The organism is Sphingobium sp. Leaf26, from assembly GCF_001421665.1.
Taxonomy (GTDB): Bacteria; Pseudomonadota; Alphaproteobacteria; order Sphingomonadales; family Sphingomonadaceae; genus Sphingobium.
The window spans coordinates 1-55,598 of the sequence record NZ_LMKV01000028.1 but is presented as its reverse complement, the minus strand read 5'-3'; the positions used below and the strand labels follow the sequence as shown (position 1 = coordinate 55,598).

Genomic DNA, 55,598 nt, shown 5'->3' with positions numbered 1-55,598 from the left:
GCCAGATGTCGGCGTCGAAGGTCGCGCCCGACAGGATGCGGTGGGCTGTGGCGAGGAAGTCGTGGTCCTCCTCCGCCGGTGCGGGCGCGGTGATCGGGCCGGTGACGATGCGCCACCAGTCGGCTGCGCCCGCCACCGTTTCCAGATTGGGGCGGATCGCGGCCCATGCCGGCGCGTCCATGCCGTCGGGCAGGCGATCGGCGACCGCTTCATAGGGGAGGAGATGGACGATCTTCTGGTTGAGGGTCGCCAGTTCGGCCTCATCGAAGCGGGCGGGGGCGCGGCCGAAATGGGCGAAATCGAAATGGGCGATCAGCGGCGCCATGTCGGCGAAGGGTTCGATCGGCTGCGACGTGCCGAGGCGCGCGAGCAAGGCGGCGACGCTCATGGCTTCGAGGCCGATGTCGCGGAAATGGGCGACGCCGAGCGAGCCGAGGCGCTTGGACAGCTTGCCTTCGCTGCCGGTCAGCAACGCTTCATGGGCGAAGGCCGGGAGCGATGCGCCGAGCGCCGTGAACATCTGAATCTGGGTCGCGGTGTTGGAGACATGATCCTCCCCGCGCAGGACATGGGTGACGCCCATGTCGATATCGTCGATGACCGAGGGGAGCATGTAGAGCCATGAACCGTCGGCGCGGCGGATGACAGGATCGGACAGGAGTTTGGGATCGAAGCGCTGATCGCCGCGAATGAGGTCGGTCCAGACGATCGGCTGGTCATGGTCCAGCTTGAAGCGCCAATGGGGGGTGCGGCCTTCGGCTTCATGGGCGGCGATCTGGTCCGGGGTCAGCGACAGGGCGGCGCGGTCGTAGACGGGCGGCAGGCCGCGACCGAGCAGTACCTTGCGGCGCAGGTCGAGTTCCTGGCTCGTTTCATAGGCGGGGTAGACATGGCCGGACGCCTTGAGCGCCGCGAACCGGGCTTCGTAAAGGGCGAAGCGGTCGGACTGTTTTTCCTCACCGTCCCAGTGGAGGCCGAGCCATGCGAGGTCCGCCTGAATCGAGTCCGCATATTCGGGGCGCGAGCGTTCGAGATCGGTATCGTCCAGGCGCAGCAGGAACTGGCCGCCGGACTTGCGCGCCCACAGCCAGTTGTGGAGCGCGGCGCGGATATTGCCGACATGAAGGTGGCCGGTGGGCGACGGGGCGAAGCGGGTGATGACGGTCATAAATACAACCCGTTCGTCCTGAGTAGCCATTGAGCGAAGTCGAAATGGCGTATCGAAGGATGGATGCTTCGATACAGGGCTTCGACTTCGCTCAGCCCCTATTCAGTACGAACGGCCTTTTCCATGGGTTAGATGCTGCGGAAGCCGTTGGTGATCGGATAGCGGCGGTCGCGGCCGAAATTGCGGATGCCCAGCTTCACGCCGGGGGGCGATTGGCGGCGCTTATATTCGGCGATGTAGAGCAGGCGCTCGATACGGGCGACCATCTCTTTCTCGAAGCCGCGTTCGACCAGCTTGTCGACCGACAATTCCTCCTCGACCAGGCCATAGAGGATGGGATCGAGAATTTCATAGGGTGGCAGGCTGTCGTCGTCGCGCTGATTGTCGCGCAGTTCGGCGCTGGGCGGCTTGGTGATGACGCGCTCCGGCATCACGGGACCGGTGGGGCCGAAGCCTTCGCCCAGCGACGGCATGTTGGCGTTGCGCCAGCGGCACAGGTCGAACACGGTGGTCTTGTAGGCGTCCTTCAACACGGAATAGCCGCCCGCCATGTCGCCATAGATGGTGGCGTAGCCGACCGACATTTCGCTCTTGTTGCCGGTGGTCAGCAGCATGTGGCCGAATTTGTTGGAGAGGCCCATCAGGGTGACGCCCCGGATGCGCGACTGGATATTTTCTTCGGCGAGGTCGCGGCTGCGGCCTTCGAAGACGGGGCCAAGCATCGTGTCGAAGGCGGCGACGGCCGGCTCGATGGGGATGGTGTCGTAGCGGACGCCCAGCAGGCGGGCGCATTCCACCGCATCGTCCAGGCTGTCCTGGCTGGTGAAACGCGAGGGCATCATCACGCACCAGACACGGTCTGCGCCCAGCGCATCGACCGCGACGGCGGCGGAGAGGGCGGAATCGATGCCACCGGAAAGCCCCAGCACGACGCCGGGGAAGCGGTTGCGGTTCACATAGTCGCGCAGGCCCAGCACCATGGCGTTGTAGATGTCGGCCGGGCGCGGATCGAGATCATGCTGATCGCCGGGCAGGCAGACCCACTGGCCGTCCCATTTTTCCCATGTGGTCAGCACCAGCGCTTCTTCCCAGTCGGGAAGCTGCTGCGCGACGCCAAGGTCGCCGTTCATGACGAAGGACGCGCCGTCGAACACCAGTTCGTCCTGCCCGCCGACGCGGTTCAGATAGACGAGCGGCAGGCCGGTTTCGCGGACGCGGGTGCCGGCGACGGCGTTGAGGCGGCGATCGTCCTTGTCGACCTCGAACGGGCTGCCATTGGGACTGATCAGGATTTCCGCGCCCTCGGCCCGCAGATGGGCGGTGACGAAGGGGAACCAGATATCCTCGCAGATGGGGACGCCGATCTTCACGCCCTTGAACAGGATCGGGGCGGGCAGCGGGCCGGGGGCGAAGAGCCGCTTTTCATCGAACGTGCCGTAATTGGGCAGTTCGCGCTTCTGCCGGATCGCGGTGACAGCGCCATTTTCCAGCAGGGCGACGACGTTGAACAGCACCCCCTGCGAGGCGACCACGGTGCCGACCAGCATCGCCGGGCCGCCATCCGCCGTTTCCTGCGCCATCCGGTCGAGATGATAATTGGCCTGATCGAGCAGGGCGGGCTTGAGCACCAGATCCTCGGGCGGATAGCCGATCAGTTGCAGTTCGGGATAGACGATGAGGTCCGCCCCCTGCGCCCGCGCGCGCCATTCCAGCATGGCGTCGGCATTGGCACGGGGGTCGCCCATGGACTGGGTCATCTGTGCGAGCGCGATCACGAGTTTGTCGGTCATGGCTTGGCCCCTAGTCGATTTCGTCGGCGGGCGCAAAAGCGCCTTTCCACATGCGTCCTGCGCCGCTACAGGGGCCGCGTTTCGCGCATCGTCATCAATTCGTCACGCCAATCAGCCTGGGGATTTTCGCCATGAAACTCATGACCGGCAACTCGAACAAGCCGCTTGCGGCCGCCATCGCCGACTATATCGAAATCCCCCTGACCGACGCCAGCGTCCGCCGTTTCGCGGATGAGGAAGTTTTCGTGGAAATTCATGAGAATGTCCGTGGCGAGGACGTGTTCGTGATCCAGTCGACGGCCTATCCGACCAACGACAATCTGATGGAATTGCTGATCATGATCGATGCGCTCAAGCGCGCGTCGGCCAAGCGAATCACGGCGGTCGTCCCCTATTTCGGCTATGCCCGGCAGGACCGGAAGCCCGGCCCGCGCACGCCGATCAGCGCCAAGCTGGTCGCCAATCTGATCACCACGGCGGGCGCCGACCGCGTATTGTCGGTCGATCTGCATGCGGGTCAGATCCAGGGCTTCTTCGACATTCCGACCGACAATCTGTTCGGTGCGCCGGTGATGTCGGCGGATATCCAGGCGCGCTTCGGCGACAAGAATATCATGGTGGTGTCGCCCGACGTCGGGGGCGTGGTGCGTGCCCGCGCGCTGGCCAAGCGGCTGGACAACGCGCCGCTGGCCATCGTCGACAAGCGCCGCGAGCGCGCCGGCGAATCCGAGGTGATGAACATCATCGGCGACGTGAAGGGCCGGTTCTGCATCCTGATCGACGATATCGTCGATTCGGCCGGCACGTTGTGCAACGCCGCCGCCGCGCTGAAGGCGCAGGGCGCCGAAGACGTCATCGCCTATGTCAGCCATGGCGTGCTGTCGGGCGGCGCGGTGGCGCGGGTCGATGCGTCGGAACTGCTGGAACTGGTCATCACCGATTCGATCCAGGGCACCGAGGCTGTGAACAGCAGCAGCCGCGTCCGCCACCTGCCGATCGCCCCGCTGCTGGGCGAAGCGATCAAGCGCATCGCCGACGAAAGCTCGGTGTCCAGTTTGTTCGACTGAAAGTTCAGGCCGCTGGCAGCATCACCAGCGAACCATGTATTTTTGGAGTTGCTCAATTATTGCAAGTCGATAGCTTCCCTCTGACTTGAGGTGGGGAGATATCTGAGATGAGCACCAATGTTAGAATTCCAAAGCGTGCTCATGACCGTATCATCGCGGGCCTCAAGCACTACCAGAAAATTGTTGGTAAGTTGCGTGAGCGCGACATATCAGAAGCTGACACAGTCACTGTCGTCAAAGACATGCTCACCGATATATTTGGCTACGACAAATATACCGAATTAACCAGCGAACAGCAGATAAGAGGCACTTTTTGTGACCTGGCGGTGAAGGTCGAAGGCAAGATTTACTATCTCGCCGAAGTAAAGGCCGCCGGCATCAACCTCAACAACACGCATCTTCGCCAGGCGATCAATTACGGCGCACATCAGGGCATAGAGTGGATCATTCTCACAAACGCCATCGAGTGGAAGATTTACCGGATCAAGTTTGGGCAGCCTATTGATTATGAAGAAGTTTTCTCACTCGACATATGCAAGCTATCGACGCGAGTGGCTGATGACATCGCCAAGCTATTTTTGCTGTGCCGGGAGAATGTGTCCACCGATGCACTGACCGCGTTTCATCAACAGGCGCAGATCGTTAATCGCTTCGTGATTGCGGACCTTCTAAAGGGGGCGGCCGTCAGCGCCACCGTGCGCAAGGAAATGCGGCGTCTCTTCGAAGTCAAAGTCACGGATGAAGAAATTGCGCTTCTGGTCGCGACGGAAGTGTTGAAACGAGAGGTTGTCGATGGCGACCCCCCGGCCAGCGCTGCGGCGATGGTGAAAAAAGCTGAGCGGGCGCTGGAGCGAAAGCGAGCAAAAGCAGCCACCGTGTCGGAATAAGGCGGTGTTTTAAGCCGCTGGCAGCATCACTAGCGGCACGGTCAGGATCATGACCAGCGCGACGACGATGCGTTGGCCGCGCGAGATGCCGAGCGGCTTTTCGCGCCAGAGCATCGGGCAGGCGAGCAGCGCAAAGCCGATCGCCAGGTTGGACAATGTCGCCGATCCGCCGAACGGCATGTCCTGCCGCAGGGCGAGGCCCGCGAACAGGCCGATAAAACTCAGGAACCAGCCGATCAGCGCCATGCGCCCCCCCTTTGACGATGCAGGATAGAACGGCCGGGTTGCCGAAGACTTAATCGGTCCAAGGATCGTAGCTGCCGAAGCTCCAGACATTGCCTTCGGGATCGAGCGCCGTGTAGCCGCGGCCGGGATAGCCGTCATTGGCCTGCGGTTCCTGCACCACCACGGCGCCTTCGTTACGGGCGTGGAGGCAGTGAGCATCGGGATCGGGCACGACAATATAGACGCAGGCGGTGATGCCGCCCAGATCGCGGGCGGTGGACCAGGTGTAGAGCGATTCGCCCTCCATATCCTTGACGCTGCCGAGCATGACCATGCCGTCACCCAGGATCAGCTGGGCATGGTGGATGATCGTGGGATCGGCTTCGTCGGGATGGACGGCGTGGCGGGAGAAGCCGAAGGCGGCGCACAGAAAGTCGATGGCGGCGGGGGCGTCGGCATAGCGCAGGCACGGGATGATGGGCGAACCGGGCATGGGCCTCTCCTTCTTCTGTTGCACCGTTCAGTCTAGCGCAACGGCGGCGCAACCGCTAGGCGGGAGGCATGACCACCCGCGACGACCTGGCCCTTGCCAACCGCCTTGCCGACGCCGCCGGCGCGGCCATCCGCCCCTTTTTCCGCGCCCGCTACGATATGGAGATCAAGGCGGACAAGTCGCCGGTGACGGAGGCCGATCGCGCCGCCGAGGCCGCGATTCGGGCGATATTGGAAAAGGAACGGCCGGGCGACGGCATCATCGGCGAGGAATATGGATCGGTGCGCGAGGATGCCGAGCGGGTTTGGATATTGGACCCGATCGACGGGACGCGCAGCTTCATCGCCGGGCGGCCGATATTCGGCACGCTGATCGCGCTGACGCAGGGAGGATGGCCGACCATCGGCATCATCGACCAGCCGATCGCGCAGGAACGGTGGGCCGGGATGAGCGGGCAGCCGACCACGTTCAACGGCAAGCCGGTGCGGACGCGGGCGTGCAAGGCACTGGAGGGCGCGGGCATCGCCACCACCAGCCCGCATCTGTTCGCCGAGGGCGACGTGCCCCATTATATGGCGCTGGTCGCCGCCGTGTCGGGCGGATCGCCGCGTCAGGGGCCGGTCTATGGCGGGGACTGCTATAATTACGGGCTGCTGGCGTCAGGCTTTCTGGACATCGTCATCGAGTCAGGGCTGCAAAGCTATGATTTCGCCGCGCTGGTGCCGGTGGTCGAGGGCGCGGGCGGACTGATGTGCGATTGGCATGGCGAGCCGCTGACGGCGGACAGCGAAGGCCATGTGCTGGCGCTGGGCGATCCGGCGCGGCTGGAGGATGTGCTGGAGGCGCTGCATGCGGCCGGGCACGATCATGGGCATCATCACGATCACTAAATTGGCGGCGAATCGCTTGCCTTTTGCGCCGTAGGCAACTAAGGGCCGCCCTTCGCGATATTCAGTGAGACCGCCCGGCTAACTAGGGCTGCCGTGGCTGTCTGTAATCGTCGCGCCAAACAAGGAGACGAAAATGCCCAAGATGAAGACCAAGAGCGGTGTGAAGAAGCGCTTCAAGTTCACCGCCACCGGCAAGGTGAAGCATGGCGTCGCTGGCAAGCGTCACCGTCTTATCAGCCATAACGCGAAATATATCCGTCAGAACCGTGGCACGTCCGTGCTGTCGGATTCGGACGTGGCACACGTGCGCCTCTGGGCGCCCTACGGCCTGAAGTAAGGAGTAGAGGCACATGGCACGCGTAAAACGTGGTGTAACCACCAAGGCGAAGCATAAGCGGATTTTGGATCAGGCGAAGGGCTATTATGGCCGTCGCAAGAATACGATCCGTGTCGCTCGCCAGGCCGTCGAAAAGGCCGGCCAGTACGCTTATCGCGACCGTAAGGTCAAGAAGCGCACCTTCCGTGGTCTGTGGATCCAGCGCATCAACGCCGGCGTCCGCGCCGAAGGCCTGACCTATTCGCAGTTCATGCACGGCCTGAAGCTGGCCGGCGTCGAACTGGACCGGAAGGTTCTGGCCGACATCGCGATGCACGAAGGCGAGGCGTTCAGCGCCATCATCGCCCAGGCGAAGGCTGCGCTGCCCGCAGCCTGAGCGGACTGATCGCAAGATCGTCTTGAAAAGGGCGCCGGGGCAGATGGCTTCGGCGCCCTTTTTGTTTTTACTCTATCTCTGTTCGTGCTGCGTCTTTCGAGGCAAGCACCACCCTTCGACAGGCTCAGGGTGAACGGAGGTTGGTTGAACCTCAGCATCGAGGAACCATCCCATGTCGCTGCATCTCTGGTGGTTGTACGTTACGGCGGTCTTCCTGATTTCGGCTACGCCCGGCCCCAACATGCTGCATGTGATGACGCAGAGCATCGCCCATGGCCCGCGCAAGGCGCTCGCCACGATGGCGGGGCTGATGAGCGCGGTGCTGCTGTGCCTGATCGCCTCGGCGCTCGGCCTTGGCGCGTTGCTCAAAGCGTCGCCACGGCTGTTCGACGTGCTGCGCTATGCCGGCGTCGCCTATCTGGTCTGGCTGGGGATCAAGGCATGGCGCGCGCCGGTGGGCGGCAGCGAAGCGCGGGCGACCAACGCCCGTTCGGCCCGCGCCCTCTATGGCACTGGCCTTCTGACCGGCCTCGCCAATCCCAAGCTGATCATCTTCGCCGCTGCGCTGTTCCCCCAGTTCATCGACCTGGAGCGGCCCTTCTGGTTGCAGCTCGCGGTCCTGATCGCCAGCTTCGTGGTGATCGAGAGCTTCTGGTATGGCGTCTATGCGCTGGGCGGCCTGCGCCTCGCTCGCTGGCTGGAACCTGTCAACCGGCAGAAGCTGTTCAATCGTGGGACCGGATTGATGTTCATAGGCTTTGGCGGGGCGTTGCTGGGCGCGCGGGCGTAAAAACTCCGTCATTCCCGCGAAGGCGGGAATCCATCTCCGGGCATAGTCGATGCAGCGCGACTTCGATCCGACAATTTACATATTGGCGAGCCACAAGAACGGCACTCTCTATATCGGCGTCACATCAAACCTGCTTCAACGCCTCTATCAGCATCGTTCGGGCTTGATCGAAGGCTTCTCTAAAGACTACGGCATCCAGCGACTGGTCTGGTTTGAAGGCGGCGGATCGAGGGAAGAGGCAATCCGGCGTGAAAAGCAGATCAAGAAGTGGAACAGGCAATGGAAGATCAACCTGATCGAACAGGCTAATCCCGACTGGAGGGATTTGGCGGTCGATCTGGGATTTGAGCCATTGGAGAGTCGGCGCGTCGATTGAGCGCCATGATATTTGGACAGGCCGGGAGATGGATTCCCGCCTTCGCGGGAATGACAGTGGATGAGTGAAATTGCCAATCTGAAAGCCGGCCTGATCGCCGACATCGCCGCCACCGACACGCTCGATGCGTTGGAGGCGTTGCGCGTGGGCGCACTGGGCAAGAGCGGGGTCGTGACTGGCCTCTTGAAGACGCTGGGTGGCATGTCGCCCGACGAGCGGATGGCGAAAGGCCCGTTGATCCAGGATCTGCGCGAGAGCGTGACGGCTGCGCTGGCCGACAGGAAGGCCGCGTTGGAGCAGGTCGCGCTGGACGCGAAGCTGGCGTCGGAGAAGGTCGACATGACCCTGCCCGCCGATCTGGGTCCGCAAGGGTCGGTCCATGCAGTCAGCCAAGTGATGGACGAACTGGCGGAAATCTTCGCCGACCTGGGCTTCTCGGTCGCCACGGGGCCGGAGATCGAGGACGACTGGCACAATTTCACCGCGCTCAATATTCCAGAGACGCACCCGGCGCGCGCGATGCACGACACATTCTACTTCCCCGATGAAGAGGGGCAGAAGCGGATGCTGCTGCGCACTCACACATCGCCGGTGCAGATCCGTACCATGATGACGCAGGAGCCGCCGATCCGCATCATCGCGCCGGGCCGCGTCTATCGCAGCGACTCTGACGCAACCCACACGCCGATGTTCCACCAGATCGAGGGGCTGGTGATCGACAAGGGCATTACGCTGGGTCACCTGAAATGGACGCTGGAGACGTTCCTGAAGGCGTTTTTCGAGCGCGAGGATATCGTCCTGCGCCTGCGCCCCAGCTACTTCCCCTTCACCGAACCATCGGTCGAGGTCGATGTCGGCTATACGCTGACGAACGGCCAGCGGGTCATCGGCGGCGACGGCGATGCGGCTGGCGGCGGCTGGCTGGAAGTGCTGGGCAGCGGCATGGTCAACCGGCGGGTGATCGAGGCGTGCGGGCTTGATCCGGACGAATGGCAGGGCTTTGCCTTCGGCACCGGGGTCGATCGGCTCGCCATGCTGAAATATGGGATGAACGACTTGCGCGCCTTCTTCGACGGCGACCTGCGCTGGCTGAAACATTATGGATTCTCGGCGCTCGATGTGCCTACGCTGTCGGGAGGAGTCGGCGCATGAAGTTCACCCTGAGCTGGCTCAAGACGCATCTGAAAACCGACGCGGACCTGACGACGATCCTCAAGACGCTGAACGCTATCGGGCTTGAGGTCGAAGGCGTCGAGAATCCTGCCGAGAAACTGGCCGGGTTCAAGATCGCCAGGGTGCTGACCGCCGAGCGTCATCCGCAGGCCGACAAGTTGCAGATACTGAGCGTCGACCATGGCGATGGATCGCCGTTGCAGGTCGTGTGCGGCGCGCCCAATGCCCGCGCGGGCCTGATCGGCGTGTTCGGGGTCGAAGGCGCCATGGTGCCATCGAACGGCATGGTGCTGAAGAAGACCGCGATCCGCGGCGTCGAATCCAACGGCATGATGTGTTCCACCCGCGAACTGGAACTGGGCGAGGATCATGACGGCATCATCGAACTGGCGGACACTGCGCCGGTGGGTCAGGTCTATGCCGACTGGGCGGGCCTGAACGATCCGGTGATCGACGTATCCGTCACCCCGAACCGGCAGGATTGCATGGGTGTGCGCGGCATCGCGCGCGATCTGGCGGCGGCGGGTCTTGGTACGCTCAATGCCATCATCGTGCCGACCATCAAGGGCGTAGGTCCGGGACCGGATGTGCGCACCGACGATGTGGATGGGTGCCCGGCTTTCTTCGCCCGCACCGTGCGCGGCGTGACCAATGGGGCTTCGCCCCACTGGATAGCCAAGCGGTTGAAGGCGATCGGGCAGAAGCCGATCAGCACTTTGGTCGACATCACCAATTATATCATGATCGACCTGGGCCGGCCGCTGCATGTCTATGACATGGCGACGCTGAAGGGCGGCCTTGTCGCCCGCAAGGGCAAGGCCGGCGAGCAGGTTCTGGCGCTGAACGGCAAGACCTACACGGTCGATGAGACGATGACGGTCATCGCCGACGATGAAGCCGTGCACGATATCGGCGGCATCATGGGCGGCGAACATTCGGGCGCTCAGGACGGCACGACCGACGTGCTGATCGAATGCGCCTATTTCACGCCGGAACGCATCGCGATGACGGGGCAGAAGCTGACCCTGACCAGTGATGCGCGCGGCCGGTTCGAGCGGGGCGTCGATCCGGCATTTCTGGACGATGGCCTGTCGATCGCGACCGATCTGGTGGTGAAACTGTGCGGTGGTACGGCGAGCGAGTCGACCCGCGCCGGGACGCCGCCCGCGACGCCGAAGACCGTCGCTTACAGTCCCGACCAGTGCCTGGCGCTAGCCGGCGTGGATGTGCCGGCGGATGAGCAGCAGCGCATCCTCGAAAGCCTCGGCTTTGTGGTGAACGCCACCGGGGGCGGCTTCGAATATCAGGATGGCATGCCCGTCAGCGTGCCGGCTAGCTGGACCATCACGGTCCCGACATGGCGGCGCGACGTCGATGGCTGGCCCGATATCGTCGAGGAAGTGGTGCGCATCGTCGGTCTGGACCATGTGCCCTCCACGCCGCTTCCGCGGGTGCCGGGCGTCGCCCGCCCGACCGCCACGCCAGAGCAACTGGTCGAGCGTCGGGTGCGTCGCACCGCGGCGGCGCGCGGTTTGGCCGAGGCGATCAACTGGTCGTTCCTGTCCGAAAAGGAAGCCGCTGCCGTGGGCGGGGGTGACTGGACGCTGGCCAATCCGATCTCCGAAGATCTGAAGGTCATGCGGCCTTCGCTGCTGCCTGGCCTGCTGTCGGCGACGAAGCGCAATGTCGATCGCAGCGCGACGAGCGTGCGCCTGTTCGAGCTGGGCCGTCGCTATTTCAAGCAGGGCGAGCGTGCGACCGTCGGTTTCGTTCTGGCCGGTGAAAAGACACCGCGTGGCTGGCAAAGCGGCAAGGCGCAGGCGTTCGATGCGTTCGATGCCAAGGCGGAGGTGATCGCGTTGCTGGCCGCCGCCGGTGCGCCGGTGGGCAATCTCCAGAATTTCGGGGAAGCGTCCGCCGCCTATCACCCCGGCCAGTCGGGTACGCTGCGGCTGGGGCCGAAGGTGGTGTTGGCCGAATATGGCGTGCTGCATCCGTCGCTGGCGAAGCAGTTCGGCCTCATCGGCACCGTGGTCGCGGGCGAAATCTTCCTCGACGCCATTCCGGGCAAGCGCAAGAGCGGCTTCATGCGCGCGCCCTATGCGCCGCCGGCGTTGCAGGCGGTGAAGCGGGACTTCGCCTTCCTTGTGCCGGACACGGTCGAGGCCGATGCGCTGGTGCGCGGCGTGAAAGGCGCGGACAAGAAGAGCATCGTCGATGTCCGTCTGTTCGACGTCTTCGTCGGGCCGGGCGTGGAGGATGGCTATAAGTCGCTCGCCATCGAGGTGACGTTGCAGCCGGGCGAGAAGAGCTTCAGTCAGGACGAGCTGGAGGCGATCAGCGCCGCCGTGGTCAAGGCCGCGCAGAAGCTGGGCGGTAGTTTGCGGGGCTAGAGCGCGCTGCGTTAAATCCGATGCAGGGCGGGCACTCTAGTTTTTTGTTTTTGCATCGTTTTAAGCGAAAAACCGGTTCCCACTTTTCCGCACGATGCTCTAAAATTCGGAAAGGGGTGCGGCGTTCAGACACCGCGCCCTCTATTTTCTCCCGTTCTTGCTGGGTAGCCACTGAGCGAAGTCGAAGGGGAGTATCAAAGATCGGATGCTTCGATACGGGGCTTCGATTTCGCTCAGCCCCTAATCAGCACGAACGGATAGTAGAGACTTTTACAGATCCACGCCGGCGGCGATCGCTTCCAGCTTGCGGATGCGTTCCTTGAGATCGGCGACCTCGATCCGGGCGGCGGCGGTGGGGGGACCGCTGTCCTCGCCGTGGCCATAGCGGATCAGTTCGGCGCGCTTGAGTTCCAGCCAGCCGTTCCAGCCGCGCAGGCCGGCGGCCGTGATGATGGAGAGGCCGGCCAGGCTGGCCGCCGCCAGTGTGATGTAGAGATAGGGGTCTTGCATTTAAGCCTCCCTTTCCGGTTGCCAGCGATCAGTCGCGGTCCCGGAGTTTTTCGAATTCCCGCTCCAGCGCGGTGGAGCCATCCGTCGCCAGCCGTTCCAGCACGGCCACACGGTCCTTGAGCGCCTTGACCTCCGCGCGCAGCCGTTCCGTTTCCGGATCGGGGCCGCGCTGGATCAGCGCTTCGCCCTTGCCGTGGCGCGCGACGCCATATTTTGCCTGCAAAACCCGCGAGATTGCGACGATCGCCACGATAAGGACGACCATGGAAAAAGGATTGTCGATCATCTGTCTTGTCCCTTGATGGAGTCGCGCGATCAGTTGGCGGGGCGGCGCAACTGTTCGATCTCGCGGTTCAACTGATGGCTTTCATCGGTGACGATGCGTTCGACCACGATGAGGCGATCCTTCATCGACCCGATCTCGGCCCGTAGCTGCGCGTTTTCCTGGCTCAGCAGCTTGATGCGCTCGATCATTTCCGCATTCTTCTGCGGATAGACGGGCTTGCCCCAGCTGTTTTCCAGCGGATAGCCATTCTTCACGCGCAGCCAGGTGGTGAAGATCCAGCCGCCCACCGCCAGCGATCCGACGATGATCGCCACCGGGGCAAAGGCTTCAAATGGAAACATCATGGTTTAACTCCCCTTGGCCGGCCGGTGTCAGCGCAGCGCGTCGATGTCGCGCGCGGTGCGGGTGGCAGGATCGGTGGCGATCCTCTCCAGCACGGCGATGCGCTCTTCGAGACGGCTGATGCGGCCAACCAGCTTTTCGTTTTCGTTTGAAAGAAGGTCGATTTTTCGACCAGCGTCGGCATCCGTTCGATCAACGGTGCCAGTCCACTCATTTTCCACCGGATAGCCGTGCCGGGCACGGACCCAGGTGGTGAACATCCAGCCCAGCGTCGACATGGCGATGATGGCGAGGACGAAATAGGGTCCACTAAAGCTCATGAACATTCTCCCCTGTTATGAGGCCCCGACGCGGCACTCAGCGCAGGCTGTCGATCTCGTCGGCGAGGCGGGTGTTGCGGCTGGTGTAGTAGATTTCGATGTCGGCCAGCCGGCGATCAATGTCGCGGAACTTGGAGCGGACGTCGCGGGTCGAGCGGGTCGGGTTGGTGCGCACACCCTGCCAGAATTTCTGGTCGTCGCGATCCGCATAGAGGCCCGACGGCTTGTTATCGGCGAAATAGACGGCGGCGAAATAGGCCACCAGCGTCCAGGGGAAGGCGCCCATCAGGGTGACGAGCACCGCCCCGACGCGAACCCAGGTCACGTCGATCCCGGTATAGTCGGCGATGCCCGAGCATACGCCCATCCATTTGCCATTGACCTTGTCGAGGTAGAATTTGGTGCGGCGGGCGGTCATGTCAATTCCTCCGGTCGAGTTCGTAGCCATCGTCGACCGATGGGCGAGAGGGGCGGAAATCGGGATTGTCGGCGGCGACGATCCGTTCGATCGTCTGGAGCCGTTCTTCGAGGCGGCGGGCGAGAAGGTGGAGTTCGTCCAGCAGCTTCTCATCCTCGTCGGTGATCTTGGGCGCCTGCTTCCACTTGGTGACATAGTGGAAGATCAGCCAGGGCATGCCGATGAACAGCATGCCGCAGACCATGATCGGCAGGAATATGTCTTCCATCGGATCAGGCTCCCCCGGTCTTGTCGGCGTTCATGCTGGCCTTGAGCGCGGCCAGATCGGCATCGACCTTGTCGGCCGACTTCAATTCCGCAATCTCTTCCTCCAGCGTCTTGGGCTGACCGCCCAGCGTCACGGCGTCGGCGCGGCCTTCGGCCATATCGACGCGGCGTTCCAGCATGTCGAAGCGGGCGAAGGCGTCGTTGACCTTCTCGCCGGCATAGGCTTCGCGGACGCGCAGGCGGTTTTCGGCGCTCTGCATGCGGGTGACCAGGCTGTTCTGGCGGGCGCGGGCCTCGCGCAGCTTGCCTTGCAGCTTGGCGATATCCTCTTCCGAGGCGCGCAGGGCTTCGTCCAGCGTCTCGATCTCATGATTGAGATGATCGGCCATGTCGGCTGCCTTCTGGCGCTCGACCAGCGCGGCCTTGGCGAGGTCTTCGCGATCCTTCGACAAAGCCAACTGCGCCTTTTCGGTCCAGCTATCCTGCAAGGCATTCAGCTTGGCGATGTGGCGGCGCATTTCCTTCTGGTCGGCGATGGTGCGGGCGGCGGACGCGCGCACCTCGACCAAAGTTTCCTCCATTTCGAGGATGATCATGCGGATCATCTTCGCGGGATCTTCGGCCTTGTCGAGCAGGTCGGTCACATTGGCGGCGATGATGTCGCGGGTGCGGGAGAAAATACCCATTTTAACGTCACTCCTGGTCGTAACTTGGTTCAGGTACCGGGGCGGGCGAGAGGGGGCAAGTCCCGCCCCGGCCGGGGGTGCGGCCTTACGCCAGATAGCGCAGGGCTGCGGGGGTGTGTTGCGTCGCGAGGACCGGGATTTCGCTGGCGCTGGCCGGGCCGACCGCCGAAAGGATCATGGTCGATCCGAACAGAACGGCGACGATAGCGACCGACATCAGCTGGCCGATTTCGCGAACGCTGTTGGTCTGGTTGGTCATGGTCATACTCCCTGAATCTTGGCCTTCATAGGTTCCGCGATTGATTGCGGATTGTCCCCAGCTTTGCAGAGGCCGTGCCAGTTTCAGGAAATGGCGGATTTGCTGGAATTTTCAGTCCTGCCGCGACACCGTGCCAATATGCCGCTTGCCAAGGAGTGGGAAATTTCACCATAAGTTGGCGCATGGAGAAAAATACGCAGTTTGTCGGCCAGAGCTTCGCCTTTCTCGACGCGGTCGAGCAGGCTGGGCGCGCGGCCGAACTGAACCGGCCGGTGCTGGTGATCGGCGAGCGCGGCACCGGCAAGGAGCTGATCGCCGAGCGACTGCACCATCTGTCGCCGCGCTGGGGCGAGCCGCTCATCACGATGAACTGCGCCGCCCTGCCGGAGACGCTGATCGAGGCGGAACTGTTCGGCCATGAGCAGGGCGCGTTCACCGGCGCGACCAAGGCGCGGCCCGGCCGGTTCGAGGATGCCGATGGCGGGACGCTGTTCCTGGATGAGCTGGGCACATTGTCGATGGCGGCGCAGGAACGGCTGTTGCGCGTGGTCGAATATGGCGAGGTGACGCGGATCGGCGCGTCGAAGCCGCTGACCGTGGACGTGCGGATCGTGGCGGCGACCAATGAGGATCTGCCCGCCGCGGCGGAGGACGGGCGGTTCCGGCCCGATTTGCTCGACCGGCTGAGTTTCGAGGTCATCACCCTGCCCCCGCTGCGCGCGCGGGAGGGGGACATCACGGTACTGGCGGATCATTTCGGGCGGCGCATGGCTGCCGAGCGCAACTGGCCGCAATGGCCGGGCTTTACCGCGGCCTGCGCGGCGGAACTGGAGGGCCATGGCTGGCCGGGCAATGTCCGCGAACTGCGCAATGTGGTGGAACGCGCCGTCTATCGCTGGGAAGAGCCGGGGCGGCCGATCAGCCGCATCACCTTCGACCCGTTCGCATCACCGTGGAAGCCCAGGCCGATGATGCCGAAGGCGAGCGCTGCGCCGGCGGGCGATGCCGCTGCCCCGGTTGCCGTCGCCGCGCCGGCGATCATGTTCGAGGATATCAGCGACTTGCGCGCGGCGGTGGACGGGCATGAGGCGGCGATCATCCGCGCGGCGCTGGACCGGTTCCGCTACAATCAGCGCGCGACCGCCAAGGGGCTGGGCCTCACCTACGACCAGTTGCGTCACTGCATGAAGAAACATGGCCTGAGCGCGGGCTGATCCTCCCCGGCACGGTTCGGCAGAGTGCCGTTCCTCTGCCGAAGAGGGCCGCTGGCAAAGCCAGTGGTGGAGGGGGCGTTCGGCCAGTGCGGCCTCAAGCGGCGCCCCCCCTCCGTCACCCCTGCGGGGCGCCACCTCCCCGCGGACGGGGAGGATTGGCCTCAGCGCGTGGGGACCGGTTCAGCGCCGCTATAGTCGTAGAAGCCCTTGCCGGTCTTGCGACCGTACCAGCCGGCCTCGACATATTTGACCAGCAGCGGCGCCGGGCGATATTTGGGGTCGCCGGTGGTGGTGAGGAAGACGTTGAGAATTTCGAGCGCTGTGTCGAGGCCAACGAAATCGAGCAGGGTCAGCGGTCCCATCGGGTGATTGAGGCCAAGCTTGCAGCCCTGATCGATGTCGGTGACGCTGCCCACGCCTTCGCCCAGCACGAACACGGCTTCATTGAGCATCGGCAGCAGGATGCGGTTCACCACGAAGCCCGGCGCGTCGAAGGCGTGGACCGTGGTCTTGCCGATGCGCGAGGCGAAGCCCTCCACCGCGGCGATGGTTTCGGGCGTGGTGGCAAGGCCGCGAATGACCTCCACCAGCACCATCACCGGGACGGGGTTGAAGAAATGAACGCCGACGAAGCGGCCGGCATCGGGCGCGGCCTGGGCCAGTCGGGTGATGGGGATGGAGGATGTGTTGGTGGCGAGGATCGCGTCGGGGGCGAGGATCTTGCCGACATTGGCGAAGATGGCGCGCTTCACCTCCTCACGCTCGGTCGCGGCCTCGATCACCAGTTGCGCGCCAGCCAGCGGCGCGATGTCGCCGGCCGGGGTGATGCGGGCGAGCGCGGCATCCGCATCGGCCTGGCTGATCTTTTCCTTTTCCACGGCGCGGGCCAGCAGCTTGGCGATGCCAGCCAGCCCCTTTTCCGCGCGGGGCAGGTCGACGTCCGAGAGGATGACCTCATAGCCCGCCTGCGCGGCGACCTGGGCGATGCCCGCCCCCATCTGGCCCGCGCCGATCACGCCTACCGTCCGAATATCCGTCATGCCTGTCTCTCCCTCATGAATGCTCAATCCCTTAGCTGCGCGGCGCCATGGGGGCTACTGTCTAATGCAGCAGGCGGCGTAGCGTGCCGTCACGACGGACGGATTGAGCGGGGCCGCCATTTCCGGCTTTGCGCTGCGCGGCGGCCATGGTTAAAAGCCCGGCATGTCTGTTTCCGAAATGATGCCCGCGCCGGCCACCGGACGCTTCATTGCCGCCGTGCATCATTTCCCCGTGCGCGTCTATTTCGAGGATACCGACCTGTCCGGCCTCGTCTACCACGCCAATTATCTGCGCTATATGGAGCGCGCCCGGTCCGACATGCTGCGCGTTGCGGGCATCGACCAGCGCGGCAACCATGAAGACGGTGCGGGCGTCTATGCCGTCACCGACCTTCAGATCAAATATCGCCGCCCCGCCCGGCTGGACGATGACCTGATGGTGGTCAGCCATGTGACGGCGGTGCGCGCCGCCAGTTGCGCCATTCATCAGTCAGTCAGGTGCGGCGCGGAAGAGTTGACGAACGCCAGCATTTCCGTCGCCTGGCTGACGCCGCAGGGCCGCCCGCAGCGCCAGCCCAAGGCCTGGACCGACATTTTCACTCGCCTGCTCCAAGGGGAAGACCTTCACCCATGACGCTCAACCTGCCTGCCGGCGCCATTACCGACGCCGCGACCATTTCCCCGCTTGCCCTGTTCCTTCAGGCCGACATCGTCGTGAAAGGCGTGATGCTGGGCCTGTTGCTGGCCAGCATCTGGACCTGGGCGATCATCCTGTCCTTCAGCGTCAGCCTGCGCAAGGCGAGCAAGGAAAGCCGCAAGTTCGAGGCCGATTTCTGGAAGGCGGAGGATATCGACCGCTTTTATGAATCCCGCGGCAAGGCGGAATTCCCGGCGGCCAAGGTGATGGCGGCGGGCGTCACCGAATGGCGGCGATCGACCGCGCAGAAGGTGGTCGATCGCGACGGGACGCGCGACCGGCTGGCGACGTCGATGTCGAGCACGATCGCGTCCGAGGTGGATCGGCTGTCGGACCGGCTGAACATTTTGGCGACGGTGGCGTCGGCCGCGCCGTTCATCGGCCTGTTCGGCACGGTGTGGGGCATCATGCGCGCCTTCACCAGCATCGCGGCCGAGCAGAATAGTTCGCTTGCCGTGGTGGCGCCGGGCATTGCCGAGGCGCTGTTCGCGACCGCCATCGGTCTGTTCGCGGCGATCCCGGCGCTGATCGCCTACAACCGGTTCAGCCATGGCATCAACCGGCTGGAAGCGGGACTGACCCGCTTTGCCGACAGCTTCTATGCGACGCTGAGCCGTGAGTTGGAGGCGCAGCGATGACCTTGGGCATCGCTGCAAACAAGGGAGCGCGCTGATGGCGATGTCCGGTCCTCCCTCTGCCCGGCGCGGGCGCGGGCGCGCGCCGATGGCCGACATCAATGTGACGCCGCTGGTCGACGTCATGCTGGTGCTGCTGATCATCTTCATGGTGACCGCGCCGTTGCTGGTGACGGGCGTACCGGTGAACCTGCCCGAAACGCGGGCCAAGGGGCTGGACGCGGATGCCAAGCCGACGATCGTGTCGATCGACCGGGACGGCGGCCTGTTCATCAACGACGACCAGATCGGCGACGCCGACCTGCCCGACCGCCTGGCCGAAATCGCGTCGGCCCATGCCGGCCAGCCCGAACCGCCGCAAATCTTCCTGCGGGCCGATACGGCGCTGGACTATGGTCGGGTGATGCGGGTCATGGGTGAACTCAATCGCGCCGGCCTGAACAAGGTATCGCTTGTCAGCACCGATGCCGGGTCGGACAGCGGCAGTTCAGAATAGGGGCCCTAGGTCAGCGATATGGAGCGTACGGAAAAGATCGGCCTTGGGGTCGCGACGGCAGGACACGTCCTGCTGTTCGGGCTGCTGTCCGCCGGTTTCCTGTCCACCCCCAACCCGTTGAAGCTGAAGTCCCCGCCGATGGACATCAGCCTGGTCGATGAGGTCGCGCTGCAATCGACCGCGCCGCAGATATCGAGCCAGCCGCCGCCGCCCAGTGTCGCGCCGGAGGAAGGCCCGACCGAGGACGCCAAGCCCGCGCCGGAACCGGCCCCGGCGCCTGAACCCACGCCTGCACCGCCCGAGCCGAAACCGGTACCCAAGCCCCTGCCCAAACCGACCCCGCCCAAGCCGGTCGTGAAGGAGGTGCCCAAGCCTCAGCCAAAGCCGACGCCGGCCAAGAAAGAGGTGGCAAAGACGCCGGCCAAGCCCAAGCCCGCGCCGGAGAAGCCAGCGCCCAAGGCCAAGCCCGCGCCTGAAAAGCCGGCCGCCAAGGCGAAGCCTGCGCCTGAAAAGCCCAAGGCTGCTGCCGCCGCGCCGTCCAGAGCGAAGAGCAACGCCAAGGGCAAGAGCGACGCACCGGCCAAGGCGTCGGGCACTGGCAAGGCGGACAAGCCCAAGGGATCGTTGCTGGGCAAGGATTTCCTGAAGGGCATCGACACCAAGGACGATGCGCCGCGCAAGCCCGCGCCGCCGCCCGCCGCCGCCATGGGGCCGGCACAGAAGTCGGCGCTGGATGCGGAACTGCGTCGTCAGTTGAAGCCGCACTGGCGGCCACCTTCGGGCGCGGATGCCGACCAGTTGGTGACGTTGCTGGAGGTCCGCCTCGACAAAAATGGTGCCGTCATCGGCACGCCGGAGATTATCGATCAGCAGGGCGTGACCGCCAGCAACCGGCCGCAGGCCAAGCTGCATGCGGAACGCGCGATTCAGGCGGTGAAGCTGGCGTCGCCCTTCCGCAACATGCCGCCCGAATATTATGACCAATGGAAATGGCTCCGGCCACTCCGCTTTGACGCGAGGCTGAACCGATGAACATCCCTCTCCGCCGCCTGGCCCTCGCGACTGTCGCGCTGGCCGCTGCCCTGTCTGCGCCGGCGATGGCGCAATTGTCGGTCGACGTGACCGGCGACATCGATGCCAGTCTGAAGATCGCCGTTCCAGCTCTGCCCGCGCAGCAGGATGTCGCGACGCCGGCCGGCACGGCCAGCGAACTGGGCCGCAAGATCGCCGAGGTGATCGCGTCGGACCTGAAGGGGTCTGGCCTGTTCGATCCGTCGGGTCCGGGCGGATTGCCCGCGCTGGCCTTTCCGGAAGTCACCAACCCCGTCTATGACAAATGGGGCGCCTATCAGGCGCTGGCGCAGGGGTTCGTGCGGACGACCGGCGGCGAGGCGGACATTACCGTGGGCTGCTACCTCTATGACGTCGCGCTCAAGCAGGAGCTGACGCGGCAGGGCTATGTGGTTGCGCCACGCGACTGGCGACGGGCCGCGCATAAATGCGCCGACGCCATCTACGCCCGGCTGTCGGGCGAAAGCCCCTTCTTCGACAGCCGCATCGCCTATATCGCGGAGAGCGGACCCAAGGGCGCGCGGGTCAAGCGGCTGGCCATCATGGATAGCGACGGGGCGAACCACCGCTTCATCACCAATGGGCAGTCGATGGCGCTGACGCCGCGCTTTTCGCCCGATTACAAGTCGATCCTCTATGTCAGCTATCTGGGCAGCCGGGTGCGCCTCTATATCTACGATATCGGCGCCGGGCAGCAGAAGCTGGTGACGGAAAGCAGCAATGCGACCTTCGCGCCACGCTGGTCGCCCGATGGCCGCAACATCCTCTTCTCCATGGCGGTGGCGGGCAACACCGACATTTATCGCGTGTCGGCCAGCGGCGGCACGCCTGTACGGCTGACCAATTCTCCGGGCATCGACGTGGGTGGCAGCTATTCGCCCGACGGCAGCCAGATCGTGTTCGAAAGCGACCGGTCGGGCGGGCAGCAAATCTATGTGATGAACGCCGACGGCTCCAACCAGCGGCGGATCAGCCATGGCGGCGGTCGCTATGCGACGCCCGAATGGTCGCCGCGCGGCGACCTGATCGCCTTCACCAAGCTGTCGGGCGACTTCAAGGTGGCGGTGATGACGCCCAGCGGCGACAATGAGCGCATCCTGACCAATGGCTGGCAGGACGAGCAGCCGACCTGGTCGCCCAATGGCCGCGTGCTGCAATTTTTCCGTACTACGCCGGGCAAGCAGGGCAGCAGCCAGGTGTGGCAGGTCGACCTGACCGGCGTGAACGAGCGGCGGATTCCGACGCCGCTCAGCGGGTCCGATCCGGCCTGGGGCCCATTGCTGCCATAATGTTGCGTTCCGGCGGCTTCTTTGGGGGAACCTAGTCGTCTTGACAGCGTAACGAACTTCACGGACCTTGATGCCGTCTTAGCGGGCGGCATGGAAAATATCGAAGGAGACCTTCATGAAATTGTCCCGGACCCTGGTCATGGCGACCGCCATCATCGCATTGGCCGCCTGCTCGAAAAAGCCGCCGGCCGAATTGCCCCCTGCCCCCGGCGGCAATGGCGGCACGACCGCACCCAGCACTGGCGTCGGCACCGGCGGTCCGGTCAAGGGCAGCCAGGAAGATTTCATGGCGTCGGTCGCATCCGACCGCATCTTATTTGGCCTGGACCAATATGATGTCGATGCCGAGGATCAGGCGACCTTGCAGAGTCAGGCCGCCTGGCTGCGCCAGAATCCGTCGGTGCGCGTCACGATCGAGGGGCATGCGGACGAGCGCGGCACCCGCGACTATAATATCGCGCTGGGGGAGCGTCGGGCCAATGCGGCGAAGAATTATCTCGCTTCGCTGGGGATCGATCCGGGCCGACTGACCACGGTCAGTTATGGCAAGGAACGGCCGGCGGCGTTGGGGTCGGACGAAGCAAGCTGGGCGCAGAATCGCCGCGCGGTGACTGTCACCATCCAATATTGATCGCCTTATCGAGGCACATCACAGGCCCGCCGGTCCCAGCGACCGGCGGGCCTTTTACATGGTCGCAACAAACAGGCTGACAAAAGGCCCAATCTGGCCGATACGCTTTCCTCTATATGGAACGCCCCGATATATGGGACGGCGGTATAGCGAGAGCATCATGCAGGACGGCAACGACAAGAAGGACGGAACCGAAGCGGTCAAGGGGACGCAGACGCTGATGCGCGCGCTCGACATCATGGACGAGGTGATCGACGGGCCGATCCGCGCCGCAGACCTTGCGCGCAAGCTGGGCATGAGCAAGACCACCGCGCACCGGCTGGTGCAGGCGCTGAAATCGCGCAACTATCTGTCGGTGACGCGCGACGGCTTTGCGCTGGGGCCGAAGCTGTTGCAACTGGGCGTGCTGGCGACCGAGCAGATCGACTATGTGCGGGTCGCCCGACCTTTCATGGAATTGCTGTCGGACCGCACCGGATTCTGCGTGTTCGTGGGCAAGCGCGAGGGCGACTGGTCGCGCCATCTGGACCGGGTGACGGGGACGCAGCGGCTGCGCGTCGCGACCGCGCCGGGCGATCGACGGCCGGTGGCGGAAACGGGCCTGGGCAAGGCGCTGCTGCTGGACGAGGATGAAGCGAGCTGGGAACGGCTGTATGGCGAGGCCAAGGATGGCAAGGTGACGCCGGCGCAGATACAGGCCTATGTCGTGGAAATGCGCGGGCACAAGGCGCGCGGCGAGGTGCTGCACGACAGCGAACTGGGCGACGGGGTACGGTCGATCGCGGTACCGATCCGCGATGCCAAGGGACAGATTTGCATCGCCATCTCGATCGCCAGCGCCGCCCATTATCTGACCGACGACCTGCGCGACGGGCTGGCCGAGCAGGTGATGCGATCGGCCGAGCAGATCAGCGCTGCGGTGGGCTATGCCGGGCCGCGCTGAACAGGAGAGTCCGCGCTTAACTTCGCACATTTCCCGCTGATTGCGACATTTTCGATCCGGAATAGGACATTATGTTGCGAGCAGCGTCGGCGATAGCGGCAGTTTACCATCGCGACGTACAATAGGACAGCCGGACACAATAAGGGCGCGGTCACCGGGGTGGCCGCGCCCTTGAGTTTGGGGGAGGATGATGGAGGAATTTACATCCGGTAGGTCACGCCGAAGGTGAAGGTGCGGCCGATCCGGGTTTCGAACAGCGTGTCCTGACGCTGGCTGTCGATATAGAGACGGTTCTGTTCGTCGGTCAGGTTGGTCGCTTCCACGATGACCTTCAGCCGGTCGGTGACATTATAGCTGGCCGAGGCATCCATGTAGAAGGTCTTGGCATTGCCCTGAAGGTCGCTGCCGGGCGAGGCCGGGATGCCGCGGATGAACTGGTCGCGGAAGTTGCCGGTGGTGCGGATGCTGAACTTGTCATCCTCATAATAAAGCGTGGCCGACGCGGTGTTGGGCGACAGGCCGACGAGGTCCGCCGTGGTCGTCACCGTCGGCGTGCCGTTCACGCTGGCGAGGATGTAGTTAATCTTCGACGTAACATGGGTGTAGTTGGCCAGCAGGCCGAAATTGCCCAGGAAGCCGTCGAAGAAGGTGAAGGGAATCTGCGCGTTCAGTTCGATGCCCTTGAGCTTACCGCCCGGCGTGTTGAACGGCTGCGACACGGTGAACAGTTCATCCGGCGAGGTATTGCTGTTTTCCAGCAGCGCGTTGGGCAGACCAAGCTGGTTGAACGGGATCTGGCTGTTCACATTCTGGATGAAGCTCTTGATATCCTTATAGAAGAAGGCGGCCGAGAGCAGCGAGCCGGGACGGAAATACCATTCCAGGGCGACGTCGAAGGTGGTCGCGCGGATCGGGTCCAGGAACGGATTGTTGATGTTGCCGACGCGCGTGACCGGATTGACGCCACTGGTGGGCGTCAGCAGGCCGAGTTCCGGACGGGCCAGAACCTTCGCTCCGGAGAAGCGGACGAGGAGATTGTCGATCGGTTCGATCACGACATTGGCCGAGGGCAGCCAGTCGTCATAGCTGTTCTTCGCAGCGGCATATTGGCCGGTCAGACCGGTGGGTGACGTGGCGGCGGCCAGCGCGATATAGCCGGATGACGCCATGTCGGTCTTGACATAGCGCACGCCGACATCGCCGCGCACGCCGAAACCGATCGCGTTTTCGAGGTCGAAATTGGCCATGATGTAGCCGCTCATCACCTCTTCGCGGACCCGGCTGCGGCCACCGCCACATTCGATCCCGCAATAGCGGACATCGTCAAAGCCGAAGGTGCTGGCCCATTTCGCCGGGTCGATCGCGACCCAGCTCGACGGGGCGCCATTGCCCCACAGCTTGTCCACGCCGCCGATGGTGGTGGTGATGTCGGCCAGCGTGGTGCCGGCCGGCAGGTCGCGGACGACGGTGTCGGCATTATAGGGGCGCAGGAAGGTGGAGAGGAAATCGCTGCGCCGATATTGCGCGCCGCCACGGATCGACAGGGCGTCGCTGACCGTCCATTTCAGGTTGGTTTCGGCGGTCATATTGTCGGTGGTGTTCTTCGACGGCTTGCCCTGGAAGCTGAAGCCGCCGCGCACCGTGCCGTTGACCGTCGGCGCGTAGGAGAAGCTGGCGGGATCGTTGACGTCTACGCCGAACCCCAGCTTGGGCGTGCTGCCGCCGTCGCGATAGTCGATCGAGAAGCCGTCGGTGTCGATCGCATCCATGAAGGTCTGGAGGCGGCTCTTGCCGTCCCATACCGACTGGTTGAAGCCGACGATGCCGCTGATTTCCAGGCTGTCGTTCAACTGGCGCTTGAAGTTCAAATTGGCCTGCTTGAAGGTCGAGACGAAATGATCGACCAGTCCTTCGGACCGGATGTCGACGCCGTCGAACACGCCATGGACCAACGAACCATTGTCGTCGAATTCGATTTCGCGCACCGACGTCATCGGCTGGCCGAGGTTGGAGGCGTTGCGGGCGAAGGAGACGGCCGCGATATAATTGTCGCGCCGCGTCACTTCAAAGCGCGAATAGAGGAAATCGAGCGAAATGTCGGTCGCGTCGTCCGGCTGGAATTGCAGCGTCAGCGAGCCGCCGATGCGTTCCTGCTTCTGCTGGCTGTTGAGATAGCGCGGCAGGCGCGGCAGGAAGGCGCCGCTGCCCGGCGTATTGGGCAGATCGTCGCGGCGCAGATCCTGGATCGCCTGATAGGCGGCGGCATCGCTGGTGCGCGGATTGCCGGTGCTGCAATTTTCGGCGGTTACGCCGCGCAGGGCGAGCTGTTCCGGCGTCTGGCCGGCGGTGTTGATCGGCGCGCCGAGCGGCGAGCAGAAACCGCCATTGGTGTTGGCCGACAGGATATCCACCGCCGAATAGCCGACTTCGCGCAGGTTGCGCTTCTGATAGGCGACCGAACCGAGGATGCCGAAGCCGCTGTCGCCGAACTTCTTGGAGATGAGCAGCGAGGCGCGCGGATCGGCCTTTTTCGACAGCTCGTTATAGACGCCGCGCATGGTGGCGGCGAGGACGAAGTCTTCCTTCTGGTCCATCGGCTTGGGTGCGGAGAGGTCCACGGTCGCGCCGAGCGAGCCTTCCTCGACATCGGCCGAGGTGGTCTTGCGCACCGAAAGGGCCGAGAAGATTTCGGTCGGGAAGACGTTGAAGTCGAAGCTGCGGCCGTTGTTGCCCGCGCCATAAATGTCGGACGAACCGGTCTGCGACGTACCCTCCATACCGTTGATGCGGACGCGGGTGAAGCCGGCGCCAAGGCCACGGACCGAGATGTTGCGGCCTTCGCCGCCATCGCCGCGGGCCAGCGCGATGCCGGGGACGCGCTGCATCGATTCAGCCAGGTTGGAGTCGGGGAATTTGCCGATATCCTCCGCCACGATCGAATCGACGGCGGCGGCCTCGTTCCGCTTCATGCCGAGCGCGCTGTTGAGCGAGGCGCGGAAGCCGGTGACGACGATGTCGGCGGTGCCGGAATCAGCGGTTGCCTGATCGGCGACAGGCTGATCCTGGGCGATGGCCGGCAGGGCGACCAGCAGGGTCGAGGCGATCGCAAGGGCCGAGCTGCGGCGGGCGAACGCGGAACGTACAGGCATAATTATCCTCCCCAATGTCCTGACCGCCTCCTCCCCGGAGGTCGATCAAATGGTTCCACTATGTGAACTCGTGTGTCATCCTATCCGCCTAGTCGGACAAAAGAAAGAAAAATCATCATGTGATTTTGCATTTCACAATGTGGATCATTTTATCGTCCATCCCACCGATCGAACCCATTGACCGCCGATAAGTCCCTATATATGGATTACATGCCTATTTAACGGGATAGATACTCAACCTGCCCCTGCACGGGCGGTTGATCTGGGGGAGCGCTGCGGCGTCGTGGCGCTCCCTTTTTCTTTACCCCCATCGGATGGTTCCGCGCATGCCGATATCCGCCGCCCTTGTACTGATGCTTTCCGTCACGCCGCTGATGGCGACTCATAGTTTCGACCTGCGCCCCGAGTCGGCGGAGCGGCAACGCCCATATGAAGCGGGCGGCCATGGCGTCGAGCCGGGCGGCAGCGCGGACGGCTTCCTGTATTCCGTGGCGTTGCCGCAAGGCGATTATCGGGTGACGCTGACGCTGGGGGGGAACCGGGCGGGCGAGACGACGGTGAAGGCGGAAGCGCGGCGGCTGATGCTGAGCCATGTCCGCACCCGGCGCGGCGAAACGGTCGAGCGGAGTTTTCTGGTCAATGTGCGCACCCCTGCCCTGACGCCGCCGCCGGCCAATGCGCCAGGCGGCAAGGCCGTGCGAATCGACGCGCGCGATGGGCAGGAGTTTACATGGGACGAGAAGCTGACGCTGGAATTTCTGGGCAGGCCCGCCGTCCGTTCGGTGCGGATCGAGCCGGTGCACGCGCCGACGATCTTTCTGGCGGGCGATTCGACCGTGACGGACCAATATGCCGAGCCGGCCGCCAGTTGGGGCCAGATGCTGCCGGCGATGCTGGATGACAGGGTGGTCGTCGCCAATCATGCCAAGTCGGGCGCGACGCTCAAATCCTTCCTGACCGACCTGCGCTTCGACAAGCTGCTGTCGGGGATGAAGGCCGGCGACTGGCTGTTCATCCAGTTCGGCCATAACGACCAGAAGGCCGAGTGGCCGCAGACCTATGCCGACCCGGATGTGACCTATCCCGCCTATCTGCGCGCCTATATCGCCGAAGCGCGGCGGCGCGGGGCGCAGCCGGTGCTGGTGACGTCGCCGGAGCGGCGCAATTTCGACGCGGCCGGGCGGATCAAAGATACGCTGGGCGCCTATGCGGCGGCGGTGCGCACGGTCGCGGCGGAGGATGGCGTGCCGCTGATCGACCTGAATGCGGACAGCCGGGCGATCTATGAATCGCTGGGGCCGGAGCGCGCGCCGGCCATCTTCAACGATGGCGGGAAGGACAGGACGCATCATAATGATGCGGGCGCGTGGCTGCTGGCGCGGGCGGTGGCGGAACGGATCAGGGCACAGGTGCCGACGCTGGCCGGGCATGTGACAGCGCCCGCCTTTGTGCCGGGGCGACCGCAGTTGGAGACGGTGGCGATCGTGCCGAGCCTGATCCGCAGCGACCAGCGGCCGGCGGGCAATTGATGCTGATGTCCCGCCGCGACGTGACGCTGGGTGTTGGCGCGCTGCTGCTGCTACCGGTGTTTCCGGCGCATGCGGCGCGGCATTTCGATGTGCGCGATCATGGGGCCAAGGGCGATGGCCTGGCGATCGACAGCGAGGCGATCAATGAGGCGATCGCGGCGGCATCGCGGGGCGGCGGCGGGACGGTTATCCTGCCGCGCGGGCGATACCTCTGCTTTTCGATCCGGTTGCAGAGCCGCGTCACCCTGCTGCTTGGCGAAGGGGCAGTGATCGAGGCGGCCGATCCGGCGCGCCATGGCGGGCGATATGACCTGCCCGAAGCGGGCATCGAGCAGCTCTATCAGGATTTCGGGCATAGCCATTGGCGCAACAGCCTGATCTGGGGCGAGGATGTCGAGCAGGTGGCGATCATCGGATCGGGTATGATCCATGGCATCGGCCTGACCCGCGACGGGCCGGGCGCGCGGTGGAAGAAGCAGGCGGGCGAGCGGCCGCTGTCGATGCAAGGCATGAGTGATGCGCAGATTGCGGAGTTGGAACCGGCCGCCGCCGCGATGCAGGGGCAGGGCAATAAGGCGATCGCGCTGAAGAACGGGCGCGACATCCATCTGTCGGGCTTTACGATAGTGAAGGGCGGGCATTTCGCGATTTTGGCGACGGGCACGCGCAACCTGCGGATCGAGGGGTTGACCATCGATACCGAGCGGGATGGGATCGACCTGGATTGCGTGCGCGATGTGCTGGTCGAGCGATGCCGGGTCAATTCGCCCAATGACGACGGCATCGTGGTGAAGAGCAGCTATGCGCTGGGCCGGGCCATTGCGGCGGAGAATATCCTGATCCGCGACTGCGATGTGTCGGGCTATGACATGGGGTCGCTGGTGGATGGCACGAGGCGGACCCGCCAAGACATCGCGCCGGATCGCGACCGGGTGACGGGGCGGATCAAGCTGGGCACCGAAAGCAATGGCGGATACCGCAATGTGCGGATCGAGGATTGCCGCTTCACCCGCTGCCGGGGGCTGGCGCTGGAGACGGTGGACGGTGGCGTCATGGAGCATGTCGTGGCGCAGCGGCTGACGATGCGCGACGTCACCACTGCGCCGCTGTTCCTGCGGCTGGGCGACCGGCGGCGCGGGCCGGAGGGGACGGGCGTCGGCGCGATTGTGGGCGTGACGATCCGCGAGGTGGATGCGCGCGGGATCGACCATCGCTTCCCGGCGGCGATCGCCGGGCTTGCCGGCCATCCGATCCGGGATGTGACGCTGCGCGACGTGCATCTGGCTTATCGCGGTGGCGGGACGGCGGCAGATTCGGCGCGTGTGCCCGATGAACTGCCCGACGCCTATCCCGAACCCAGCATGTTCGGCGTGCTGCCCTGCTGGGCCTTGTGGGCGCGGCATGTGGACGGGCTGGCGATCGACCGGCTGACCGTGGAGACGATGACGCCTGACCGGCGGCCGCCCTTTGCGCTGGAGGATGTGCAGCGCTTTTCAGTGCGGAACACGCCGCTCTGGCGTTGACGAACATATGGGACGGTGTTACCAAATATAGGTAGAACGTTCCACAATATGGTTTCATAAGCTGGAGCGAGGGGAGAGAATATGTCCGTCCATGCCTTCAAGATGCAGCTGAAGCCCGGCGTGGTGGACGAATATCGCAAGCGCCATGATGCCATCTGGCCGGAATTGTCCACTCTGCTGACCCAAGCTGGCATCCACGACTATTCGATCTTTCTGGACGAAGAGACGCTGAGCCTGTTCGCGGTGCTGAAGCTGCGCGAGGATAACAGCCGCGACAGCCTGCCCGACCATCCGGTGATGCAGCGCTGGTGGGATTATATGGCGCCGCTGATGGAGGTTCGCCCAGGCAACCAGCCGAAGGAATGGCCGCTCCCCCTGCTGTTCCACATGGATTGACGCCATGCGTTCGTTGATCGCCGCCCTGTTGCTGGGGTCCACCCTCGCCATGCCGGCCGTTGCGCAGGAGGCGAAGCCGACCGCCAATCTTGCCGCGCCGGTAAAGACGTTCGGCCGCGTATCCTATGACGCCCGGTCGTTGATGGTCGATGGCAAGCGACTGGTGATCTGGGGCGGCGAGTTCCACCCGTTCCGCCTGCCCTCCCCCGACCTTTGGCGCGACATCCTCCAGAAGATGAAGGCGAGCGGGTATAACAGCGTCGCCCTCTATTTCGACTGGGGCTATCACAGCCCCAAGCAGGGCGTGTATGATTTCAGCGGCATCCGCGACATCGACCGGCTGCTCACCATGGCCGAGGAGGAAGGCCTTTACGTCATCACCCGTGCCGGTCCCTATGTGAATGCGGAACTGTCGCGCGGCGGCTTTCCGGGGTGGCTGGTCAACCAGCGCGCGCGTGCCCGCACCGATGACCCCGATTATCTGAAGGCCGCCGACGAATGGCTGAGCCACATCAATCCGATCATCGCGAAACACCAGATCAATGCCGATCCCAAGCGCCGCTATGGCGTCATCCTGCACCAGATCGAAAATGAGCTGGCGCTGACGACACCGGCGCAGCGCCGCTACATGGACCATCTTTACGCCAAGGCGCGGGCCGATGGGATCAGCGTGCCGCTGTTCCACAATGATCAGGGGCGCAACGGATATTGGGCGCCGGAAAGCTCTAAAGTCGAGAAGGTCGTGCATGGCCCGAACGACATGTATGCGTTCGATGGCTATCCCGGCGGCACCTGCACCGTGGAAGGCAAGCCGACCCGCGATGTCGCCGCGCCCGACTGGGGTTTCTATGGTCCGGGCGGAGCGAAGGGCGGCGCGTCCGCCTCGCCCGACACGCCCGGTTTTCTTGCGGAGTTCGGTGGCGGCTGGTTCGACTATTGGGGGTCGAACGGCGGTTACGAGTGCAACGCCATCCAGCGCGGCAAGCGGTTCCAGCGGGTTTTCTATGGCACCAATCTGGCCAACGGGATCGGCATCCAGAGTTTTTACATGAGCTATGGCGGCACAAGTTGGGGCTGGTTGCCGGCGCCGGTGGTGTTCACCAGCTATGATTATGGATCGGCCATTTCCGAGCCGCGCGTGTTGCGCGACAAGGCCATGGAGATGAAGGCGCTGGGCGGGCTGATCGCGTCCGTCCCCGATCTGGCGGGCATGGTGCCGGCCGGGCAGCCGGTGATTTCGTCGCCCAACATCCAGATCTATCATAATAAAAGCCCGGAGACGGACGCGCGCTTTTTGATGGTGACGCACAAGCCGTCCAACGGGCAGACGCACGATGCGTTCAGCTTTACCGCCGACCTGCCGGACGGCCGCTACACGGTGCCGATGCAATTAAATGGCTTCGACGCGAAGTGGCTGGTCGCGGGCGTGACATTGAACGGGCAGCGGCTGGTCTATTCGACGTCGGAACTGCAAGCCTCGCTGGATGGCGTCATGCTGCTCTACGGGCGCGCGGGCGAGCCGGGGGAGACGGTGTTGCGCTATGCCGGCGCGCCTAAGGTGACGGTGCTGGAGGGGCAGGTTTCGAGCGCGTTCGATGCGGCCAAGGGCGACCTGAAACTGAGCTACATGCATCAGGGTCGCGCCGCAGTGCGGATCGAGGGCGGAGAGCATCCGCCGCTGACGCTCATTCTGGCCGACGAAGCCGAAAGCGCGCGCTATTGGCGGCAGGGCGATGCGCTGGTGCGCGGGCCGGCTCTGGTGCGCAGCGCGACGATCAAGGGCGGCGCATTGACGCTGACCGGCGACACCGCCGGGGAAAGCCTTCTGGAAATCTGGGCGCCCGCCGCCGTGCGATCGGTTATGTGGAACAGGGCGGCGGTCGCGACCAAGCGCACGGCCATCGGCAGCCTGATCGCGACCCAGCCGCTGAGCGGACCAGCCGACATCGCTCTACCCGCGCTGACCGACTGGCGCATGGCCAAGGGGTCGCCGGAAGCCGATCCGGCCTTTGACGACAGCGCCTGGCAGGCGATCGACAGGCGGCCCTACGCCCCCACCACCATCCGCCCGGACGGCCAGCCCAATATGAGCATGGACGCTTATGGCTTTCATGACGGCGACGTCTGGTATCGCGGGCGCTTTACCGGAACGCCGGATGCGAAGGCGCTATCGCTCTTTTACGGTGCGGGCGGCGCGGGACTGGTGCAGGCGTGGGTCGATGGGCAGTTCATCGGCGAGGCGGAGACGCCGACCGGCCTGCCCCGGCCGATCACCACCGGGACGGCGCGTTTCGCCCTGCCCGCCGGTGCTCAAAGCGGCGCGCATGTCGTGTCGGTCATGGTCCGCAACAACGGCCATAACTGGGATCTGGACAGCGACGATTTTCACAAGGAAGCGCGCGGCCTGATTTCGGCATCGCTGGAGGGTGGTCCCAGCGGGCGCAGCTTCACCGTGCCGATCGACTGGAAGATTCAGGGCAAGCAGGGCGGCGAAGACCTGCCCGATCCGATGCGCGGCCCGGCCAATAATGGCGGCCAATTTGGCGAGCGGATGGGCTGGCACCTGCCCGGTTTTGACGACAGGGCCTGGGGCAAGGTCAGCCTGCCCGCGACGCAAATGGACGCGGGGACCAGTTGGTATCGCACCGATTTTGCGCTGAATGTGCCCAAGGCGCAGGATGCGACCATCGGCGTGCGTTTCGGCGATGCGTCCAAACCGCGCTCGCCGGTGCGGTATCGCGTGCTGATCTTCGTCAATGGCTGGAACATGGGGCAGTTCGTCGCTCATGTCGGGCCGCAACGCACTTTCCCTATCCCCGAAGGCATCCTCAATCACCGGGGCAAGAATCATATCGCGCTGGCCGTCACATCCGATGGCCAGCCGGGCGACGCGCTGGAAAGCGTGCGCCTCGTCACCCTTCATACCGTGAAAGGCGGTCTGCCAGTGCAGATGGTTGCCGCGCCAAACGCACCTTCAGACCTTAAGGAGATCCAGTAAGTGGCCGCTATCCATCATGACGTCCCGCGTAGTGAGGTCGTTGCATCCATCGACCGGCTGATGGACAATCTCGTCAATATCAAGGACGAGACGGGCGAATTCCTGCTCCATCTGGACGATGGCCGCATCATCGACACCAAGGGCTGGGCCGGTTGGGAATGGACCCATGGCGTCGGCCTGTTCGGCATGTGGCGCTATTTCGAGCAGACCGGCGATTACAAGGCGCTGGAGATCATCAAGCAATGGTTCGAGGATCGCTTTGCCGAGGGTACGCCGACCAAGAATATCAACACGATGGCCCCGTTCATCACGCTGGCCTATCTGTATGAATATGAGCCGGACCCGCGCTATATCCCCTATCTCGACACCTGGGCCGAATGGCTGATGGCCGACGACGGCCTGCCCAAGACCGAGGAAGGCGGGTTCCAGCATATCGTCTATAATGACGAGAATCCGGGCGAGATGTGGGACGACACGCTGATGATGTCGGTGCTGCCGCTGGCCAAGATCGGCCTGCTGCTGAACCGTCCGGCCTATATCGAGGAAGCCAAGCGGCAGTTTCTGGTCCATATCAAATATCTCTACGATACGAAGACGGGCCTGTGGTTCCATGGCTGGGATTTCAACGGCCGGCATAATTATGCGCAGGCTTTGTGGGCGCGCGGCAATTGCTGGGTGACGATCGCAATCCCTGAGATCATCGAGATTCTGGACCTGCCGGAGGGCGATTTCTTCCGCACCTTCCTGATCGACACGCTGGCGGCGCAGGTGAAAACCTTGGCCGAGACGCAGGATGCAGAGACGGGGCTGTGGCATACGCTGATCGTCGATCCGACCAGCTATCTGGAAGCGTCGGCCACCGCCGGTTTCGCTTATGGTATCCTCAAAGCGGTGCGGAAGGGCTATTTGCCGCGCCACTATGAAGCGGTCGGCATCAAGGCGGTGCGCGGCGTGCTGGCCAATATCGATGACAAGGGCGAATTGCAGCAGGTCAGCTTCGGCACCGCGATGGGCAGTAGCCAGCAATTCTACAAGGATATCGCCCTCACCTCCATGCCCTATGGCCAGAGCCTGGCCATCTGTGCGCTGGGCGAGTTTTTGCGGACCTATATCTGAGGCAGGCGGCGGGAGGGGACGGCTGTGGAAGGACTGTACCTCTTTCGCCTTTTGCGCGGACATGCCGTCGGCCTGATCGGGCTGGCGGCATTTTTGCTGGGCACGCCGGCGCTGGCTGAGGAATGGGTGCATGACCGGGCGCAGGCGGGCGATTTCGTGCTGGCGGCCAGGGGACAGGCGGCGCGGATCATCACCGATGCGGCGGATCATGACGTGGTACGGATCGCCGCCGCCGACCTGCGCCGGGATATCGCGACCGTCAGCGGCGCGTCCGAAGGCGGCGCGGCGCAGGTGTGGATCGGGACGCTGGGACGCCATGCCGCGATCGACCGGCTGGTGGCGGCGAAGCGGATCGACGTCGGCAAGCTGAAAGGCGCGTGGGAGAGTTTCCTGATCATCACCGTCGATCGGCCGGCGCCGGGCGTTCCCCGCGCGCTGGTGATCGTGGGCAGCGACCGGCGAGGGACGGCCTATGGCGCTTACGAACTGTCGCGGGCGATCGGCGTGTCGCCCTGGCACTGGTGGGCGGATGTCGTGCCGCTGCACCGGGATGCGCTCTATGTCGCGAAGGGCGTGCAGCGGTTCGGGCCGCCTTCGGTGAAATATCGCGGCATGTTCTTGAATGACGAGGATTGGGGACTGGTGCCCTGGGCTGCGGGTAGCCAAGCACCGAATGAAAAGCCGTTGGGGCCGAAGACCTACAGACATGTCTTTGAACTGCTGCTGCGGTTGAAGGCCAATCTGTTGTGGCCGGCGATGCACAAGGTGACGCGGCCGTTCAATGCCGATCCGGCCAATGCGGCGCTGGCGGATCGCTATGCGATCGTGATGGGATCGAGCCATGCCGAGCCGATGCTGCGCAACAATGTGGGCGAATGGACCGCGCCGGCGGCGGATTTCGACTATCTGAAGAACCCCGATGGCGTGCGGCGCTATTGGCGCGAGCGGGTGACGGCCAATGCCGCCTATGAAAGCGTGTGGACGCTGGGGATGCGGGGCATCCATGACAGCGGGATGGTCGGGCCGAAGACGGTGGAGGAACAGCGGGCCACGCTGGAACGGATCTTTGCCGATCAAAGGGAAATGCTGGGAAAGGCGGGGTTGTCCGGGGCGCCGCAGGTTTTTACGCCCTATAAGGAAGTGCTGGACGTCTATCGCGCGGGGCTGACGGTGCCGGATGATGTGACGCTGATGTGGCCGGACGATAATTTCGGCTATATCCGCCATTTCCCCGATGCCGCCGAGCGCGCGCGCAAGGGTGGGTCGGGCGTCTATTATCACCTGTCCTATCTCGGCGCGCCGCTTTCATACCTCTGGCTGTCGACCACGCCGCCGGCGTTGATCCGGCAGGAAATGGGCCGGGCCTGGGACATGGGCGCGCAGACCATGTGGGTGGTCAATGTCGGCGACCTGAAGCCGGCGGAACTGGGCACCGACTATTTCCTGCGCCTGGCGTGGGACGTGGAGCGCGTGCGGGCCGAGCCTGTGGATAAATTTGTGGAGAAATGGGCCGGGGAGACGATCGGCGCGGCGGTGGCGGAGCCGGTTGCGGCGATATTGCGGGATTATCATCGGCTGAATTTCGCGCGGCGGCCGGAGCATCTTCAATGGTATCGGCCGGGCGAGAAAGCGCGGCAAAGTCCGTTGACGATGGCGCAGGCCGATGCGCGGCTGGCGGCCTTTGCGGCGATGGAGGCGGCGGTCGGGCGGATCGCGCCGCTGGTCGCGCCAGAACGGCAGGACGCTTTTTTCGAGCTGGTCGGCTATCCAGTGCGGGCATCGGCGGCGGCGAACCGGCGATTCTTCGCGGCGGAGGCGCATGATAGGCTGCGCGACGGCGATCTGGCGGAAGCGACGCGGCGGGGGCAGGTGGCGCAGGAGGCCGATGCCGCGATCGGGGCGCTGACGCGGCGCTATAATCGCGACATCGCCGGCGGGAAATGGCGGGGAATGATGGCGGTGGAGCCGGCCGACGGGCAATGGCGCAGCTATCGCCTGATCCCGCCGATCGTGCCGGCGTTGGATGCGGTTGTACCGGCCATCGGGCCTGCGCGCGGGCCGATTGAGACAGCGAGTTGGACAGGTGTTGCGCCACGCGACTTTGTGACCGGGGCAGGATGGCGGCTGGTGGACGGGCTGGGCCGCCGGGGCGAGATGCTTGCGGCCAGCAGTATTGGCGGTCAGGCGAAAGCGGCCGTCACCCTGCCTGCCGGGCGGTGGCAGATGATTGTGGACTTGCTGCCCGCCTATGCCGACCGGGATGGCGATCCGTTGCGGTTGACGATAGGGATCGACGGTGTGGATCATGCGCTGACCGTCCCGCGCGAGACAGGGAGCCGGGACTGGGCGATGGGGGTGCTGGACAATCGGCTGAGCCTGCCGCTGCCCGGAGAAGTGGCGGGCGGCGGCCATGATCTGGCAGTGTCGGCCAGCGACAGCGGGGTGATGATCGAGGCGGTGCGGTTCCTGCCCGTCGAGGCCGATCCTGCCTTGCATTAATTTCATATTGCGTGATAGACTTCCACTATGTGGCATTTAATGCCTATGCCCGAGGATAAGAATCACGGGCATACCCCACGGCGAGGATGAGATTGCACGTGCCTGAAACGACCCGACCCGTCCGCCTGCAAAATTATCTCGCCTATGGCTCCAACGATGTGCTGGGCGCCGGGTCGATGGCGGTCATTTCCGGCTGGGTGCTGATTTTCTACACCCAATTTTGTGGATTGAGCGCGGGGCAGGCCGCGACCATCTTTGCCGTCGCGCGCATCCTGGACGCCTTCGCTTCCCCCATGATCGGCTATATTTCCGACCATTTCGGATCGACCTGGCTGGGGCAACGGTTCGGGCGGCGGCGCTTCTTCATTCTCGCCGCGATCCCGTTGCTGCCCAGCTTTGCGCTGATGTGGCTGCCGGGGCAGGGATTCTGGTATTATCTGGTCAGCTATGTGCTGTTCGAGCTGGTCTATGCCATGGAGATCATCCCGTTCGAGACGCTGGCGGCGGAAATGTCCACCGACTATCGGACCAAGGCGAAATTCGCCGGAGCGCGCATCCTGTTCGGGCAGGCGTCGGCGATCCTTGCCGGCTTCCTGCCGCTGTGGCTGATCAACGCTCTGGGCCGGGACAGCGCCGATACCTTCTTCTATATGGGCCTGATCTTTGCCGCGCTGTTCATGGTGACGGCGGGGCTGCTCTATCTGTTCAGCTGGGAACGGCATATGCCCGGCGGGATGGCGGCGATGCCGGCGCAGAAAAGCGCGGGCGGCGCGGGGCAGGCGTTGAAGGCGCTGTATCGCAACCTGTTTTCGACCATGCGTATCCGGGCGTTCCGGCTGCATCTGGGCATGTATCTGGGCGGCTATATCAGCCAGGATATTTTCAACGCGGCCTTCACCTTCTTCGTGATCTTCGCCCTGTCAGGGTCGATGGCGATCGCGTCGGGCCTGCTGGGCACCATGTATATCGTGCAGTTCGTGGCGGTCATCATCGCCATCAACCTGGCGCTGCGCGCGTCGCCGGCGAGAGCCTATCAGGTGGCGGCGGCGGATTTCGCCGTGGGCGTGTTCGTGCTGCTGGCGCTGTGGCTGCTGGGCGTGCCGGCGACGTCCCCGTGGATCTGGCTGCCCATCGTCCTGGTGGGCCTGGGGCGCGGGGCGCTCAATTACATTCCCTGGGCGACCTATAATTATATGGCCGACGTGGACGAGATCGTCACCGGCCAGCGGCGCGAGGGCAGCTTCGCCGGCGTCATGACCTTCGTGCGCAAGGCGACGCAGGCCGCCGCCGTGGTGGCCGTGGGTTTCATCATGCAGGCGGGCGGCTTCGTGTCGGGCGCGCAGGCGCAGAGCCATGGCGCGATCCTGACCATGGCGCTGCTGCTGGGCGTGGGGACCGTCGGTTGCCTCGCCTTCGGCATCGCCGTTTCGACCCGTTTTCGCCTCAGCCCCGCCACGCACGACATATTGATGCGCGAGATCGAGCATCTGCGGAGCGGGGCCACGACGCCCTCCTCCCCCGCGGCCGCCATGGTGGTCGAAGATTTGTCCGGCTGGCGCTACGACCAGCTATGGGGCAACAATCCGGTAGCCCGATCGGCAGGGTGAACAAGGGGAGGATGATGATGCAGCGGAGCTTTTTGCTGGGCGTGCTACTGACGGGCGCACTGATGACGGCGCCGGCGCTGGCCGATGGCTGGTCGCGTAGCTGGATGGCCGCGCCTTTGATGTCGAAGGCGCCGCCGGAGAAACGCCCGGACTTGCAGGACCGGACCGTGCGACAGGTGGTGCGGATCAGCAGCGGCGGACAGCGTATCCGGCTGCGCCTGTCGAACGAGATGACGGGCCAGCCGTTGCTGCTGGGCGCGGTGCATGTCGCGATGACGGACGAGAATGGCGCGATCGTGGCAGGGTCCGACCATGTCGTGACCTTCAACGGCGCGCAGGGCGCGACCGTGCCGGCACGCGCGCCGTTGCTGAGCGATCCGATCGCGATGCCGGTCAAGCCGCTGACCCAGCTGACGATCAGCCTGCATCTGCCGCAGGGCGCGCCGGACGCCACGGTCCACAGCTATTCGGCCGCGACCGGATGGACCGCGCCGGGCGACCAGACCGGAGCGACCCGCCTGACCGACGCGACGGTGATCGGGCCGCGCATCATCCTGTCCGGCGTGGAAGTGGAGAATCGCCGGGCGGGGACGACCATCGTGACGCTGGGCGATTCCATCACCGACGGGGTGCGCGCGACGCCGGACAGCAACCGGCGCTGGCCCGACCTGCTGGCGGAGCGGTTGCAGAAGGCCGGGCGGACGTCCGTGGGGGTCGCCAATGCCGGGATCAGCGCCAACCGGCTGCTGAGCGAAGGCGAGGGCGACAATGCGCTGGCACGATTCGACGCCGATGTGCTCGCGGTGCCGGGCGTGACCCATGTGGTGGTGCTGGAAGGGGTGAACGATATCGGGTCGGCCTTTGCACAGCAGCGCCCGATCCCGACCCGCGACGAGCTGATCGGGGCATACCGCCAGATGATCGCGCGGGCGCATGACCGGGGGGTGAAGGTCATATTGGCCACCATCCTGCCCTATAAGGGCGCGGGTTACTGGAGCGACGGAGGCGAGGCGGTGCGGGTCGCGGTCAATGACTGGATTCGGCAGAACGGCGAGGCGGACGGGTTCGTGGATCTGGCCAAGGCGATCGCCGATCCGGCCGATCCCGCGCGCATGGCAAAGCCCTATGATGTCGGCGATGCGCTGCACCCCAATGACGCGGGATTCCGGGTCATGGCCGACGCCGTCGATCTGAAGCTGCTGCGATGATCGGGACGCTGATGCTGCTGGCGGCGGCAGGCGGCACAGTGGCGCCCAAGCCGCTGTTCCGCGATCCGGTGCATGACGGGGCGGCCGACGCCTCCACCGTGCGGGATCGGCGGACGGGCGAATGGGTGATGTTCTACACCAATCGGCGCGCCGACCTGCCCATGGACGATCCCAGGGATGTGCGCTGGGTCCATGGCACCGCGATCGGCGTCGCCCGGTCGAAGGACGGGGCGCACTGGACCTATGGCGGGACCGCCGAGATTCCCAGGGCCTGCACCGGCGAGACGCTATGGGCGCCCGAAGTGCAATGGCTGGCGGGCCAGTGGCATATGTGGCTGACGGTGGTGCCGGGTGTGTTTCGCGACTGGAATGCGCCGCGCTTCATCGTGCACCTGACCAGCCCGGACCTGAAAGACTGGACCTGTGGCGAGAAGCTGGAGCTGGGATCGGACCGGGTGATCGACGCGAGCGTGCTGGCGCTGCCCAAAGGGGGCTATCAGCTGTTCTTCAATGACGAGCGGCAGGACAAGGCGATCGTCACCGCCGACAGCGATGACCTGATCCACTGGACGGTGAAGGACCGGCTGACCCGGACGCCGGGTGAAGGGCCCAAGGCATTCCGGTGGAAGGGGCGATACTGGCTGATTTCCGATGCGTGGAAGGGATTGCTGGTGATGCGGTCCGACGATGGGCGACATTGGACGACGCAGCCGGGCCATATCCTCGCCACGCCGGGGTTGCAGCCGACCGATCGGGCGAAGGGGCAGCATCCCGACATCGTCGTTGCGGGCGATAGGGCCTATATCCTCTATTTCGTGCATCAGGACGGTGAGGACGAGGCGAAGGCCAGTCCCGACTGGAAGCGGCGCAGCGTGCTGCAAATCGCCGAACTGACGGAAAAGGATGGCGTCATCAGCGTCGATCGCGAGGCGCCGACCCATGTTCGGCTGACACGCTGAACAGCCGATTTTCCTTGGCCGCAAAAGCGGCTAGGGAAGAGCGGATGCAGAAAAGCGACCCGAAGACGAAACCGCCCACGATCAAGGACGTCGCCGCCCATGCGGGCGTGTCGATCATGACCGCGTCGCGCGCGGTCAACGGCAAGGCGCTGGTCAGCGCCAAGGCGAGGCGCGCGGTGGACCTGGCGGTCAAGGCGCTGGGCTATGTTCCCAATGCGTCGGCGCGGGCGCTGGCCGGGAGCGCGGACCGGCGGGTCGCCTTGTTGCACAGCCACAGCACGACATCGGCCTATCTGGGCGAATTGCTGCTGGGCGCGATGAGCGAGGCGCCGCAGCGGCATCTGCATCTGGTGGTCGAACAATGTGCGCCGGGGGCCTTCGCCTCGGAGATCGTCGAGCAGGTCGCCCATGCCCATGTGGCGGGCGTGATCCTGCCGCCGCCCTTGTGCGACTGGGCGGAACTGATCGAGGGGCTGCGCGCCCGCGACATCGCCATCGTCGCCATCGCCACGGACCAGGATGTGCCCGACATGCTGAGCGTCAGCACCGACGACCGCCATGCCGCCTATGACCTGACCCGGCATCTGATCGAACTGGGGCATGAGAGGATCGGCTTTATCGAGGGCAATCCGCGCCACCGGTCGAGCGCGCGGCGTTTGCAGGGCTATAAGGATGCGCTGGTGCATCATGCGCTTGATCTGGACGAGGCGCTGATCGTGCCGGGGGATTTCACCTACCGGTCGGGGCTGGATGCGGCCGAGCGGCTGATGGCGATGGACGCGCGGCCGACGGCGATCTTCGCCTGTAACGACGATATGGCCGCCGCCGCCATCACCGTGGCGCATCAGCGCAAGGTCAATGTGCCGGCGGAGATCAGCATCTGCGGGTTCGACGATACCCCGCTGGCGAGCGCGATCTGGCCGGCGCTGACCACCATCCGCCAGCCGATCCGCGATATGAGCCGGGAGGCGATCGGCCTGCTGGCGATGCGGTTCCGCAGCCAGGACGAGGGCGCGGACGCGATCGTCGGCAAGGTGAAGCTGGATTATCAACTGATCCGCCGCCAGTCGGACGCGGTGCCAGCGCGGCATTGATCCTTGGTAGCGATGTGAACGCATGGCTCTCTGGACCCCGGCCTGCGCCGGGGAACGCTTCATTCAAGGCCGCGTGAAGCGAGATAACCGCACGATCTGGTGGGTAGCCCCTACAGAAAGCCCACCTGCCGCAGCCAGGCTTCGCACAGGCGGGGCCAGAGCGATACCGGCTGGTCCGGCGTGTCGAGCGCGAAGCCGTGGGGGGCGTCGGCGAAGATATGGAGTTCCGGGCTGGAGCCTGCCGCCTTCAGCGCACCATGCAGGCGGTGGGCGTTGGCGACCGGCACGACCGGGTCGTTGCCGGCATAGACGATGAAGGTCGGTGGCGGATCGGCCAGCAGTTGCGCGTCGGGCTGAAGCGCGTCGTAGAGCGCCTGTTTCTCCAGCGGCGGCAAGGGCGGCTTGTCCGCGATGATCGTACGCCCCTTCGCATTGGTGGAGATGGGGGCATAGCCGATGACGAGTATGTCGGGACGCTGTGGCTGCGTGCTGCCCCAGGCCGCCGGATAGCCGGCGATCAGGCAGGCGGCGAGATGGCCGCCCGAAGACAGGCCGACCACGCCCAGCCCGTTGGGCGCGAGGGCGCTGGCGCGGATCATGGCCATCGCCGCCAGCGCATCATCGAGCGGCGCGGACGGGCCGGTGCCCGCATGGGGGAAGCGGTGGATCAGGACGAAGGCGTGATAGCCGAGCGCGGTCAGCCAGCGGGCGACCTGCACCCCCTCCCGCCCCGCCATCAGCGCGGTATAGCCACCGCCGCCGAGGATCAGCATGGCGCGGCCGTTGGGGCTTTCGGGGGCGTAGCCGAGCAGGACGGGGCTATCGACGGTGGTGACGACGGCCTGTTCGGGCGGCGCCGCGCCATCCTCCAGCGTGAAGGCGCCGCTTGCCGCGCCGTGCAGCGGCCAGACGATATCAGCAGCCAGCATCTTGTGCCTCCATCGGGCAGCCATGGGTGGGCCAGGCCTCCCCATCCAGTTCGACCGCTTCGCGCACCACCTCGACCCGGTCGCCGGCATCGCGCATCTCGTAGAATTTGGCGAGCGCCCGCTTGAACGGACGGTGCAGGACCAGCATCAGCCGGCCGTCGAAGGTGCGAAAGAGCATGCCATGGCCACTGTCGCGCTCGACCAGCGGGCCGAGTTGTTCCCAGGGGCCGGCGAGCGTGCCGCTTTTCGACCTCGCCTGCGCCTGAACATAGCCGTCCTTGCCCCAACTGGACCAGAGCATCAGCAAGGTGCCGGTATGCGTGCGGAAGAGTTGGGGGCCGTCGGTGACGTAACCGGTGTCGCCTTCGGGTTGTTTCTGGCCGACGACCCAGCCGGCGTCATCGGCGCGGAACAGGAGGCGGGCCTTGCCAGCGGGGGACAGGTCATCCTTCAGCGGCAGCGCCTCGATCGTGCCGACGCCCATTTGCAGCCATTCATGGGCATAGACCATCCATGGCTTGCCCGCTGCATCGACATGGAGCGTGCCGTCGAGCGTCATGGCCGTGGCAGGTGTCGGCGGTTCGCCCTTGTGGAGTATTGTATAAGGGCCATCGACCCGGTCGGCGACCGCGAGCAGGGTCGCGCGGCGGTAGAGCGGGCGCTTTCCGGTGGAGACGATCGGCGCCCTGTCATTGTGGAAGGTCGCGAACAGATACCAGCGGCCCTTCCACGCATGGACTTCGGGCGCCCAGCCGCCGTCCTTGGCCCAATTGTCGTCCGGCAAGGCGAAAACGAGCTTGGGCCTCTGCCAATGGGCGAGGTCGGCGCTGGCATAGGCCATGATGCCGAGCCGTTTGTCGCCGGTGACGGCCGGATCGTTCTTTGAGAAGAGCCAGTAGGTTTTGCTCTCCTCCTCCGCGACGACGAAGGGATCGTGGATGCGCAGGTGGGAGGTCAGCAGCGGCGCGTCGGCCGCCACTGCGGGCGTGGCGAGCGCAAGCAGCAGCGCGACCAGCAACCGGCGCATCAGGCGAGCCGGTTGCCGTAACCGATGATGATGGTGGCCAGGATCAGCAGGGCGACCCCGCTCCACACCATGCGGCGGACGGCGGGTGCGGCGTCCTTCCATTCGCGGAAAGCGAAGCCCCAGCAGGTGCCGAAGATGATGATCGAGGCCATGTGCAACGTCCAGCTCGAAAAGCCGAAGCGGCCCATCTGGCTTTCGCCCATGGTGTAGAAGAAGAACTGGAAATACCAGGCGGTGCCGGCGAGCGCGCAGAGCAGGAAATTGGGGAGCAGTTTCGGGCGCTGGCCCGATGCGTCGGGGGCGCCGATCCACTGGCCCGCCGACCTGTTCTTCACGATCAGCCAGCCGCACCAGAGCGCGTTGGTGATGAGGCCGCCGAACATGACGAGGCACAGGGTGGGCAGGCCGGTCCAGAGTGGGCCGGTGCCGGCGGCGGCGGACAGCGCCTTGACCGGCTCGCCCGCCGCCAGGCCGAAGGCGAAGCAACTGGACATGATGCCGGAGAAGATGGCGACGGCGATGCCCTTTTTGAAATCGAACTCCGCGACGGCGGCGGCCTTTTGCGCGGGGCTGAGCGCCTCATCCTTGCGCGCGCCGGCACGGGCGACGACGACGATACCCAGCACCGTGACAGCCAGGCCGAGGAGAACGATCTGGCCGTGGGTCGTGCCGGCGATCTCCGTCATGAAGCTGCCGTCGAAGATGGGCGGGATCAATGTGCCGAAGACGGTGCAGAGGCCGAGCACCACCGCCATGCCCAGCGACAGGCCAAGATAGCGCATGGTGAGGCCATAGGTCAGGCCACCAAAGCCCCACAGGATGCCGAAGAAGACGCACCAGCCGACGATGGAGGACGGCACCTGGCGCATCACGCCCAGCAGGTCGCTGGTCTGGACCGAGGCGAAGAACCAGGGTGCGATGACCCAGGAGAAGATGCCGCCGGTCAGCCAGAAAATTTCCCAGTTCCAGCGTTTGACGCCACGAAAGGGGACATAGAAGCTGGCCGAGGCGAAACCGCCAAGCCAATGGAAGAGGACGCCGAGCAGCGGATTCCCGATCATAGGTCAAGTCCCAGGCGATAGAGGCGATTGGCGTTGCCGGCGAAGAGCGCGCGGCGGTCGGCTTCGGAAAAGTCCGCGACGATGGCGTGATAGGCGTCCATATAACGGTCGATCGGCGCGAACAGCTTGTCGGTGGGCGTGTCGCTGGCGAAGGCGCAGCGTGTCGTCCCGAACAGGTCGATCGTTTCGCGCACCAGCGGTTCGATATTTTCGCGGCTCCAGTCGCGGCGGATGAAGCCCATGCCAGACAGCTTGACCGCGACATGGGGCAGCGCGGCAAGCGCTTTCATGCCCGTGCGCCAGTCCGCCAGGCCATCGGGGTCGGTCAGGACCGGCATGCCCATATGGTTGATGATCACCGGGATGTCGGGATGACGTTCGATCAGGGGGGCGAGGCCCGGCATCTGGCCCGGATAGCATTGCAGGTCGAAGGACAGGCCATGTTTTGCGAGCAAGGCATAGCCCGCCTGCCATTGGGGATCGACGGTCAGGTCGATCGGGCCATAGGTGCGCTTGGGGTCTGGATGCCAGTTGACGATATGGCGGATACCCTTGACGCGGGGGTGCGCCGCCTGCGCGGTCAGCAGCGCATCGACGTCAGGATCGTTCAGCGCGGCGAAGGCGACGATGCCGGTGGGCAGGCCTTCGATCTGGGCAAGACCGTCGAGCCACTGGGTTTCGCGCAGCGCGCTGTCCGCCGCCGCGCCGGCGTCGACATGGACGGCACCCACGACATTCCAGCGGGCGAGATCGGCGCGATATTGGGCGACGCCATAATCATGGGCGATCGGCTCGACGCTGCCGTTCGGGCCTTCGTCCGAAAAAGGCGCGCTCAGCCAGTCGTAGCGGATGTGGTTCAGATCCCACAGATGGATATGGGCATCTACAAAGGGGATCATGCGACCTCTCCGGTGCAATGGTTCAGCGACATCCCTTCCGTTCGGGCTGAGCGAAGTCGAAGCCACTGCCAGAGCGCAGCGAAGGCTTCGACTTCGCTCAGCCTGCCCTTCGACAGGCTCAGGGCGAACGGAGAGATTCTCATAACTGCGGCGTTCCGGCTCTTTTCGGCCGGTTGCGCCGCGCAACTTTGGTTAGAAGGTGGTACGGCCTCCCGATGTGTCGAAGGTCGACGCGGTGGTGAAGCTGCATTCCTCGCTGGCCATGAAGCAGACCATGGCGGCCGATTCCTCGATCAGGCCGAGGCGGCCCATGGGGATTTTCGAGCGCATATAGTCGACCTGACTCTGGGGAAGCTGGGCCAGGATCGGGCTTTCGAAGGTGGCGGGGGTCAGCGCGTTGGCGATGACGCCCTTGCCGGCCAGTTCCTTGCCGAGCGACTTGGTGAAACCGATGACGCCCGCTTTGCTGGCGCTGTAGGCGCTGGCGTTGGGATTGCCTTCCTTGCCTGCGACGGACGCCAGGTTGACGATCCGGCCATAGCCGTTTTCGAGCAGGAACGGCACGACTTCCCGGTTGCAGTAGAAGAGGCCGTTCAGGTTGATGTCGATCACCCGCTGGAAACTGTCCACCGGATAGTCCCAAATGGTGGCGGTCGCACCGGTGATGCCCGCCGAGCAGATCAGGATATCGACCTTGCCGAGAGCAGCCGCGGTTTCCTTGGCCGCGGCGGCGACGGCGGCATAGTCCGACACGTCCAGCGCGACCACATGGGCGGCGCCGACTTCTTGCTGCGTGGCGGCGAGCGCTTCGGGATTGAGATCCCACAGCGCCACCTGGCCGCCTTCCGCGACGATCCGCGCGGCGACCTGCTTGCCGAGGCCCGACGCACCGCCGGTGATGATCGCGTTGCGGCCCGCGAAGCGCCCTGCATAGATGCTCATCCGAGCACCTCGTCGCCCAGATGACGCCATTCGGAGACATTCTGCGTCTGGACGCCCAGCTTTTCGATGCCCAGTTCCATGACGTCGCCGGCCTTGAGGTAGATGGCGTTCGGCTTCTTGCCTTCACCCACGCCCGGCGGGGTGCCGGTGATCATCAGGTCGCCGGGATAGAGGGTGATATATTCGCTGACATAGGAAATCAGTTGGGCGACGTTGAAGATCATCGTCTTCGTGTTGCCGGTCTGCATCCGTGTCCCATTGACGGTCAGATACATGTCGAGATTCTGGACGTCTCCCACCTCGTCCGGCGTCACCAGCCACGGACCGACCGGGCAGAAGGTGTCGTGGCCCTTGCCCTTGCTCCACTGGGTGCCGCGCTGCTTCTGGTTGAAGCGTTCCGACACGTCGTTGACCAGGGTGTAGCCCGCGACCTTCGACAGGGCGTCCTCTTCGCTGACGAAGCGGCAGGTTTGCCCGATGATGACGCCCAGTTCGACTTCCCAATCGCCATGGGTCGAATTTTTCGGCAGCACGACTTCGTCGTTCGGGCCGTTCAGCGACGACAGCGCCTTCATGAACATCATCGGTTCGGTCGGGATCGGCAGGTTCGATTCGATCGCATGATCCTCATAATTGAGGCCGATGGCGACGATCTTGCCGATGCCCTTGACCGGCACGCCGTAGCGCGGCGCGCCTTCCACGACGGGGAGCGATGCGATGTCGGCGGCCTGCGCGGTGGCGAGGGTCGCAACCGTCAGTTCGGGGACGACGCCCGACAGGTCACGGATGTTGCCGTCGCTGTCGATGACACCGGGCTTTTCCTGGCCACGCTGGCCGAAACGAACGAATTTCATGGAGGTCAGTCTCTCTGTCAGATCAATGGGTGTAGGGGCGGTGCATCGCGATGTCGGGGTTGAGGTCGACGCCGAAACCGGGCTTGTCGAGCGCGGTGACCTTCATACGGCCATTTTCCGGCACCGGTTCGCCCAGCAATTGGGGATGGAACATTGGCACCACCTCGGTCGGTCCGGGGTGCATCATCAGGAACTCGGCGAAGGGCGAGTTGTGGCGGGTGATGACGAAATGATAGCTGTAGACAGACGAGCCATGCGGCACGACCATCTTGCCATGGGCGTCGGCCAGCGCGCTGATCTTCAGCAATTCGGTCACGCCGCCGCACCAGCCGACATCGGGCTGGATGATGTCGCAGCAGTCCATTTCCAGCAGCATGCGGAAGCCCCAGCGGGTCGCTTCATGTTCGCCGGTGGTGACAAGCATCCCCTTGGGCACGTTGCGCTTGAGTTGCTGATAGCCCCAATAATCGTCGGGGCTGATCGCTTCCTCGATCCATTTGAGGCCGAGTTCATGGGCGGCGATGGCGAGGCGGGTGGCATAATCGACGTCCAGCGCCATCCAGCAGTCCCACATCAGCCAGAAATCGTCACCCACCTTCGACCGCATGTCGGCCAGTTCGGCGATGTTCTTCTTGAGGCCCTCGACCCCTTCGGCCGGGCCGTGGTGCAGCGCCATCTTGCCGCCGATGAAGCCGAATTCCTTCGCCTTGTCCGGGCGCGCGCCGGTAGCGTAAAATTGCAGTTCGTCGCGCACCGCGCCACCGAGCAGATGATAGACCGGCTCCTGCCGCAGCTTGCCCAGCAGATCCCACAGCGCGAGGTCGACGCCCGAAATGGCGTTGATGACCAAGCCTTTGCGGCCATAATATTGGGTCGAGAAATACATCTGGTCCCAGATTTTCTCATAATCGGTGGGCGCGCGGCCTTCGAGGAAGCGCGCGAGATGCTTTTCCACGATATAGGCGGCCGGTTCGCCGCCGGTCGTCACAGCAAAACCGACCGTGCCGTCCTCCGCCTCGATCTCCACCACCAGCGTGCCGAGCACGTTGATCCCGAAGCTTTGGCGCGACTGGCGATATTCGGGATATTTCGACATGGGGGTGGCGATATGGTCGTCGATCCAGTGGCCTTCGCCCTGGTCATGATAGTCGGCACCACCGCCGCGCACAGTGAAAGCGCGGACATGCTTGATCTTCGGCAACGTCACGATCGGCACGCGAAAAACTCCCTCAACCTCGCCCGCGTTCAATATGTGGAAACGACAGGCATAAACTTTCACAATATGATCAGGGCCGCAGGATGCGGAACCGGAGTGTCAGTTTGGCAGGACCGGAAAGAATCAGGCCAGCCTCTCCTTCACCCTTGTTTTTCTCATTTTGTGGGATAGAGTGTTATTAGATGAGACAGAAAACGTCAAACCCAGAATCGGATGGGTCGGAAAATTTGGCGCGAGAGGAAAAGGCATCCGCAAAAACGGGCGGATCGCAGACCCTGCATCGCGGGCTGGATCTGCTCGATCAGGTGATCGACGGGCCGATCAAGCTGGCCGACCTGTCCGAACGGATGGGCCTGACCCGGTCGACCACGCATCGGCTGGCCAATGCGATGGTGGAGCGCGGATTCCTGATCTTCCTGCCGCGCGAAGGCTATCAATTGGGCCCCAAGCTGTTGCAGCTGGGATTTCTGGCGCAGAGCCAGGCCGATGTGGTGCAGATCGCCCGGCCACATCTGGAGGCGCTGGCCGCCGCCAGCGAGGATGTGGTGCATCTGGGCCGGCTGGACGGCGAGCAGGCGCTCTATCTCGACAAGATTCCGGGGCGCCGCCGCGTGGAAATTTCCAGCCGTATCGGCGACCGCCACCCGCTGACCTCGACCGGCCTGGGCAAGGCGTTGCTGCTGGACGATCCGGAACCGGTGTGGCGCCGGATGTTCGACGCCGAATATGAAGCGGGCACCCATGCGGCCGATTTTGGCGAGTGGCTGGACCGGATGCGCAGCTATGCCGGCGAAGGCCGATCCTTCGACCTGGAGGAGAATGAGGACCAGATACGCTGTGTCGCCGCGCCGATTCGCGATGCGTCGGGCGCGATCGTCGCCGCCATCAGCCTGTCGAGCGCCGCCCAATATATGGACGACGAACGGATGCAGGCGCTGAGCATGGATGTACGCGATACCGCGCAGAAGATCAGCGCCGACCTGGGCTGGACCCCCGGCGTCAAATCCCCCCGCCGCCCGGTGCGGCGATAATCATCATCTGAAGGAAGAGCGATCCCATGAAGCTGCTTGAAGGCAAGACCGTCCTCGTCACCGGCGCATCGACCGGCATCGGCCGCGCCGCCGCCATCGGCGCGGCGCAGCATGGCGCAGATGTCGTCATCAACTATGCGAACAGCGATGGTCCTGCGGCAAGCTGCGTGGCGGAGATCGAGGCGCTGGGGCAGCGTGCCATCGCGGTGAAGGGCGACGTCGCCGACCCGCAAACCGCGCAGGACTTCGTGGCAAAGGCGGTCGAGGCGTTCGGCAAGGTCGACGTCATGGTGAGCAATGCGGGCATCTGCCCCTTTCACGCCTTCCTCGACATGCCGGTCGATGTGGTGGAGCGGACCTTCAAGGTGAACCTGCACGGCGCTTACTTCATGGTGCAGGCGGCCGCGCAGCAGATGGTCAAGCAAGGGCATGGCGGGTCGATCGTGGCCGTCTCGTCCATATCCGCGCTGGTCGGCGGGGAGCATCAGACGCACTATACCCCGACCAAGGCAGGGGTACATTCTCTGATGCAGTCCACGGCGATCGCGCTGGGCAAGCATGGCATCCGTTGCAACAGCGTGTTGCCCGGTACCATCCTGACCGAGATCAACAAGGACGATCTGGCCGATGTCGAGAAGCGCCGATATATGGAAGCGCGCACGCCGCTCGGTCGGCTTGGGGCACCGGAGGATCTGGCCGGGCCGATCGTGTTTCTGGCATCGGACATGGCCGCCTATGTCACCGGCGCGGCGCTGCTGGTCGATGGCGGCATGTATGTGAATTTGCAATAAGCATAGGCACATTCCGTTCCCGTTCGGGCTGTGCCTGTCGAAGCCCTTCGCTTTTTAAGGAAGAAGAGCCCTTCGACAAGCTCAGGGCGAACGGGAGTGGTGGGAAGGTTCCCAAACAGGACGTCGCCGCATGAAGATCGCCCCGAAAATTGCCGCTGTCATTGCCGCCCTGCTCGCGCCGCTGCCCGCCTTCGCGACGCATCCGGGCGACACGATTCTGATCGCCAGCGATTCGACGGCGGCCGATTACGGGGTGGCGCGTTATCCGCAGATGGGCTGGGGGCAGATGCTGGGCTGTGGCCTGTCGCCGACCGTGCGGGTCGCCAACCATGCCATGGGCGGACGATCCACCCGGACCTTCCTGTCGGAGGGGCGGTGGGAGAAGTTGCTGGCGGACATGCTGCCGGGCGACACGGTGCTGATCCAGTTCGGCCATAATGATCAGGCGCGGGGCAAGCCGGAGCGGTGGGCGCCTGCCGCAACCGATTATCGCGCCAACCTGATGCGCTTCGTCTGGGATGTGCGCGGCGCGGGCGGCGTTCCGGTGCTGGTGACGCCGGTTGCGCGGCGCAACTTCGGCCCGGATGGCAGGGCGGTGGCCGATTATCCGGACTATTCGGGCGTGATGCGGGCGCTGGCGAAGGATTTGCATGTGCCGCTGATCGATCTGGAATCGCTGTCGCGCGGCTGGCTCGACCGGGCGGGACCGGAGGCTGCCAAAGCCTATTATCTCCATTATCGCGCCGGGGACGGCATCGCCGCCTTCCCCAAGGGCGTGACCGACGATACCCATTTCAGCGAGGTGGGCGGACGCCAGGTGGCCAATCTGGTGGCCGGCGGGTTGAAGGCGCTGAACCTGTCCATATCGGCCAAGGTGCTGGCCGATCGCCCCGCCCTCACCCGCGCCACGCCATTAGGAAGGAGCGATTGCCGATGACCCTGATCGATCGACGGACCTTGCTGGCCGGCAGCATCGCCGGCGTGGCGCTGGCGTCCCCTGTTATGGCGCAGACCTTCCCATTGCCGTCGGGTTTCGAGCGCTTCCCGATCTGGCCGGGCAAGGCGCCCGGCGGCGAGCATGTGACGGTGCGGGAGGTCGAGACGCTGCGCCAGCCCCAAAGCCCTGCCGACGACACCGCTTTCTCGCATGTGACGACGCCGACATTGACGCTGCTGCGACCGGCAAAGCCCAATGGCGCGGCGATGTTGCTGATCCCCGGCGGCGGTTACACCCGCGTCGCCATCGGCAAGGAAGGCTATGCGATCGCCCGCCGTTTCGCCGAGGCGGGCTATGCCTGTTTCTCGCTGGTCTACCGCATGCCCGCCGATGGATGGGCGGCGGGTGCGGAAGCGCCGTTGCAGGATGCGCAGCGCGCGTTGCGGCTGGTGCGGGCGCTGGGACATAAGGAAAAGTTCGACCCGGAGCGGGTGGGCGTGATGGGCTTTTCGGCCGGCGGGCATCTGGCCGCGTGGCTGACCAGCCGCACGCCGCAGGAAAGCTACGCCCCGGTGGATGCCAGCGATCGCGAGCCGATCAAGGCTGCGCTTGCCGCCTATATGTATCCGGTGATCCAGATGGAGGGTCCGTTCGTCCATGCCGGGTCGCGCACGCAATTGCTGGGCGAGACGCCCTCGCCCGAACGGCTGCGCGCCTATTCCATGGATCAGGATGTCAGCGCGCAGACGCCGCCCGTCTTCCTCGCCCATGCGCTGAACGACGTCGCCGTGCCGCCGGAAAACAGTCTGGCGATGCTGGCGTCGCTGCGCGCGCGGGGCATAGCGGCGGAATGTCATTTGTTCGAGAACGGCAATCACGGTTTCGGCCTGCCGCCCGCCCCGGCCGCGCCCGCGCCCTGGCCCGACCTGTTCCTCAACTTCGCGAAACGCCATGGATTATGACACGTAAAGTCGCCCTGTTCGTCACCTGCCTTGTCGACCTGATGCGGCCACGCATCGGCTTTGCCGCGATCCGCGCGCTGGAGGCGGCCGGATGCGAGGTCGTGGTGCCGGAGGGGCAGACCTGTTGCGGCCAGCCCGCGCTCAACAGCGGCGATCGCGATCATGCGGTGGCGCTGGCGAAGCAGACGATCGCGGCGCTGGAACCCTATGAGGCGGTGGTGGTGCCATCGGGGTCGTGCGCCGGGACGATCCGCTGCCATTATTCCGAATTGTTCGAGCATGATGCGGCGTGGCGCGCGCGCGCGCAGGCGGTGGCGGGCAACACGTTCGAGATCATGGCCTATCTGGACGAGGTGTGCGGGTGGAAGCCCGAAGGTGTCACGGTGGATGCCAGAGCGACCTATCATGACAGTTGTTCGGGCCTGCGCGAACTGGGGATCAAGGCGCAGCCGCGCCGGTTGCTGAAAAGCGTGGAGGGGCTGCGGTTCGCGCCACTCGCGGGCGAGGAGACATGTTGCGGGTTTGGCGGGACGTTCTGCGTCAAATATCCGGCCATTTCCAACGCGATCGTCGGCGAGAAGGCCGATGCGATCGACGCGACCGGCGCGGACCTGTTGCTGGCGGGCGATCTGGGCTGCCTGATGAACATGGCGGGGAAGCTCAATCGCAAGGGCAGCAAGGTGCGCGCTTTCCACGCGATCGAGCTGATCGCCGGCATGGGTGACGGGCCGGCGATCGGGGAAGAGGCATGAGCGGCTTTACAGCCAGTTTCAAAGATCGGGCCGACGCCGCACTGGCCGACCCTATATTGAAGGTCGCGGTCGAGCGGACCGCCGGTACGGCCCAAGCCAAGCGCGCGGTGGCGGTCGAGGCCTTCCCCGATTTCGAGGCGGCGCGGGACAGGGCGGCCGCGATCAAGGACCATGTCATCGCGCATCTGGGCGCCTATCTGGAGGAATTCGAGGCGAACGCCATCGCGGCGGGGGCCAGGGTCCATTGGGCGAGCACGACGGACGAAGCCTGCCGGATCGTCATCGACATCTGCAAGGCGGCGGGCGCGAAGAGCGTGGCGCGGTCCAAATCCATGCTGGGCGAGGAGATCGGCCTGCCCCATGCGCTGGCCGAGGCCGGGATCGGCCGGGTCGAGACGGATCTGGCCGAACATATCATCCAACTGGCGGACGAGCGGCCCTCGCACATCATCTGGCCCGCCATGCACAAGACACGCGAGCAGGTATCGGCGCTGTTCAAGGCGAAGCATCGCAGCCCGCATCAGGAAGAGACGATCGCCGCGATGGCGGAAAGCGCGCGGCGGGAATTGCGCACGCAGATGCTGGGCGCGGACGTGGGCATATCGGGTGCCAATTTCCTGATCGCGGATACGGGCGCGATCTGCACCGTCACCAATGAAGGCAATGCCGAATTGTCGCTGGTGCCGCCCCGCGTCCATATCGTGACGGCTGGGATCGAGAAGATCGTGCCAAGCATGCCGCACGCCATCCATATGCTGCGGATGCTGGCGCGATCCGCCACCGGCGCGGCGCTGACCCAATATACGACTTTCTATACCGGACCGAAGCGCGTGGGCGACCGCGACGGGCCGGAGGCGATGCACATCGTGCTGGTCGACAATGGCCGCACGAAGATGCGCGAGGAAGGGCTGGCGGAGATGCTGCGCTGCATCCGCTGCGGCGCCTGCATGAATCATTGCGTGGTGTTCAGGCAGATTGGCGGCCATGCCTATGGCGGCACCTATCCGGGGCCGATGGGCGCGGTGCTGACGCCGGTGTTCGACGGGTTGAAGGAGAGCCGCGAACTGGCGAGCGCCTGTACGCTGAACGGCAAATGCCAGGAGGTGTGCCCGGTGCGCATCCCGCTGCCCACATTGCTGAAGGGGTGGCGCGAGAAGAGCTGGCGCGAGGGGCTGGAGCCGAGGTCGATGCGCTGGGGGCTGGGCGTATGGGCCTGGGTGGCGCGGCGGCCGGCGCTCTATCGCTTCGGCACCGGGGTTGCGGTGCGGGCGATGCAGATGCTGGGGAAGACGGGGTGGATCAACCGGTTGCCGTTGGCGGGCGGCTGGACGCAGTATCGCGACATGCCCAAGCCCGCGCCGCAGACGTTCATGAACCAGTATAAGAAGGAGCGCCGCCGATGAGTGCGCGGGACGCCATCCTGTCCCGGTTGAAGGGGGCTGCGCCGGACAAGGCGGAGGCCGATGCCCTGCTGGTCGCGCCGGAGCGGCCGATGGTGGACGAAGATGCGCTGGAGGCGGAATTTCTGGCCCGACTGGCTTTGCCCAGCGTCAGCGCCAGCCATGACGCGATCGACACGATCGCCGACCTGCCGGCCGCCGTCGCCCGCTATCTCGATGCGCAGGGGGAGGCGCGCAGCCTGTGCCTACCGCCTGATCCGCGCCTGATGGCCTGCGACTGGCGCGGCTTCACCCTGCATGACGTCGCTGCACCGGATGAGGCCGCTGCGCTGGCGATCGCGAGACGGGGGATTGCGGAGAGCGGGTCGCTGGTCTTCGAGACGTCGCCGCAGGCGCCGATGCTGCCCAATTTCCTGACGCTGCATCATATCGTGCTGCTGGCGGTGCGGGACATCGCCGCCCATCTGGAGGCGGCGCCGCTGGTCGGAGCGCAGCCGCGCGCGCATTACTGGATCACCGGCGTATCGGGTACCACGGATATCGAGGGTAGCTATGTACGGGGCGCCCATGGGCCGCGATTCCTGCATGTCATATTGTTGCGGGAGCAGTAACCGCATTTCGGACCATCATTCCACATTCAGGGAATAAATGGTTCCTTTCGGAGCATCGGACGCTATAAGGGCGCAAAGTTCCGAGGAGATTTCGATGTTCGAGAAGACCTATTATGCGACGCATCCCGACATGATGGAGTGCGTATCGAACGAGGAATTGCGGGATCGCTATCTGATCGGCGGNGAGGAGATTTCGATGTTCGAGAAGACCTATTATGCGACGCATCCCGACATGATGGAGTGCGTATCGAACGAGGAATTGCGGGATCGCTATCTGATCGGCGGGCTGTTCCGCGATGGCGAGTGCGTGCTGAATTAYACCCATGCCGAACGGTTCGTGATCGGCGGCGTGGCGGTGGTGGAYGCGCCCGTCAAACTGCCYGCGCAGAGCGAGCCGGCTTCGGCGGCGGGCCATCCGTTCCTGGAGCGGCGCGAACTGGCGATCGTCAATGTCGGTGGTGTCGARGGCACGRTCACGGTCGATGGCGAAGTGTTCACGCTGGGCAACAAGGATTGCCTKTATGTGACGATGGGCGCGAAGGATGTGGAATTTGCCGGCGCGGGCGCGCGCTATTATCTGGCCTCCTGCCCGGCGCATAAGGGGTTCACCACCCGCAAGCTGGGCATCGCCGACGCCAATGCGCTGGAGCGTGGCTCACTTGAGGAATCGAACGAGCGGACCATCTTTCAGCTGGTCATTCCCGGCGTGTGCGACAGCGCGCAACTGGTGATGGGGCTGACGGTGCTCAAGCCGGGTTCGGTGTGGAACACCATGCCCCCGCATATCCATGAACGCCGCAGCGAGATCTATTTCTATTTCGAGCTGGATGGGCCGGCCGACCGCGTCTTCCACTATATGGGGGAAGGCGATGCGATGCGGCACATCGTGATGGCGAACGAGGAAGCGGTGATCTCGCCGCCCTGGTCGGTGCATATGGGGTCGGGGACGAAAGCCTATGCCTTCATCTGGGCGATGGCGGGCGAGAACCAGGATTATACCGACATGAATGTGCTGGATATCTGCCAGCTGGCGTAGCTG

The 55,598-nt window shown here is 64.5% G+C and carries 56 protein-coding genes (1 of these 56 running past the window's edge); 35 read left to right on the top strand and 21 right to left on the bottom strand.

Features of this window, described 5'->3' with window-relative positions; all coding sequences use genetic code 11:
* Positions 1–1,168 carry the 5' portion of a glutamate--tRNA ligase gene (gene gltX / locus ASE85_RS15975; protein ID WP_056690511.1) on the bottom strand. The gene continues 161 nt to the left of window position 1, outside the view, so 1,168 of the gene's 1,329 nt are visible here — the first part of the coding sequence; it begins with the start codon at positions 1,166–1,168; its stop codon lies off the left edge, out of view.
* Between the two features lie 128 nt (positions 1,169–1,296).
* On the bottom strand, positions 1,297–2,958 hold the full coding sequence (locus ASE85_RS15970; RefSeq protein WP_056690506.1) for an NAD+ synthase: 1,662 nt from the start codon (positions 2,956–2,958) through the stop codon (positions 1,297–1,299).
* Positions 2,959–3,089: 131 nt separating this feature from the next.
* On the opposite strand from ASE85_RS15970, the gene ASE85_RS15965 reads away from it, so the two are divergent.
* Positions 3,090–4,025 (top strand): ribose-phosphate pyrophosphokinase, encoded by a 936-nt coding sequence (locus tag ASE85_RS15965; RefSeq protein ID WP_056691232.1) that lies wholly within the window; start codon positions 3,090–3,092, stop codon positions 4,023–4,025.
* A 107-nt stretch (positions 4,026–4,132) separates the two neighbouring features.
* Positions 4,133–4,912 carry a type I restriction enzyme HsdR N-terminal domain-containing protein gene (locus tag ASE85_RS15960; RefSeq protein WP_056690504.1) on the top strand — a complete coding sequence of 260 codons (780 nt, stop codon included), beginning with the start codon at positions 4,133–4,135 and terminating at the stop codon, positions 4,910–4,912.
* Between the two features lie 9 nt (positions 4,913–4,921).
* On the opposite strand, the gene ASE85_RS15955 is transcribed toward ASE85_RS15960, so the two are convergent.
* Together ASE85_RS15955 and ASE85_RS15950 are read right to left on the bottom strand one after the other, a co-directional pair.
* Positions 4,922–5,158, bottom strand: coding sequence for a hypothetical protein (locus ASE85_RS15955; protein WP_056690501.1), 237 nt, complete (start codon positions 5,156–5,158; stop codon positions 4,922–4,924).
* Positions 5,159–5,207: 49 nt separating this feature from the next.
* Complete coding sequence (locus tag ASE85_RS15950) at positions 5,208–5,630, bottom strand: VOC family protein (protein WP_056690498.1); 423 nt, start codon at positions 5,628–5,630, stop codon at positions 5,208–5,210.
* A gap of 68 nt (positions 5,631–5,698) precedes the next feature.
* On the opposite strand from ASE85_RS15950, the gene hisN reads away from it, so the two are divergent.
* The 7 genes from hisN to pheT all read left to right on the top strand — a co-directional run bounded on the left by hisN (position 5,699) and on the right by pheT (position 11,965).
* Positions 5,699–6,520: a histidinol-phosphatase gene (gene hisN / locus ASE85_RS15945; RefSeq protein ID WP_056690495.1), complete on the top strand. Its 822-nt coding sequence runs from the start codon at positions 5,699–5,701 to the stop codon at positions 6,518–6,520.
* 133 nt (positions 6,521–6,653) lie between these two features.
* Positions 6,654–6,857, top strand: a complete 204-nt coding sequence (gene rpmI / locus ASE85_RS15940) for a 50S ribosomal protein L35 (protein ID WP_056690492.1) — start codon at positions 6,654–6,656, stop codon at positions 6,855–6,857.
* Between the two features lie 13 nt (positions 6,858–6,870).
* Entirely contained in the window at positions 6,871–7,233 is a 363-nt protein-coding gene (rplT, locus tag ASE85_RS15935; RefSeq protein ID WP_056690489.1) for a 50S ribosomal protein L20, read from the top strand.
* A gap of 172 nt (positions 7,234–7,405) precedes the next feature.
* Positions 7,406–8,023, top strand: a complete 618-nt coding sequence (locus ASE85_RS15930; protein WP_056690484.1) for a LysE family translocator — start codon at positions 7,406–7,408, stop codon at positions 8,021–8,023.
* Positions 8,024–8,072: 49 nt separating this feature from the next.
* A complete protein-coding gene (locus ASE85_RS15925) occupies positions 8,073–8,399 on the top strand; it encodes a GIY-YIG nuclease family protein (RefSeq protein WP_056690481.1) in 327 nt (108 codons plus the stop codon).
* A gap of 60 nt (positions 8,400–8,459) precedes the next feature.
* Positions 8,460–9,551 (top strand): phenylalanine--tRNA ligase subunit alpha, encoded by a 1,092-nt coding sequence (gene pheS / locus ASE85_RS15920; RefSeq protein WP_056690478.1) that lies wholly within the window; start codon positions 8,460–8,462, stop codon positions 9,549–9,551.
* A complete protein-coding gene (gene pheT, locus ASE85_RS15915) occupies positions 9,548–11,965 on the top strand; it encodes a phenylalanine--tRNA ligase subunit beta (RefSeq protein ID WP_056690475.1) in 2,418 nt (805 codons plus the stop codon). Before pheS ends, pheT begins: the two co-directional genes overlap by 4 nt.
* A gap of 270 nt (positions 11,966–12,235) precedes the next feature.
* On the opposite strand, the gene ASE85_RS15910 is transcribed toward pheT, so the two are convergent.
* From ASE85_RS15910 to ASE85_RS23580, 8 genes are all read right to left on the bottom strand, one after another.
* Positions 12,236–12,475: a hypothetical protein gene (locus ASE85_RS15910; RefSeq protein WP_056690472.1), complete on the bottom strand. Its 240-nt coding sequence runs from the start codon at positions 12,473–12,475 to the stop codon at positions 12,236–12,238.
* Between the two features lie 28 nt (positions 12,476–12,503).
* Positions 12,504–12,761 carry a hypothetical protein gene (locus tag ASE85_RS15905; RefSeq protein ID WP_056690469.1) on the bottom strand — a complete coding sequence of 86 codons (258 nt, stop codon included), beginning with the start codon at positions 12,759–12,761 and terminating at the stop codon, positions 12,504–12,506.
* 29 nt (positions 12,762–12,790) lie between these two features.
* Complete coding sequence (locus ASE85_RS15900; RefSeq protein WP_056691229.1) at positions 12,791–13,102, bottom strand: hypothetical protein; 312 nt, start codon at positions 13,100–13,102, stop codon at positions 12,791–12,793.
* A 30-nt stretch (positions 13,103–13,132) separates the two neighbouring features.
* A complete protein-coding gene (locus tag ASE85_RS15895; RefSeq protein ID WP_056691227.1) occupies positions 13,133–13,423 on the bottom strand; it encodes a hypothetical protein in 291 nt (96 codons plus the stop codon).
* Between the two features lie 37 nt (positions 13,424–13,460).
* Positions 13,461–13,841, bottom strand: a complete 381-nt coding sequence (gene pspC, locus ASE85_RS15890) for an envelope stress response membrane protein PspC (protein ID WP_056690466.1) — start codon at positions 13,839–13,841, stop codon at positions 13,461–13,463.
* Position 13,842: 1 nt separating this feature from the next.
* The gene (pspB, locus tag ASE85_RS15885) at positions 13,843–14,109 is read right to left on the bottom strand and encodes an envelope stress response membrane protein PspB (RefSeq protein WP_056690463.1); all 267 of its coding nucleotides are present in this window, start codon (positions 14,107–14,109) and stop codon (positions 13,843–13,845) included.
* 4 nt (positions 14,110–14,113) lie between these two features.
* On the bottom strand, positions 14,114–14,794 hold the full coding sequence (gene pspA / locus ASE85_RS15880; protein ID WP_056690460.1) for a phage shock protein PspA: 681 nt from the start codon (positions 14,792–14,794) through the stop codon (positions 14,114–14,116).
* 85 nt (positions 14,795–14,879) lie between these two features.
* Entirely contained in the window at positions 14,880–15,053 is a 174-nt protein-coding gene (locus ASE85_RS23580; protein ID WP_200928384.1) for a hypothetical protein, read from the bottom strand.
* A gap of 182 nt (positions 15,054–15,235) precedes the next feature.
* Here ASE85_RS23580 and pspF point away from each other — a divergent pair, with 182 nt between their 5' ends.
* Positions 15,236–16,267 (top strand): phage shock protein operon transcriptional activator, encoded by a 1,032-nt coding sequence (pspF, locus tag ASE85_RS15870; RefSeq protein WP_056690455.1) that lies wholly within the window; start codon positions 15,236–15,238, stop codon positions 16,265–16,267.
* A gap of 161 nt (positions 16,268–16,428) precedes the next feature.
* Here pspF and ASE85_RS15865 read toward each other — a convergent pair whose 3' ends face one another.
* Complete coding sequence (locus ASE85_RS15865; RefSeq protein WP_056690451.1) at positions 16,429–17,307, bottom strand: 3-hydroxybutyryl-CoA dehydrogenase; 879 nt, start codon at positions 17,305–17,307, stop codon at positions 16,429–16,431.
* 163 nt (positions 17,308–17,470) lie between these two features.
* Here ASE85_RS15865 and ASE85_RS15860 point away from each other — a divergent pair, with 163 nt between their 5' ends.
* The 7 genes from ASE85_RS15860 to ASE85_RS15830 all read left to right on the top strand — a co-directional run bounded on the left by ASE85_RS15860 (position 17,471) and on the right by ASE85_RS15830 (position 23,069).
* Entirely contained in the window at positions 17,471–17,941 is a 471-nt protein-coding gene (locus ASE85_RS15860) for a YbgC/FadM family acyl-CoA thioesterase (protein WP_056690447.1), read from the top strand.
* Positions 17,938–18,642 carry a protein TolQ gene (gene tolQ, locus ASE85_RS15855; RefSeq protein WP_056690445.1) on the top strand — a complete coding sequence of 235 codons (705 nt, stop codon included), beginning with the start codon at positions 17,938–17,940 and terminating at the stop codon, positions 18,640–18,642. The genes ASE85_RS15860 and tolQ overlap by 4 nt, the downstream gene beginning before the upstream one ends.
* Before the next feature lie 34 nt (positions 18,643–18,676).
* Positions 18,677–19,135: an ExbD/TolR family protein gene (locus ASE85_RS15850; RefSeq protein WP_056690442.1), complete on the top strand. Its 459-nt coding sequence runs from the start codon at positions 18,677–18,679 to the stop codon at positions 19,133–19,135.
* 18 nt (positions 19,136–19,153) lie between these two features.
* Positions 19,154–20,167, top strand: coding sequence for a hypothetical protein (locus ASE85_RS15845; protein ID WP_056690438.1), 1,014 nt, complete (start codon positions 19,154–19,156; stop codon positions 20,165–20,167).
* Positions 20,164–21,495, top strand: a complete 1,332-nt coding sequence (tolB, locus tag ASE85_RS15840; protein WP_056690435.1) for a Tol-Pal system beta propeller repeat protein TolB — start codon at positions 20,164–20,166, stop codon at positions 21,493–21,495. Before ASE85_RS15845 ends, tolB begins: the two co-directional genes overlap by 4 nt.
* Positions 21,496–21,610: 115 nt before the next feature.
* Complete coding sequence (gene pal / locus ASE85_RS15835; RefSeq protein ID WP_056690432.1) at positions 21,611–22,126, top strand: peptidoglycan-associated lipoprotein Pal; 516 nt, start codon at positions 21,611–21,613, stop codon at positions 22,124–22,126.
* Positions 22,127–22,259: 133 nt separating this feature from the next.
* Positions 22,260–23,069 (top strand): IclR family transcriptional regulator, encoded by an 810-nt coding sequence (locus tag ASE85_RS15830; RefSeq protein ID WP_235523576.1) that lies wholly within the window; start codon positions 22,260–22,262, stop codon positions 23,067–23,069.
* A 200-nt stretch (positions 23,070–23,269) separates the two neighbouring features.
* Here the strand turns inward: ASE85_RS15830 and ASE85_RS15825 are convergent, their stop codons facing one another.
* Positions 23,270–26,218 carry a TonB-dependent receptor gene (locus ASE85_RS15825; protein ID WP_056690427.1) on the bottom strand — a complete coding sequence of 983 codons (2,949 nt, stop codon included), beginning with the start codon at positions 26,216–26,218 and terminating at the stop codon, positions 23,270–23,272.
* A gap of 326 nt (positions 26,219–26,544) precedes the next feature.
* On the opposite strand from ASE85_RS15825, the gene ASE85_RS15820 reads away from it, so the two are divergent.
* From ASE85_RS15820 to ASE85_RS15775, 10 genes are all read left to right on the top strand, one after another.
* A complete protein-coding gene (locus ASE85_RS15820) occupies positions 26,545–27,747 on the top strand; it encodes a rhamnogalacturonan acetylesterase (protein WP_056691225.1) in 1,203 nt (400 codons plus the stop codon).
* Positions 27,747–29,270, top strand: coding sequence for a rhamnogalacturonidase (locus ASE85_RS15815; protein WP_235523575.1), 1,524 nt, complete (start codon positions 27,747–27,749; stop codon positions 29,268–29,270). The genes ASE85_RS15820 and ASE85_RS15815 overlap by 1 nt, the downstream gene beginning before the upstream one ends.
* Before the next feature lie 81 nt (positions 29,271–29,351).
* A complete protein-coding gene (locus ASE85_RS15810; RefSeq protein ID WP_056690425.1) occupies positions 29,352–29,666 on the top strand; it encodes an L-rhamnose mutarotase in 315 nt (104 codons plus the stop codon).
* A 4-nt stretch (positions 29,667–29,670) separates the two neighbouring features.
* Positions 29,671–32,664, top strand: coding sequence for a glycoside hydrolase family 35 protein (locus ASE85_RS15805; RefSeq protein ID WP_056690422.1), 2,994 nt, complete (start codon positions 29,671–29,673; stop codon positions 32,662–32,664).
* The gene (gene bglB, locus ASE85_RS15800; protein WP_056690420.1) at positions 32,665–33,780 is read left to right on the top strand and encodes a beta-galactosidase BglB; all 1,116 of its coding nucleotides are present in this window, start codon (positions 32,665–32,667) and stop codon (positions 33,778–33,780) included.
* A 24-nt stretch (positions 33,781–33,804) separates the two neighbouring features.
* Positions 33,805–36,279: a glycosyl hydrolase 115 family protein gene (locus tag ASE85_RS15795; protein WP_235523574.1), complete on the top strand. Its 2,475-nt coding sequence runs from the start codon at positions 33,805–33,807 to the stop codon at positions 36,277–36,279.
* 98 nt (positions 36,280–36,377) lie between these two features.
* Positions 36,378–37,886, top strand: a complete 1,509-nt coding sequence (locus ASE85_RS15790) for an MFS transporter (RefSeq protein ID WP_235523573.1) — start codon at positions 36,378–36,380, stop codon at positions 37,884–37,886.
* 11 nt (positions 37,887–37,897) lie between these two features.
* Positions 37,898–39,094: an SGNH/GDSL hydrolase family protein gene (locus ASE85_RS15785; RefSeq protein WP_235523572.1), complete on the top strand. Its 1,197-nt coding sequence runs from the start codon at positions 37,898–37,900 to the stop codon at positions 39,092–39,094.
* Positions 39,091–40,053, top strand: a complete 963-nt coding sequence (locus tag ASE85_RS15780; protein WP_056690414.1) for a family 43 glycosylhydrolase — start codon at positions 39,091–39,093, stop codon at positions 40,051–40,053. The genes ASE85_RS15785 and ASE85_RS15780 overlap by 4 nt, the downstream gene beginning before the upstream one ends.
* 44 nt (positions 40,054–40,097) lie before the next feature.
* A complete protein-coding gene (locus tag ASE85_RS15775; RefSeq protein ID WP_056690411.1) occupies positions 40,098–41,147 on the top strand; it encodes a LacI family DNA-binding transcriptional regulator in 1,050 nt (349 codons plus the stop codon).
* 110 nt (positions 41,148–41,257) lie between these two features.
* Here ASE85_RS15775 and ASE85_RS15770 read toward each other — a convergent pair whose 3' ends face one another.
* The 7 genes from ASE85_RS15770 to rhmD all read right to left on the bottom strand — a co-directional run bounded on the left by ASE85_RS15770 (position 41,258) and on the right by rhmD (position 48,066).
* Positions 41,258–42,076, bottom strand: a complete 819-nt coding sequence (locus ASE85_RS15770) for an alpha/beta hydrolase (RefSeq protein ID WP_056690409.1) — start codon at positions 42,074–42,076, stop codon at positions 41,258–41,260.
* Positions 42,063–43,103: a glycoside hydrolase family 43 protein gene (locus tag ASE85_RS15765; RefSeq protein ID WP_056690406.1), complete on the bottom strand. Its 1,041-nt coding sequence runs from the start codon at positions 43,101–43,103 to the stop codon at positions 42,063–42,065. The genes ASE85_RS15770 and ASE85_RS15765 overlap by 14 nt, the downstream gene beginning before the upstream one ends.
* Positions 43,103–44,164 (bottom strand): L-rhamnose/proton symporter RhaT, encoded by a 1,062-nt coding sequence (gene rhaT, locus ASE85_RS15760; RefSeq protein WP_056690404.1) that lies wholly within the window; start codon positions 44,162–44,164, stop codon positions 43,103–43,105. The genes ASE85_RS15765 and rhaT overlap by 1 nt, the downstream gene beginning before the upstream one ends.
* A complete protein-coding gene (locus ASE85_RS15755; protein WP_056690401.1) occupies positions 44,161–45,063 on the bottom strand; it encodes an amidohydrolase family protein in 903 nt (300 codons plus the stop codon). The genes rhaT and ASE85_RS15755 overlap by 4 nt, the downstream gene beginning before the upstream one ends.
* Positions 45,064–45,255: 192 nt before the next feature.
* Positions 45,256–46,005, bottom strand: coding sequence for an SDR family NAD(P)-dependent oxidoreductase (locus ASE85_RS15750; protein WP_056690398.1), 750 nt, complete (start codon positions 46,003–46,005; stop codon positions 45,256–45,258).
* Entirely contained in the window at positions 46,002–46,859 is an 858-nt protein-coding gene (locus tag ASE85_RS15745; protein ID WP_056690395.1) for a fumarylacetoacetate hydrolase family protein, read from the bottom strand. The genes ASE85_RS15750 and ASE85_RS15745 overlap by 4 nt, the downstream gene beginning before the upstream one ends.
* A gap of 22 nt (positions 46,860–46,881) precedes the next feature.
* The gene (rhmD, locus tag ASE85_RS15740; protein WP_056691216.1) at positions 46,882–48,066 is read right to left on the bottom strand and encodes an L-rhamnonate dehydratase; all 1,185 of its coding nucleotides are present in this window, start codon (positions 48,064–48,066) and stop codon (positions 46,882–46,884) included.
* A gap of 191 nt (positions 48,067–48,257) precedes the next feature.
* On the opposite strand from rhmD, the gene ASE85_RS15735 reads away from it, so the two are divergent.
* The 8 genes from ASE85_RS15735 (at position 48,258) to kduI (ending at position 55,595) form a co-directional block, all read left to right on the top strand.
* Entirely contained in the window at positions 48,258–49,106 is an 849-nt protein-coding gene (locus tag ASE85_RS15735) for an IclR family transcriptional regulator (RefSeq protein WP_056690392.1), read from the top strand.
* A gap of 26 nt (positions 49,107–49,132) precedes the next feature.
* On the top strand, positions 49,133–49,897 hold the full coding sequence (locus ASE85_RS15730; protein ID WP_056690389.1) for an SDR family NAD(P)-dependent oxidoreductase: 765 nt from the start codon (positions 49,133–49,135) through the stop codon (positions 49,895–49,897).
* A gap of 130 nt (positions 49,898–50,027) precedes the next feature.
* Positions 50,028–50,834, top strand: coding sequence for a rhamnogalacturonan acetylesterase (locus ASE85_RS15725; RefSeq protein WP_056690386.1), 807 nt, complete (start codon positions 50,028–50,030; stop codon positions 50,832–50,834).
* On the top strand, positions 50,831–51,796 hold the full coding sequence (locus tag ASE85_RS15720; protein ID WP_056690383.1) for an alpha/beta hydrolase: 966 nt from the start codon (positions 50,831–50,833) through the stop codon (positions 51,794–51,796). The genes ASE85_RS15725 and ASE85_RS15720 overlap by 4 nt, the downstream gene beginning before the upstream one ends.
* Positions 51,790–52,548, top strand: coding sequence for a (Fe-S)-binding protein (locus ASE85_RS15715; protein ID WP_156358407.1), 759 nt, complete (start codon positions 51,790–51,792; stop codon positions 52,546–52,548). The genes ASE85_RS15720 and ASE85_RS15715 overlap by 7 nt, the downstream gene beginning before the upstream one ends.
* Positions 52,545–53,951, top strand: coding sequence for a lactate utilization protein B (locus ASE85_RS15710; protein ID WP_056690379.1), 1,407 nt, complete (start codon positions 52,545–52,547; stop codon positions 53,949–53,951). The genes ASE85_RS15715 and ASE85_RS15710 overlap by 4 nt, the downstream gene beginning before the upstream one ends.
* Positions 53,948–54,559 carry a LutC/YkgG family protein gene (locus ASE85_RS15705; protein WP_056690376.1) on the top strand — a complete coding sequence of 204 codons (612 nt, stop codon included), beginning with the start codon at positions 53,948–53,950 and terminating at the stop codon, positions 54,557–54,559. The genes ASE85_RS15710 and ASE85_RS15705 overlap by 4 nt, the downstream gene beginning before the upstream one ends.
* A gap of 196 nt (positions 54,560–54,755) precedes the next feature.
* Positions 54,756–55,595 carry a 5-dehydro-4-deoxy-D-glucuronate isomerase gene (gene kduI, locus ASE85_RS15700; protein WP_056691214.1) on the top strand — a complete coding sequence of 280 codons (840 nt, stop codon included), beginning with the start codon at positions 54,756–54,758 and terminating at the stop codon, positions 55,593–55,595.
* Positions 55,596–55,598: the final 3 nt, after the last annotated feature.

What these genes read in the sequence shown, in the direction of transcription:
- ASE85_RS15735 (WP_056690392.1), top strand. Translation starts at nt 48,258, where the DNA reads ATGAGACAGAAAACGTCAAACCCAGAATCGGATGGGTCGGAAAATTTG.
- ASE85_RS15860 (WP_056690447.1), top strand. Translation starts at nt 17,471, where the DNA reads ATGTCTGTTTCCGAAATGATGCCCGCGCCGGCCACCGGACGCTTCATT.
- pspC (WP_056690466.1), bottom strand. Translation starts at nt 13,841, where the DNA reads ATGACCGCCCGCCGCACCAAATTCTACCTCGACAAGGTCAATGGCAAA.
- ASE85_RS15730 (WP_056690389.1), top strand. Translation starts at nt 49,133, where the DNA reads ATGAAGCTGCTTGAAGGCAAGACCGTCCTCGTCACCGGCGCATCGACC.
- ASE85_RS15820 (WP_056691225.1), top strand. Translation starts at nt 26,545, where the DNA reads ATGCCGATATCCGCCGCCCTTGTACTGATGCTTTCCGTCACGCCGCTG.
- ASE85_RS15865 (WP_056690451.1), bottom strand. Translation starts at nt 17,307, where the DNA reads ATGACGGATATTCGGACGGTAGGCGTGATCGGCGCGGGCCAGATGGGG.
- ASE85_RS15805 (WP_056690422.1), top strand. Translation starts at nt 29,671, where the DNA reads ATGCGTTCGTTGATCGCCGCCCTGTTGCTGGGGTCCACCCTCGCCATG.
- rplT (WP_056690489.1), top strand. Translation starts at nt 6,871, where the DNA reads ATGGCACGCGTAAAACGTGGTGTAACCACCAAGGCGAAGCATAAGCGG.
- ASE85_RS15710 (WP_056690379.1), top strand. Translation starts at nt 52,545, where the DNA reads ATGAGCGGCTTTACAGCCAGTTTCAAAGATCGGGCCGACGCCGCACTG.
- ASE85_RS15960 (WP_056690504.1), top strand. Translation starts at nt 4,133, where the DNA reads ATGAGCACCAATGTTAGAATTCCAAAGCGTGCTCATGACCGTATCATC.
- ASE85_RS15815 (WP_235523575.1), top strand. Translation starts at nt 27,747, where the DNA reads ATGCTGATGTCCCGCCGCGACGTGACGCTGGGTGTTGGCGCGCTGCTG.
- rpmI (WP_056690492.1), top strand. Translation starts at nt 6,654, where the DNA reads ATGCCCAAGATGAAGACCAAGAGCGGTGTGAAGAAGCGCTTCAAGTTC.
- pspA (WP_056690460.1), bottom strand. Translation starts at nt 14,794, where the DNA reads ATGGGTATTTTCTCCCGCACCCGCGACATCATCGCCGCCAATGTGACC.
- ASE85_RS15955 (WP_056690501.1), bottom strand. Translation starts at nt 5,158, where the DNA reads ATGGCGCTGATCGGCTGGTTCCTGAGTTTTATCGGCCTGTTCGCGGGC.
- ASE85_RS15750 (WP_056690398.1), bottom strand. Translation starts at nt 46,005, where the DNA reads ATGAGCATCTATGCAGGGCGCTTCGCGGGCCGCAACGCGATCATCACC.
- ASE85_RS15950 (WP_056690498.1), bottom strand. Translation starts at nt 5,630, where the DNA reads ATGCCCGGTTCGCCCATCATCCCGTGCCTGCGCTATGCCGACGCCCCC.
- ASE85_RS15850 (WP_056690442.1), top strand. Translation starts at nt 18,677, where the DNA reads ATGGCGATGTCCGGTCCTCCCTCTGCCCGGCGCGGGCGCGGGCGCGCG.
- ASE85_RS15905 (WP_056690469.1), bottom strand. Translation starts at nt 12,761, where the DNA reads ATGATCGACAATCCTTTTTCCATGGTCGTCCTTATCGTGGCGATCGTC.
- ASE85_RS15755 (WP_056690401.1), bottom strand. Translation starts at nt 45,063, where the DNA reads ATGATCCCCTTTGTAGATGCCCATATCCATCTGTGGGATCTGAACCAC.
- ASE85_RS15725 (WP_056690386.1), top strand. Translation starts at nt 50,028, where the DNA reads ATGAAGATCGCCCCGAAAATTGCCGCTGTCATTGCCGCCCTGCTCGCG.
- rhaT (WP_056690404.1), bottom strand. Translation starts at nt 44,164, where the DNA reads ATGATCGGGAATCCGCTGCTCGGCGTCCTCTTCCATTGGCTTGGCGGT.
- pheS (WP_056690478.1), top strand. Translation starts at nt 8,460, where the DNA reads ATGAGTGAAATTGCCAATCTGAAAGCCGGCCTGATCGCCGACATCGCC.
- ASE85_RS15845 (WP_056690438.1), top strand. Translation starts at nt 19,154, where the DNA reads ATGGAGCGTACGGAAAAGATCGGCCTTGGGGTCGCGACGGCAGGACAC.
- pspB (WP_056690463.1), bottom strand. Translation starts at nt 14,109, where the DNA reads ATGGAAGACATATTCCTGCCGATCATGGTCTGCGGCATGCTGTTCATC.
- pal (WP_056690432.1), top strand. Translation starts at nt 21,611, where the DNA reads ATGAAATTGTCCCGGACCCTGGTCATGGCGACCGCCATCATCGCATTG.
- ASE85_RS15745 (WP_056690395.1), bottom strand. Translation starts at nt 46,859, where the DNA reads ATGAAATTCGTTCGTTTCGGCCAGCGTGGCCAGGAAAAGCCCGGTGTC.
- ASE85_RS15930 (WP_056690484.1), top strand. Translation starts at nt 7,406, where the DNA reads ATGTCGCTGCATCTCTGGTGGTTGTACGTTACGGCGGTCTTCCTGATT.
- ASE85_RS15780 (WP_056690414.1), top strand. Translation starts at nt 39,091, where the DNA reads ATGATCGGGACGCTGATGCTGCTGGCGGCGGCAGGCGGCACAGTGGCG.
- ASE85_RS15705 (WP_056690376.1), top strand. Translation starts at nt 53,948, where the DNA reads ATGAGTGCGCGGGACGCCATCCTGTCCCGGTTGAAGGGGGCTGCGCCG.
- ASE85_RS15895 (WP_056691227.1), bottom strand. Translation starts at nt 13,423, where the DNA reads ATGAGCTTTAGTGGACCCTATTTCGTCCTCGCCATCATCGCCATGTCG.
- ASE85_RS15720 (WP_056690383.1), top strand. Translation starts at nt 50,831, where the DNA reads ATGACCCTGATCGATCGACGGACCTTGCTGGCCGGCAGCATCGCCGGC.
- ASE85_RS15830 (WP_235523576.1), top strand. Translation starts at nt 22,260, where the DNA reads ATGGGACGGCGGTATAGCGAGAGCATCATGCAGGACGGCAACGACAAG.
- tolB (WP_056690435.1), top strand. Translation starts at nt 20,164, where the DNA reads ATGAACATCCCTCTCCGCCGCCTGGCCCTCGCGACTGTCGCGCTGGCC.
- pheT (WP_056690475.1), top strand. Translation starts at nt 9,548, where the DNA reads ATGAAGTTCACCCTGAGCTGGCTCAAGACGCATCTGAAAACCGACGCG.
- ASE85_RS15925 (WP_056690481.1), top strand. Translation starts at nt 8,073, where the DNA reads ATGCAGCGCGACTTCGATCCGACAATTTACATATTGGCGAGCCACAAG.
- tolQ (WP_056690445.1), top strand. Translation starts at nt 17,938, where the DNA reads ATGACGCTCAACCTGCCTGCCGGCGCCATTACCGACGCCGCGACCATT.
- ASE85_RS15765 (WP_056690406.1), bottom strand. Translation starts at nt 43,103, where the DNA reads ATGCGCCGGTTGCTGGTCGCGCTGCTGCTTGCGCTCGCCACGCCCGCA.
- ASE85_RS15825 (WP_056690427.1), bottom strand. Translation starts at nt 26,218, where the DNA reads ATGCCTGTACGTTCCGCGTTCGCCCGCCGCAGCTCGGCCCTTGCGATC.
- ASE85_RS15910 (WP_056690472.1), bottom strand. Translation starts at nt 12,475, where the DNA reads ATGCAAGACCCCTATCTCTACATCACACTGGCGGCGGCCAGCCTGGCC.
- ASE85_RS15785 (WP_235523572.1), top strand. Translation starts at nt 37,898, where the DNA reads ATGATGATGCAGCGGAGCTTTTTGCTGGGCGTGCTACTGACGGGCGCA.
- hisN (WP_056690495.1), top strand. Translation starts at nt 5,699, where the DNA reads ATGACCACCCGCGACGACCTGGCCCTTGCCAACCGCCTTGCCGACGCC.
- ASE85_RS15810 (WP_056690425.1), top strand. Translation starts at nt 29,352, where the DNA reads ATGTCCGTCCATGCCTTCAAGATGCAGCTGAAGCCCGGCGTGGTGGAC.
- ASE85_RS15965 (WP_056691232.1), top strand. Translation starts at nt 3,090, where the DNA reads ATGAAACTCATGACCGGCAACTCGAACAAGCCGCTTGCGGCCGCCATC.
- ASE85_RS15970 (WP_056690506.1), bottom strand. Translation starts at nt 2,958, where the DNA reads ATGACCGACAAACTCGTGATCGCGCTCGCACAGATGACCCAGTCCATG.
- ASE85_RS23580 (WP_200928384.1), bottom strand. Translation starts at nt 15,053, where the DNA reads ATGACCAACCAGACCAACAGCGTTCGCGAAATCGGCCAGCTGATGTCG.
- ASE85_RS15770 (WP_056690409.1), bottom strand. Translation starts at nt 42,076, where the DNA reads ATGCTGGCTGCTGATATCGTCTGGCCGCTGCACGGCGCGGCAAGCGGC.
- pspF (WP_056690455.1), top strand. Translation starts at nt 15,236, where the DNA reads ATGGAGAAAAATACGCAGTTTGTCGGCCAGAGCTTCGCCTTTCTCGAC.
- ASE85_RS15900 (WP_056691229.1), bottom strand. Translation starts at nt 13,102, where the DNA reads ATGTTTCCATTTGAAGCCTTTGCCCCGGTGGCGATCATCGTCGGATCG.
- ASE85_RS15775 (WP_056690411.1), top strand. Translation starts at nt 40,098, where the DNA reads ATGCAGAAAAGCGACCCGAAGACGAAACCGCCCACGATCAAGGACGTC.